Origin of the sequence: Paenibacillus hemerocallicola (assembly GCF_006265175.1) — a bacterium.
Classification (GTDB): domain Bacteria; phylum Bacillota; class Bacilli; order Paenibacillales; family NBRC-103111; genus Paenibacillus_AB; species Paenibacillus_AB hemerocallicola.
Map to the genome: position 1 here is coordinate 1 of NZ_VDCQ01000057.1, position 57,671 is coordinate 57,671.

Consider the following 57,671-nt stretch of genomic DNA (forward strand, 5'->3'; position numbering starts at 1 on the left):
ACCTCACTTGCACGCTCGTTGTTCAGTTTTCAAGGAGCAAAACGCTTGTCCTGCTTGCCGCTGCGGCGTACCTCTCTTTCGCGAGGTCCGATTGGCGACTTTTATAAGATAGCACATCCGGGCGCCTGATTGCAAGTCTTTTTTACAAAAAAATTAAGGAGCCGTTTCTCAGCGGTTTTGAGGCGGGTTTATTGCATGGACAGCACAATTTTATATGCAATATTCGCTTAACCGGCTCGATCGGTACGGCACTGAAAAAAAGACGCTTGGGCTTTTAAGCTCTTCGATCCAACAACCCGATTCAGGTCAATCGGCTCGAATAAGCGGCCCAAACGTCTCATAAATACGAAATGCTTACTCTCCCGCGCGCTCTCTCATCAACGGGAACAGCAGTACGTCGCGGATCGAAGGGGAATCGGTAAGCAGCATGACCAGTCGGTCGATTCCGATCCCGAGTCCTCCGGTTGGCGGCATGCCGTATTCCAGCGCCCGGATGAAATCGTCATCCATCTCGTGCGCCTCATCGTTACCCTGCTCCTTCTCGACCAGCTGCGCCTCGAATCTTTCGCGTTGATCGATCGGGTCGTTCAATTCGGTGAACGCGTTGGCGTGCTCGCGGCCGACGATAAACAACTCGAAACGGTCCGTGAAGCGCGGATCCTCTTCGTTCTTTTTCGCCAAAGGCGAAATCGCCACAGGGTGTCCGTAAATAAACGTAGGCTGAATCAAGGTAGACTCCACGAAATGCTCGAAAAAGGCGTTCACAATATGTCCGAACGTCATATTCGGCTCAACGGGAACACGGTGCTCCTTGGCCAATCTGTGGGCTTCCTCATCGCTAATCTGCTCCAGGAAGTCGACGCCCGTCACTTCCCGGATCGCATCGACCATCGATACGCGGCGCCATGGCGTGGCAAGGCTCACTTCTTTGCCTTGATATTGAATTTCCGTGCTGCCCAATATTTCAGTAGAAATATGAGCGATCAAGTTCTCGGTCAACCGCATAATGTCCTGGTAATCGGCATACGCCTCATACAGCTCGATCATCGTAAATTCCGGATTGTGGCGCGTCGAAATCCCCTCGTTGCGGTATACGCGCCCGATCTCGTACACCTTTTCCATGCCGCCGACAATGAGCCGTTTCAGGTGAAGCTCGATAGCTATGCGCATGTACAGCTGCATATCGAGCGCGTTATGGTGGGTTATGAACGGACGGGCGGTCGCTCCGCCAGCGATGGCGTGCATCGTCGGCGTCTCCACTTCCAAATAGCCGAGCGCATCCAAGTACCGCCGCATAGATTGGATAATGCGGGACCGCGCTATAAACGTCTGCTGCACTTCCGGATTGACGATCAAATCGATATAGCGCTGACGGTAGCGCATCTCGACATCCTTCAGCCCATGGAATTTATCTGGCAGCGGATAGAGCGATTTGGTCAAAACTTCGAGAGAATGCACTTTGATCGACGTCTCGCCTGTTTTCGTCTTGAAGACGGTTCCTTTGACGCCGACCATGTCGCCGATATCCAAAATGCCAAAAGCCTGATAAAGAGTGGCGCCCAGTTTATCTTCGCGGACATAAATTTGAATTTTTCCGGTAATATCCTGAATATGCGCAAAGGCCGCTTTCCCCATGCCCCGTTTCTGCATAATGCGGCCGGCCAAAGAAACTTCGTGGCTCTCCTCATCGAGTTGTTCCGTCGATAAGGCGTCGTATGCTTCCAGCACTTGCTTGGCATGATGGGTCCGCTCGAACTTGCGGCCGAACGGATCGATGCCGAGATTGCGAAGCTCGTCCAGCTTGCCCCTCCGTATGGCGAGCAGCTCGTTTTCGTTCAATTCCACTTCTTGACTCACTTGACTCATCTCCTAAATGTGTAGCGCAAGCTCGTTAAACAAAAAAGCCTCCCGAGGAAGCTTTTTCGAAGGCCGTGCGCGGATTTCCATTCGTCATATCCGTCTCGATTACTTCTTAATATCGATAATTTTATATTGAATGACGCCGGCAGGGACTTGAACATCGACGACCGAATCTTTCTTCTTGCCGATCAACGCCTTGCCGACAGGGCTTTCGTTGGAAATTTTGTTCTGGAACGGATCCGATTCCGCCGTCCCGACGATGGCATATTCTACCGTTTCGCCGAACTCCAGATCTTCTACCGTGACGATGGAGCCAACGTTAACCGTGTCCGTGTCGACTTCGTCGTTGTTAATAATGCGCGCGTTGCGAAGCATTTTCTCCAGCGTAATGACGCGGCCTTCGATGAAAGCTTGTTCGTTTTTGGCGTCCTCATACTCGGAGTTTTCGCTAATATCCCCATAGCCGATGGCTACTTTGATTCTTTCGGCAACCTCGCGGCGTTTTACCGACTTCAGATGCTCAAGCTCTTCTTCAAGCTTCTTGAGGCCTTCCTGCGTCAGGATGACTTCTTTCTCGTTCATATTGCGAATCTCCCGTCGTGTGAAGATTTTCTACCTGGAAAATCGATCGATTTTTCGGTATGAATTCACAAAGTTAAATATATTAGCGGGTCATAGTCAAGATGACTTTCTCCATTCAATTCAACGGTTAAGGCAAACACTATTGCTTGATTATATTTCAACCCGCCAAAAATGTCAACGATATCCAAAGTCCGCCTTAAGCCTGCAATAAAGCGCTATTAATGGGCAAGAACGGCCTTTTCCTCCGCATTACCACCTGAATCGTCCAAACCCGATATAAACTCGTGCAAAGTGTCGACCATATCGTCTCTCCGCGATTGCTCCATGATTACATCCTTCACCCGCGCGGAGCCCTGAAGGCCTTTTAAATACCAGGCCATATGCTTGCGCATCTCCTTCACCGCTACATGCTCGCCTTTGAGGGCTACCAGCCGGTCGAGGTGCAAGATGGCGATGCGGATTTTCTCGGCCGCTTCCGGCTCCGGCAGCAGCTCTCCGGAAGTCAGGTAGTTGATCGTCCTATACAGCATCCATGGGTTACCGAGCGCGGCCCTTCCGATCATGACACCGTCCACGCCGGTATGGTCGAGCATCTTCTTGGCATCCTCCGGCGTAAATACGTCCCCGTTGCCGATAACCGGAATCGAAACCGATTCCTTGACTTCTTTAATGATGTCCCAATTCGCCTTGCCGGTATACATCTGCACGCGGGTACGGCCATGCACGCTGACGGCCGAGCCTCCCCCGTTTTCCACCGCTTTGGCATTTTGGACCGCATATACGTGCTCATCGTCCCAGCCGATACGCATTTTCACCGTGACCGGCTTGCTGACCGAACGAACCACCTCGGTTACCATTTTCTCGATCTTGCCCGGATCGAGCAGCCAGCGGGCGCCTGCGTCGCATTTCGTAATTTTCGGAACGGGACAGCCCATGTTGATGTCTATGATGTCGGCGTTCGTATGCTCGTCGACATATTTGGCCGCCCCTACCAGCGTCTCCGTATCGCCCCCGAAAATTTGCAAGCTGAGCGGCTTCTCCCGTTCGTCCACATACAACATATCCATCGTACGGCTGTTTCCGTGCAGGATCGCTTTGTCGCTCACCATCTCGGCGCAGACGAGTCCGCAGCCGAACTCTTTGGCGATCAGCCGGAAAGCCGGATTGCAAACCCCTGCCATCGGCGCCAGCACGACTTGGTTCGGTGCGGATACATCTCCGATTTTGAGCATGTCACGTTTCACTTCCTTTCGATTCGGAATGATTCAACTGCAGCTCGTCGGGATTAATCCCGAGCGTCTCGGCAATTTTATTCAACAATTTAGTGTCGGCTTTGCGGGTCCCTCTCTCCACGGACCCGAGCACGGCGATCGAAACGCCCAATCTCCGGGCCAGTTCGTCTTGCGTATATCCTTTCAGCTTCCGGAACGCTCGGATACGCTGCGCCAATTGAAATTGCTCCAACGGGTAACGCCTTCCTTTCCTTCGAGTCTGTCCAGATGTCCGGCTATCGTTGCGAGGAGGTGCGGCTTTCCCTTAGCTGCATCCCGCATTGGAACAAGCACGAATGCCCTTTCCCACATGCGCGGATGCGGAATAATCAGCTCGGATGTATCAAGGACGTTGTCGTCCATGAGCAGCAAATCCAGATCAACCGTACGTGGCCCGTTGCGGATCGTGCGAATGCGTCCGAGCCCGTCCTCGATCTCCTTCATATGATGGTGCAGCGAAGCCGGAGGCAGCGTCGTGCTCACGACGGCTACCATGTTCAAGAACCGGCCTTGGTCCGCATACCCGACAGGTTCGGTTTCGTAAATATCCGAAACCCTTACGACATCGACCAGCGGATGCAGACCGAGTTCGCGAATCGCATCCTGCAGGTAAGTTTCCCGGTCCCCCAAATTGGAGCCGAGTCCGATATACGCTTCCTTCCGCAGCTCGGAGCCGATCGGATCCGGGACAGCTTCGCGCCGGTCGTCCGGTAACGTCATAGCGATGCCCGCTTTCTGTTAATCTCAATGGCAACTCCGTCAAAGTGGATATCAAAGGGCGGGTGAGGCTTGATCACCCGCACCGTTACGTCGTTTACATTAGTATACTGATGCAGAACATCCGATGCAATGTTTTCGGCCAGCGCCTCGATCAGGCGGAATGTACGGCCTTCCACGATTTTCTTGACACGTTCATATACTTCGGCATAATTTACCGTTTTATCCAAGTCATCCGTCCGGCCGGCCTCCGATAAATCGAGGGACAACACAAGATCGACGTAAAAGCGCTGTCCCAGCTTGTTTTCCTCCGGAAAAACGCCGTGATATCCGTAAAACTGCATGCGCGACAATTGCATTTTATCCATGTCAACCGCACCGCCTTTCGATAAGTTTAATGACTAGCGGCGAATCATCGCGTCGGTCATCGCTGCCACCCGCTTCATCGCCTTCACATCGTGTACGCGCATGATGGAGCAGCCTTGTGCTATCCCGAGCGCAACGGTAGCCGCCGTCCCTTCCACGGCGTCCTCCGGAGTGACGTTCAGCGTGCTGCGGATCATGCTTTTACGGGACGTACCCAGAAGGACGGGGTATCCGAGCGCCGAGACTTGATGGAGCCGATTCATGAGCAGCAAATTGTGCTCGTACGTTTTGCCGAAGCCGATTCCGGGATCGAGAATGATCTGGTCCTCTCTTACGCCGGACTTTCGAGCGATTTCGACGCTTTCCCGCAAATCGTCGAGCACCTCCGCCGTAAACTGACGATATTCGGCGCTCTTCCTGTTATGCATCAGTATGACCGGACAGCCATATGCCGCGGCTACGGACGATATTTCGTCATTTTCCTTGAAGCCCCATATATCGTTCACGATATGGGCTCCCGCTTCCAAAGCGGCCTTCGCCACTTCCGCCTTGTACGTGTCGATCGAGATCGGCACCTGCAGTCCCGCCTGCCTGAGAGCGGCGATTACCGGGACGACACGGTCAAGCTCCTCTTCGACGCTGACCTTCGTAAAGCCGGGCCGCGTCGATTCTCCGCCGATATCGACCATATCCGCTCCTTCATCGACCATGGCAAAAGCCCGCCGGACCGCGCGCTCCACCGAGTCGTACTGCCCCCCATCGGAAAATGAATCGGGAGTGACGTTCAGGATTCCCATTATCAACGTCCGTTCACCGATCGCAAGCTCCAGCTCGCGGCATCGCAGCAGCCTCCGCCCGAAATAAGATGACGACGGCAGTGCGAACGGACGCTCAGCATCCCGACTGCCCGACTGTTCAACCCCCATAAATCATTTACCCCCTATACTTCGGCTTACTCACAACCGTGTCGCTTCACCGTATGCTTTCATCAGAATGGTAGTAATAGTGCCGACAGTTCCGCTGCCGATCCGCCGCTCTTTGCCGGAAAGCTCATAGCCGCGGTTAACGGGGACGATTTCCTGAACGGAATTCGTAAGGAACGCTTCGTCCGCCCCGATTATCTCCGGCCATCCGTACAGCCCTTCGCGGACCTCGTATCCGAGCCGTCTCGCCAAGCCGATCACGTACTCCCGGGTAATACCGGGGAGAATCCCCGTGGCCAGAGCAGGCGTATATAAGACGCCGCCCTTGACCCAAAACAGGTTGCTGACGATTCCTTCCGCTACATGGCCGCAAGCATCCAAAAAAACGCCTTCGGCGCCGGCAGCCCATTCGTACCGACGCATCTCCCGCTTGGCCAGCATATTGTTCATGTATTGGAACGATTTGAGACGGACGTTTCCCTCCGGACTGTTGCGCCGCAGCTCGAGAAGCTGGATCGGCTTCCCTTCCGCGTATGCGATTTCGTCCCTGGGCGGCAGCGGCTTCACATAAACGATTACGTTTGGCTCCGCATAATCGGTCGACGGCAATCCCAGCAATTCGACACCGGCGGACACGGAGAACCGGACGTAAGCATCCGGCAAGCCGTTGGCGGACAATAGTGCGGCGATTAACCCTTCCGTCTCCCCGCGATCCGAAACGTATCGGATTCCGAGCTCGGTGCAGCTGCGAGACAGTCTTTCCAAATGCGGCTCCAATAAAAACGGACGTCCGCCGTAAGTGCGAAACGTCTCGAAAAGTCCTATTCCATACAAAAAGCCGTGATCGTAAACGGAAACCACGGCCTCCTTGTCTTCGCATACGCGTCCGTTTACCGCGATCCTCATGCTCCGGCTCCGCTCGCGGAGGTTATCGCCACGAAATTACGAAGCAGCTTCAAACCGTGATCGGTAATAATCGACTCCGGGTGAAATTGTACCCCTTCGATCGGATATTCCTTATGGCGCAACCCCATAATTTCGCCGTCCTTCGTCTCGGCGCTAATTTCCAGGCAATCCGGGAGCGATTCGCGGCGAACGATCAGCGAGTGGTATCGGGTAGCCGTATAAGGCGATGGGATCCCTTCGAAAATCGTCTTGCCGTCGTGATAAATGTCCGATGTTTTGCCGTGCATCAGCTTCTCGGCCCGGATGACCTCGCCTCCGAACACTTGTCCGATCGACTGGTGGCCCAAGCATACGCCCAATATCGGAATTTTGCCTTTAAAGTGATCGATCAGCGCCAGACTGATTCCCGCTTCGTTAGGCGTACAAGGACCGGGCGAGATGAGAATATGGTCGGGCTTCAACGACTCGATTCCGTTCAAATCGATTTGGTCGTTGCGGCGGACGAGGACCTCCTGCCCGATTTCTCCCAAATATTGCACCAAATTATAAGTAAACGAATCGTAATTATCGATGACGAGTATCATCTCGGCTCAGCTCCTCGCGTTCTCGCTATATAGGATCGCTTTCCACAGCGCTTTCGCCTTGTTCAGCGATTCCGCAAATTCTTTCTCCGGGTCCGAGTCGATGACGATCCCGGCTCCCGATTGCACATAGCCGACTCCGTCGCGGACGACCAATGTACGTATAACTATATTTAATTCCATATTGCCGTTATAGTCAATCCATCCGATCGAACCGGTGTAAGGCCCCCGCCGCACCGGCTCCAGCTCTTCGATAATTTCCATCGTGCGTATTTTCGGAGCGCCCGTAATCGTTCCCCCTGGGAATGCAGCCGCGATAACGTCGAAACAATCTTTATCCTCCGCAAGTTTGCCCTCCACATGGGAGACGATATGCATGACATGCGAATATCGTTCGACGACCATCAAGTCGGTCACCTTCACCGTACCGTATCGGGACACCCGTCCGAGATCGTTGCGCAGCAGATCGACGAGCATAATATGCTCGGCCCGCTCCTTTTCATTCGTTATGAGCTCCTCTGCTAGCCTCAAGTCCTCTTGCTCGTCGCCTCCACGGGGACGCGTTCCTGCGATCGGACGAGTCTCGACAACGCCGCCGACCGATTTGACCAGCAGCTCGGGCGAACCGGAAACGATCGTATAGTCCGGGAACCGAAGCAGCCCCATATAAGGGGAAGGATTGAGCAGTCGCAGCCATTCATAGATTTGCTCCGGCTCGCGCTCCAGCTTTCGGCTTTGCCTGACGGATAAGTTGACTTGAAATACATCACCCTGCGCAATATACCGCTGAATTTGTCGAACGGCTTCCATATATCGTTCCTTGGGAAACGCGATTTCGATTCCCGGAATCGCTTCGACGTCGATCGCCAGTGCATCGAGCCGCGAAATGGCTTCGAACGCGCTCATCCTTTGGAGCGTCCGCTCGTCCGATGCCGCCGCGGAAACGGCTTCGTTCCACAAGTCAGCCATTCGTTGCGCGTCCCGCTCGGACTGGTCGTATAGCTCTTCCAGCCGTTCCGGCCAATCCGTCTCCCGTTCACCGAAGGGAAAGTACTGGTGCACCGCGCAATACAGCGCCCTTTCTTGCTTGTCGTACGCGAACACGCGGCGCATCATCATGAAATCATAGTCGGGCAGCAGCAAGTCGTCTTCGGCGTACTGCGGAAGCCGTTCGATCGATCGGGCAACATCGTATGACCAGAAGCCCACGCATCCGCCGACAAAGGGCGGAGCCCCTTCCACGATCGGGGCCCGATATTGATTCAGCCATGCTTTTACTAGCTGCAGCGGCATTCCCTCTATTTGCCGCTCGCTCCGAACGGCCGCCGTCCATGCGGATGCCGCTTCCTCGTATTCCACGATCTTCGCCTGCTCGTCTTTTCCCGTAATCGATGCGACCGGAGCAAACCCGAAATAGGTGTACCGCCCGCTCTTGCCGCTCTCCAGCACGAAGGAAGGCTTGCCCGCACCGCTCCAGAGCGGCTCCCAAGAAGCCGGAATGCCGGGTACATCGGAAAATTTGCTGATAAAAGGGAGGTTCTCATGATCGACCGCCCATTGTTTCCATTGCCCCAAGGTAGTGAAGCCCACTCCGTGCTCTCCTCTCTAAATGCCCCCAAAAGCGAAGCAAAGCTCTGCAGCTTAAACCTATAACTTTCGGGGGAGCCCCCGCGAATAGATCCCCTGACAATCCAACACAATATGCGAAGCAAGAGCTCTAGCAAATTCCGACTACTTTTATAGGAGCCCTAGCAATTGCCGTTAATAGCGCCAGCCCCTCCGAGGAGGGGCTGGCTGTTACTGCTGATTACTCGTCGAATTGATAGAGCGGTGTGCTCAAGTAACGTTCGCCGTTGCTCGGAATGACGGCGACTACGCGCTTGCCTTTGCCGAGTTGCTTGGCTACTTTCAATGCAGCGAAGATGGCTGCGCCGGAGGAGATGCCTCCAAGAATGCCTTCTTCCTTCGCTACGCGGCGGGACGTTTCGAACGCTTCCTCGTTATCCACCGTTATGACTTCATCATAGATGTCGGTATTCAGGATGTCGGGTACGAAGCCGGCTCCGATACCTTGAATTTTATGAGGGCCTGGCTTGCCTCCGGACAATACGGGAGAGGCGGAGGGCTCTATGGCGAATACTTTGATGTTCGGGAAATTTTCGCGAAGCACTTTGCCCGCTCCCGTAATCGTACCGCCTGTGCCGATTCCCGAAATGAAGGCGTCCAGCTGTCCGTCGTGGGACTTGATCGCGTCTACGATTTCCGGTCCGGTCGTCTCGATATGCACTTTCACGTTCGCCTGGTTCTTGAACTGCTGCGGAATGAAATAGTTCGGGTTTTCCGCGGCCAAATCCTCGGCCCGCTTGATCGCGCCCTTCATGCCTTCCGGTCCGGGAGTCAGTATAAGCTGTGCCCCGTAAGCGCGAAGCAGGTTGCGGCGCTCGATGCTCATCGTTTCCGGCATGACGAGAATCGCTTTGTAGCCTTTGGCAGCCGCTACCATCGCCAACCCGATACCGGTGTTGCCGCTGGTCGGCTCGATAATCGTGTCGCCCGGCTTCAGCTTGCCTTCGCGCTCCGCCGTCTCGATCATGCTCAAGGCGATTCGGTCTTTAACGCTTGCACCGGGATTTTGGTATTCCAGCTTGACGTAAATTTCCGCGCTATCTTCCGGAACGACCCGGTTCAACCGAACAAGCGGAGTATCTCCGATCAATTGCGTAATGCTTTGCACCAATTTTGCCATACTGTTACCCTCCCGCATAATCATTCATTATTATTCCGAGTAGTTTTGTCGGTTTTATTACTATCATATTATCAATCCGGCTACCGGTTTGTCAACTAAAAATTGCGACTTTTGTCCCTTTAACGCAGTTCCGGATCCAATATTTCGGCATGGCGCTTTTCCCGCATCGATTTGACCAGCTCCTTGAGCGGCACCGCTTTTTGCAGCGCCAATTCTTTCCGGATGAAGGCCTTCTTTTGTTCGTCCACCGTCTTGTTGACTTCCTTTTTTTCTTTCAGCTGGATGACCGCGTAGCTGGCTTTGAGCTGAATCGGCTTGCTGATCTCGTCCTGCTTCAAGCTTTTGGCCGCTTCCAGAAGCGGCGGCGGAATAAAAGGATCCCGTTCCTCCACCCAGCCCAGATCGCCGCCCTTTTTCGCGCTGGACACGTCGATCGATTGCTTCCCGGCGAGTGAAGCGAACACCGCTCCATTCTGCAAATCCTTGATTACTTGGGCCGCTTCTTCCTTCGTCTTCACTTCGATTTTAAGCAAATGGTACTGCACATAACTTTTGAATTCCTCGGGATGCTCCTTAATATAGGCGGCAACCTCGGCTTCCGATACTTGTATTCCGCGCACGGCAAGACGTTCGAGCAGCAGCTTGTAGTAAACGTCCTCGCTCAGCTCCGATTTGGACAGGCCGAGCTGCTCCTTCATCGATTTGTAGAACTGCTCCTCGCTCTCGTATCCTTCCTGCATCCGTTTCAGTTCCACGTCCATGTCTTCGCGGCTTACCGTAATCTTCAGTTCCTCGGCCTCCTGCCGTATCGCTTCCCGATCCAGCAGTACATTCAGCAGTTCCGCTCCGTACTTGTCTGCAAGGCGCTGCTGCAGTTGCTCGTACGTAATCGCCCTTCCGCCGATTACCGCCACCGCTTGAGCTTGCCCGTCCCCTGGCTCCGCCGTCCCGTCAGTTGCCGGCGGCTCGTTCGCTTTGGCCAATTGTCCCTCGGTTCGGACAAGCAATAAGGCCAATACGAGGACGGCCGCCAGCAGCAAGGAGATGGCACCCCACAGCAATTTAACGCTCCGCATCCGAAAATCTCCCCATGTTCGATCTCTTCTCTATTTTACTCTTTTGACAGTCTCTCCACCAGATTATGGAGCTGCTCGCCGTTATATTCGTAGGTCTCGTTGCAGAAATGGCAAACGACCTCGGCCTTCCCGTCCTCGCGCAAAATTTGCTCGACTTCATCGCGCCCCAGGCTGAGAAGAGTCTGCTCGACACGTTCTTGGGAGCATTTGCACTGAAACCGGATTTCCGAACGCTCCAGAACTTCAAACGACTCGACCAAACGCTTCAGAATACCCTCCAAGTCGGCTCCTTCCGTCAAAAGTGTCGTTATCGGAGGGAGACTACCCAGCTTCTCCTCGATCGCGGCGATTTCTTCCTCGTCCATTCCGGGCAGCAGCTGCATGATAAAACCGCCGGACGCTTGTACCGAGTAATCCGTGGCAATCAGAACGCCAAGCGCGACAGCCGACGGAGTCTGTTCGGATTTGGCGAAATAATAGGTAAAGTCCTCCCCCAGCTCTCCGGAAACGATCGGGATGCTTCCGCGGTAAGGCTCCTTCAGTCCCAAATCCTTGATCACATACAGCTGCCCTTCGCCTACCGCCCCGGCTACGTCCAGCTTTCCGCGTTGGTTCAGCGGCAAATCGACATGGGGATTGTCGACATAGCCTCTCACTTCGCCTTTCGCGTTGGCGTCTACGACGATCTGTCCGATCGGACCGTCGCCCTTGACCTGAATCGTGAGCCGTTCCTCCCCTTTCAGCATGGCGCCCATCATGACGCCGGCAGTCGCCGTGCGTCCCAGAGCAGCCGTCGCTACGGGGGTAGTGCCGTGTCTGCGCCGCATTTCTTCCACAATGCCTGTCGTGTTCGCGGCGAATGCACGAAGCTTGCCCTCGAATGCGGTTCCGCGTATCAAATAATCTTGCATCGCAATAGTTTCCTTTCGGCTTAGGAGCTGCAACGTATTAATACATTATTACGCAACAGCTCTCTAACGGTTTCTTTCGTATATAAGCTGAAGCCCTTGCAGCGTCAGCAGCGGATTGACCGTGTCGACCGTTCGGGTCTCTCCGGCGATCAGCTCGGCCAATCCCCCCGTGGCGATCACTTTCGCCTCCGGGTTGAATTCCTCCCGCATCCGTTGGACGATGCCGTCCACTTGTCCCGCATAGCCGAAAATAATGCCGGCCTGCATGGCGGATACCGTATTTCGGCCAACGGTGCTTCTCGGCCGGATCAGCTCGATGCGCGGGAGCTTGGCCGCCTTTTCGTACAGCGCCTCGGTTGAAATGCCTATGCCCGGCGCTATGGCGCAGCCGAGCAATTGGCCTTTGTCGTCTATGTAGTCGTAAGTGGTCGCCGTACCGAAATCGACGATAATGAGCGGCGCCCCATACTGCTCGATACCGGCCACCGCATTTACGATACGGTCCGCACCCACCTCGCGAGGGTTCTCGATGCGGATGTTGAGACCGGTTTTGATGCCGGGACCGACGACAAGCGGCTTTTTCTTTACATATTTTAAACAGAGACTCTCCAAAACAAACATAAGCGGCGGAACGACGGACGAAATGATGACGGCCTCGATCCGGTCTTCGGAAATGCCTGCGAACCGGAACAGATTGTGCACCATAATGCCGTATTCGTCTACCGTCGCGGAACGGTTCGTACTGAGCCTCCAATGGTGGAGCAGCTTCTTCTCGTCGTAGATGCCGAGCACGATATTCGTGTTGCCTACATCCACCACCAGAATCACAGCTGGCCCTCTTTCTTCTCATTCAAATCGAGACTGATATCGAGCGCCTGCACGGAATAGGTCAGCCTGCCGACGGATATGACTTCTACGCCCGACAAGGCAATCGCTCTAATCGTTTGCAGCGTAACCTGGCCCGACGCCTCGACTACGATATGCGGTGCCCGCGCTTTGACGATATCCACGGCGCGCTTCATCGCTTCGGGGGACATGTTGTCCAGCAAAATAATGTCTGCTCCGGCTTCCAACGCCTCATCGAGCTGGTCGAACGATTCGACCTCCACTTCGATTTTCATCGTGTGGGGAATTTGGGTCCTCGCCGCAACGACGGCCGCCTTAATGCCGCCGGCCCCTTTAATATGGTTGTCCTTGATCATTACCGCATCATACAACCCGAATCGGTGGTTATGCCCGCCTCCGACCCGTACCGCATACTTTTCCAGGGAGCGATGTCCCGGCGTCGTCTTGCGTGTATCGACCAGACGTACAGGCGCGCCTTCCAAGGCGTCCACAAACTGGCGCGTACGGGTCGCGATACCGGACAATCTTTGCAGCAGATTCAACGCCAACCGTTCACCGAGCAATATGCTGCGGGTGCTGCCGCTTACCTCGGCCAATACCGTACCTTTTTCGGCAGCGGCTCCGTCTTGTATTTTGGAAATAAACAGAAGGCCCGGGTCTACGATCCGAAACACCTGCTCCGCGATCGGCATTCCCGCTATGACGCCCGGTTCCTTAACATGAATAATACCTTTAGACTGTTGGTCTAAAGGTATGGTGGTCATCGTAGTCACATCGCCGGTGCCAATGTCTTCCTCTAACCATAGACGAATGTTGCGCGACAATTGTTCAAGATTTCCGTAAAACGTCATGAATGCGTTCCTCCGTTATCCCTTTTTCCCGCTGAAGGTGGATATGCTTGCGCCATACCGTATCGTCCTTCTCCGGGAAATCCTCCCGAAAATGCCCTCCGCGGCTTTCTTCGCGGTTCAGCGCGGATTCGGTAGTCAGCATGGCAAGCGTCAGCAGATTGGCGAATTCGTATTCCTCTCGCTTCGTCAGGCAAGTCTCGTAAATTTTCAACTGCCGCTTCAGCTCGTCCAAGCCTTTCCCTAGTCCGTTCGCGTCCCGCTTCAAGCCCACATAACGCAGCATGACTTTTTGCAGCTTGAGACGCTTCTCGACGATAGCCTGCATCGGATGCTCCGGACGATGGCTCTGCTCTCGAATGCTTGGCGTGTCCCCGAGAGGCAGCAGCGCACGGATATGACGGATAATACGCCGACCGAATACGATTGCCTCCGACAGCGAGTTGCTGGCCAACCGGTTCGCCCCGTGAACGCCGGTGGAAGACACTTCCCCGCAAGCGTACAGACGCTTAATGGAAGTTTCCCCGTTCAAGTCGGTTTTCACTCCGCCCATCATATAATGTGCGGCAGGAGCGACCGGAATCCAATCGGAAGTCAGATCGAGACCGTAATTCAAACAAAACTCGTATATATTCGGAAAGCGGTGCTTCACCATTTCTGCAGGCTCGTGGGTGATATCGATATAGACAAACGTCGATTTCGTCTGCTCCATTTCGTTTACGATCGCGCGGGCCACGATGTCGCGGGGAGCCAGCTCCAGCTGAGGGTCGTACTTTTCCATAAACCGTTCTCCCTTTATATTGCGAAGCACGGCCCCTTCCCCGCGCAGCGCCTCGGAGATGAGAAAACGCGGAGCGCCCGGATAACAGAGCGAGGTCGGATGGAATTGGACAAACTCTACATCGCGAACGACCGCACCGGCCCGATAAGCGATAGCGATACCGTCCCCGGTGGCGATTTCCGGATTCGTCGTATACCGGTAAAGCTGTCCCGCTCCTCCGGAGCACAGGACGGTCGCCTTTGCCCGGACGAACACCCGCTGACCATCCGGCTTTTGTACGATCGCTCCGTGGCATACGTCGTCCACCGTAACCAAATCGATTACGAAATGGTCGTCCCAGATCGTAACGTTCCGGTTTTGCCTGGTTTTCTCCGACAAGGCTCTGACAATTTCCGCGCCCGTCGCGTCGCCATGCGCGTGCAAAATGCGCCTCTGACTGTGAGCGCCTTCTTTGGTCAACGCCAGTTCTCCGTTCTCGAGGTCGAACTGCGTGCCCATGGCAATCAAATCTTTGACTCCCGCAGGACCTTCGTGCACAAGCACTTCAACGGCATCGTGATCGCACAACCCCGCGCCTGCATTCAAAGTATCCTGCAGATGGTAGTCGGGGGAATCTTCGTCCGATATGACGGCGGCAATACCCCCTTGGGCATACCGGGTATTACTTTCCAGCAATGACTTCGGCTTCGTAATAATCAGGACGCGATTCTCTTCGCTGGCCCTGATCGTAGTGAACAAGCCGGCAATTCCCGCTCCGATGACCATAACATCCGTTTCGACATGCGGCAGCTCATCCAGCGAGAAATCTATCAAATAACGCGGCACCATGGCGATCACCTTCAAGACAAGAGAGTAGCGCATGCCGCTTATCCACGCAGCATGCGCTCCAAGCGCAAGTTACTTGACTTGTAACATGCGCTCCAAAGATAGTCTGGCTTTTTCCGCAACTTGGGGCGGTACGTATATTTGCGGCTGCATCGTCTCCAAGCATTTGACGACTTTTTTGAGATTGTTCACCTTCATGTTCGGGCAGACGAGAAACTTCGTCGCAAAATGGAATGTCTTGTCCGGGCTGTCCTTGCGAAGCTGGAAGCCGGTTCCGTCTTCGGTGCCGACGATAAACTCCCGGCAATCCGATTCCTTGCAATATTTGATAATCGCCGTGGTGCTGCCTACGAAATCGCCTAGCTTGACGACTTCCGGACGGCATTCCGGGTGAACGACGAACTGGGCGTTCGGATGCTGCGCCTTCATCTCCATGACGTCCTTGACGGTCAGCATGTCGTGAGTGTTGCAGTACCCTTCCCAAATAATCATCTTTTTGTCGGTAAACTTGGATACGTAGTCGCCCAAATTTTTGTCCGGCACCCAAATAATCTCGTCCGCGTCGACCGATTGAATCACTTTGACCGCGTTGGCGGATGTACAGCATATGTCCGTTTCCGCTTTGATCTCGGCGGAAGAGTTGATATAGGTGACGACCTTCGCATTCGGATGCCGTTTTTTAAGCGCCTTCAACCCTTCAACGTTGACCATGTCGGCCATCGGGCAGCCGGCCCGTTCGTCCGGAATAATGACCGTTTTGTTCGGTGCCAAAATTTTGGCGCTTTCCCCCATGAAATGTACGCCGCAAAATACGATGACGTCCGCATCGGTCTGGGCCGCCTTTTGCGCGAGCAAAAAGGAGTCCCCCCGGAAGTCCGCCACCTCCTGTATCTCATCCCGCTGGTAATAATGAGCAAGAATTATAGCGTTTCGTTCCTTCTTGAGCTGGACAATGCGCTCTTTCAGTTCGCGATTCTGTTCAGCCTTTCGCTCCAACGCGAGAGCTTCCATCCGAATCCTTCCCTTCGTGGAAACACGTGAAAAAGTTCACGCATTTGCTTAAGACTAGTATGAGCCGAGGCCGGCGGCCGTAGCCGATGTATTTTCAGGAACGAAGCGCGACTGGCCAGCCAAAGATTATACGTAAGTTTACACCTAATTTACACAACGGGGATGATGCTGTCAATAACTAAAAAGCCGCCAAAACGCGGAAAAACCCGGCTGTAGGGGACCGGGTTCCTCATCGCTTGTTTGTTTAACTGTTTTCGGCTTATTGCTTCATCGTCTTGAGAAGCCGGTTCGCCTCTCCCGTAGGCGTTTGGATCGATTCATACAGCTTGACGGTTAACGGCCATTCGAACTGGTCGCTGCGCAGGTTTTGGAATAAGAGATACTGCGTACCGCTGATCAGCTTGTTCACTCCGATGAACGGCACCGTCTGGGTAGCGATCATCCGCCCGGAATTGTCGACGAGGTCGATCTTCATGTTCGCCGAGTTCACATCGGCAATGACGTCGTCCACGGTCGTAATATCCAGATCCAGCTTCATTTTGTACCCGAACTGGCCTGTAGCGCTTCCTTGGATCGAGACGGCCGAGCTGAGCAATTTGACGTTATAAGGATAGAAGGAGAGCATATCCGGATCTTCGGATTTATTTTCCGCGACGGCGGTCTTGAATCCGGCAATCGGAATATTGTAAGGCGCGATCGTTTGATTGTCCTGCAGCTTCATCAACAAATCCTCGCCCTTCTCGGAAGAAGGAACGGCGTATGAATAATTGACAAGGTAAGCCAGCTTCGGCGCCAGCTGCTCGACGGACGTCGTCTGACGCGTGCCGCTATATCGGAACCCTTCCGCATTGGTCAGCTCCGTTTGAAAGGCGGGAAGCGGCACCGGACGCTCGCCGGTATTTTTGACCATGAACTTCGCGATAATCGTATTGTAGCCGGCGGATTCGGATTCGTTCATGCTCAAATCGACCAGAGACACCTCCGTCTCCTTGTCGACCAGCTTATTAAGCGGATCGAATGCGATCCGGTCGCGCAGCTTGTAGATCGGCAGCGTATTGATATCGATCGTGGATTTCGGCGGCAAAACCACGCTTAACCGGCCAACCGTATAAGACTCGACCGTCGGCGTATTGCTCGCTCCCAACTGTACGAATGTCTCCGGAGTCAGCACGTTCAAGCTGTTCAAGACTACGTCGTTCTCGGTCAATATGCCGTAATGGATATATTTCTTCTCCCCCGGCTTCAGCTCGACATTGGCTTCGGCACGAACGCCCGGGTAAGAACGGGAATCGGATTTTCCGTCAATGCGGAAGTCCGGAACCGTCTCGGTGCGCGTGCCCTTATTCTCGGCGATCAGGGTAATGACCGTAGCCGGCCCTTGCGGCGTTTTCTCGTTGATCAGCGTTACGGGCGTATACTGAAGCGAGTCGGACTGCACGGGAAGCATGAACGGCTCTCCCCATTGCTTCACGGCCCCCACATCCGATATGGCGGAATCCGAGCCATTCCACACGATCCCATTCACGGGGACGCTCATTATGGGCGTCTCCAGCTTCGGATACACGTATTCGTCGACCTCTACCCAGGACAGCTCGGCCAACGCCGTCGCATCTATGTAATCCAGAGTCAGCATATAGCTGAGATCGACTTTTTCCTTCGGTTGAATCGCCTTGGCGTTGGCTGCGCTCGCTCGAAGCGTATACTCGATGCCGTCAGCGGTTTTCACCCGCAGCTCGTACTCCGGAACCCGGGTTACGCGATTTCCTTCATTATAGAGCCGGACGACCGCGCCGATTTTCGTGCCGTCTTGAATGCGCACGCTGCTCACGCTTTTCACATCGGCTCTTACAAGCGGAGTAAGCGCGTATTGCCCTCTCACGCTTTGTACGGCTGCGCCCGATTCTTCGGCAAGAAGCGCTGCGGGAGAAGCGGTCAAGACGAGAGAAACGCTAAGTACTGCTGCGGTTAAAGATTTCTTCCATGTCGGTTTCAAAAGATGTTCCTCCGTTTCGTTCATTTCGATTCGGCAAGCTGCACTTTTTCTTTATCCTTCAATTGGTTTTGTCCGGATACGACGAGCTGCTCGCCTTCCTTGACGCCGGATATGACTTCCTGATTCAGTTCGCTCAAACGTCCGAGCTCGACTTTCCGTTTTTCTACCGTGTCGCCTACGAGGACGAATACGAACGAGTCCCCGCCTTCGCGCACTACGCTCAGCGTCGGTACGTTGAGGACGATTTGCTCCTGCTCGACAGTCAACTGAACCTGCACCTTCGACCCGGGCTTGAGAGCTCCGTTCGGGTTGGCAACCTCGAGCTCCAATTCGTACGATTTGCTCTGCGCGTCCATCGTATCGGACAAATAGCTGATTTTCGCCGTAGGTCTTTCCGTGCTTCCGGGCACGTAATAGATGAGCTCCTGTTTGCCACGCACGAGCTTGGCCGAGCTTTCCGTCAGCTGCGCTTTGATCCGGATCGGATCCAACTGCTGCACATGACCGACTTTGGTCCCCGGTTGAATGGTCGCTCCTACGACGAGCGGCAGCTCGGTCAAGATGCCGGCGACAGGAGCTTTAACTTCCAGATTGGCGATGCTGCGCTCCAGCTCTTTGATCGAAAGGGAAGCCGATTGGACTTGCGTCTCCAATGCCGACAACGTATCCGAAGTTTCGAGCGTCTTCTGTTTTTGCTTCAACAGGTCGAGATCCATCGTCTGATTTTTCCAAGCCGTCTCCGTTTGATCCAATTGCTGTTTCGTTATGAGGCCTTGATCATAGTCGTTTTTCGCCTTATTATACGTTTTGGTCACGTCCAGAAGCGCCTGTTCCATCTTCTTGACGCTATTGGCCATTTCCGTTTTGCCGTCTGTAAAATCTTTTCTGCCCTTCGTTAAAGCTTGCTGGCTGCTCTGAAGCTGCAGAGAGGCCTTTTCCCTTTGAATCTGCATGTCGGTCGGGTCGAGTCTGACGATTACATCCCCTGCCGCTACTTGCTCGCCCCGTTTTTTAACGATTTCCCTGACTTCTCCGCCGGCTTTGGCTATTACGTCCAGTTGGGTCGCCGCAACGACGTCGGCTACTTGCTCAAGCGGGTCGCCGATTTTTTGCTTCGATATTTTCTGGACCTTGACCGTCTTGATCGTCTGCTCCTGGGCAGCCGCCGGTTCAGCCCCTTGCTTGCCTCCCGCCGTGCAGCCCGCCGCGACTGCGACGGTCAACACGAGGGCTACGGCAAATTTGGCGCCGCTTCGAAGCGATTTCGCTTTATTTCTTTTTTGTCTCATCTTCGCCTATGCTCCTTTGATCAAGTCGTATTACACGGACAATGGGTCCGGAGAAGCGGGATCCGCCTTTTTCGATTTTCGGTGGAACATGCGCGACATGCGATTTTTGAACGAATAAATCAGCTCGTATACGATCGGAACAACCAGAAGCGTCAGCAGCGTCGAGGTGGTCAATCCGCCGATAACGACGACCGCCAAACCTTTCGAGATGATCGTGCCCTTGGACATTCCGAGCGCCAGCGGCATCAAGGCGAACACGGTCGCGCCAGCGGTCATAATGATCGGTCTCAACCGCGTCATGCCGCCTTCGACCAGAGCGTCCCGTACGGTATAATTTTGCTCGCGAAGCTGCTGTACGCGGTCGATCAACACGATGGCGTTCGTCACGACGATCCCGATCAGCATAAGGAAACCGATCAAGGAGGTCATGTTCAGCGATTCGTTCGTAACAAGCAGCCCGAGCAGACCGCCAATCGCGGCCAGCGGCAGGGAGAACAAAATCGCAAAAGGAGCGCTTGCGTTCCCGAACGCGAGAACCATGACGAGATAAACGATAAAGATGGATGCGCCCATGGCCACGAACATTTGGCTGAAGCTCTCGGCAATATCGTCCGATACGCCGGACACTTCGCGGCTTACGCCGGGAGGCAGTTCCAATGCATTCAGCTCGGCGGAAACTTTGGCGCTCACTCCGCCTTTGTCGGCACTGTTGATCTTGGCCGTGACTTTCACGACTTGCGTTTGCTTCTCCCGGCTGATCGATACCGGAGCATCGATTTCCCGGACTTTGGCGATATCCTTCAAATTGATCGTCGATCCTACCATAGTGGCAATCGGAATATTGCCGATGTCGTTAAGCGAATCTTTGTAGCTGCGGTCCAGCTCCAGCTTCGTCTCATACGTAACGTTGTCGAACTTCAGATCGCCGAGCTCTTCCTTGCGGGTCCACGTATTGACGGCCTCCATAACCTGAGCGGAGCTTAAGCCATACACGCGGGCTTTGTCGGCATCGACCGTCACTTCCACTTCCATCTTCTTCTCGCCGAGCGTGTCTTTGACTTCGAGCAGTTCCGGGAATGCCTGCATTTTTTCCTTGATCAATCCGGCCGCTTGCTCGAGGCTTAACAAGTCGTCGCCCTTCAGCGAGTACGAGAAGTCCGCTCCTCCGGCGCCTCCTCCAGAGAACGATAACAGCTGGCCTTCAACCTTGGAGCCCTTCGGCATGTCGGCCAGTAACGATTCTTTGTAGCTCTGCAAAGCATCCTTCGCATTCGTGTTGACGCTAACCTCCGTAAAGATGGTAGCCTTGTAAGGAACGCGATCCGTGCCGAATTCGTAGCCGACCAACGATTCGATATGCGTGAACCGCGGTTGTCCGGCCGAATCCTTCTCGGCCCGCCACATCTCCTCGATTTCCTTCATCTTCGCATTCATCGTGTCCATGGACGTTTCACGAGGCATCTGGATCTGGAACATCATCTGGCGGTCCGATTCGCTTTCGGGCATAAAGCCGGTAGCGAGCTGCGGCACGATCAGTACGATGGACAGGATGAACAGCAAGCCGGCCAGCAGCATCGTTTTGATCCGATTGTTAAGCGACCAGACCAGCACGCCTTTGTAGGCTTTCGTCATTTTGCCGACTTTCGTCTCGTCGTGTGCCGGAATACTCTTCTGCTTCATTACCATCAGCTTGGCGAGCATCGGGATAACGGTCAGAGCCACGACAAGCGAGGACAAGAGCGCGCAGGCCAGTGTCAGGGCGAAAGGCCGGAATACTTCGCCTACTACTCCTCCGACGAACGCGATCGGTGCGAATACGCCTACGGTCGTAATCGTCGATGAGGTGATAGCGGCCGATACTTGCTTGGTCGCAAGCTTGATAACCGATTCGTTGCGCTCGTGCGCTTTTTGCAGCTGGCTGTAAATATTTTCGATAACGACGATACTGTCGTCGACGACCCGCCCGACAGCGATCGCCATGCCGCCCAATGTCATAATGTTGAGCGATATATCGAGCCCCGCCATAAACAACAGCGTAATCAGAATCGATAGCGGAATCGAGACCAAAACGATAATCGTCATGCGAATGTTTCTAAGGAACAGTAAGATCATGATCGATGCAAGGATTGCCCCCAAGCCGCCCTCGCGAACCATACCGTCTATCGAATGCTTGATGTCGGTTGCGGCGTTGTATACGGAGTGGAATTTAACGTTTGGCAGCGTTTTTTCCCATCCGGCGATCAGTTTATCCGCAGCGTCACCGAACTCTACCGCATTGGCGTCCTTCGTCTTGTAGAGGTGAATTCCGATGGCGGGCTTGCCGTCGAGTCTCGCGATAAACGGCGATTCCGTGATGGACTCCACTTTGGCGATTTGCTTGAGCAGAAGCGTTTCGCCCCGTGCAGTGGTAATCGGCAAGTTATCGAGATTATACACCGTATCGATTTGGCCCTTCACGCGGACCATTTGAGTCCGTCCTTCGAAATCTACCGATCCGGCCGGGCTGGACAATAAGGCCGCCTTGATCAGACCGGAAACTTGCGATGGAGAAAGTCCGTATTGGTTCAGCGCATTGGCATCCAGGCGGATGGCCATCTGCGCTTCCTCATTCCCGATGGAATCGACATGATCGACACCGCTTATGCCGTTAAAGCCCGGAAGGATGATATCCTTGTACAGCTTGTCGAGCTCGGTTTGGTTCATCCCGTTCTCCCCGTAGACGGCCATGTAATACACCGGTTCCGAGGCGAAGCCGAACGTCATGACGCGCGGTTTCTCCGAGCTTTGCGGCAGCTTCACGTTGGCTACCAGACTCTCCACGTCTTTTTTCGCATCGTCGACTGCAATGCCTTGATTCAGCTCGACGACGATTTGCGAGAAGTTGTCGCTCGAAGAAGAGGTTATATTTTTAAGTCCTTTGGTGGCCGCTATCGCTTTCTCGAGCGGCTTCGTTACTTGGTCGAGCACGTCTTTCGGCGGGGCCATGTACTGGGTGTTTACGATAACGACCGGAAACGAAATATCCGGCATGCTTTCTACTTTCAATTGTCCGGCAGCATAGGCCCCCCCGATGGACAGCAGCAGTATCAAAATGACTACCGCCGCTATGTTTTTCATAGAAAAATCGGTCAAGCGATTCATTCGGTTTCATCCCTCCCACACGCTTCTTGCATGAACTCTGTTTTACTTTGCTCCCTGCTATGTATTCCACTGTTAATTGTAAAAGCAGGCGGCCTGCCGCAACATGGGCTGCGGCTGTATCTTGACCTAGACCTAAGACCGGTTTCTTGAACGCAAGCATCATTGGCCGTTTTGCGAATCTCTCCTCCTCATGTCGGCAATTAACCGTTCCATTTCTTCCTCTACCCCGTCCAACCTGCGAAATACGACGCGATAAAATACCGCCAGCTCCGTATAACGCTGCTGCAGCACTTGGAACGATGCCTTCTCGTTCTCTTGCAGTCCTTGCGGATCGGGCAATTTGCGAAGCGTATCTTCGATCCACTTCAACTCGGAGTTCATCCGTTCCATCACCATGCGCATCGAGATTTGCAAGTGCTCGTCGGGGATGCAGTAATAATGTTTACGGTCGTTCCCCCCTGCCAGTTTCAAACAATGTCCATGAGTTTCAAGCGTTCGCACTTGAATGCTTACGGCCGCTTTGGTCACCCCCAGCCGCTGCGCTATCTCTTGCAAGCTTATCGGCTCGGGAGAACAAATCAACAAAGCATAGATTCGTCCGACCAACGGGCTCGTTCCACTCTCCTCGAATATTCGCGCCATTCTCTCCATCAATTCGGAACGAAAGCGGTCAAACTCCCCGTTGCCCATTCCTTACTCCTCCATCGACGTTCACATCGTTAAAAAACATGTTAACGATCTAATCGTAACGGCAATACGCTTTTACGTCAAACATTGAAACCGGTTTAATTGTGAATTTTTTTATGAAATTCCTGATTTATGACTTATCGGCGAGAACAAAAAAACCGTCACTCCGAGGAGAGACGGTTCGTTTCGGGAAAGAGGGATTACTCCTCTTTCTTGTCGTCCTTCTTTTCTTTGTCGAAATCGAGCTTGTTGGCTTCGACGCCGTTGTTTTGCGTTTGGATGTTGACCTTAGGCTCTTCTTCCTTGCCTTCGCCATCCGCACTGCCGACAATTGCGCCTTTCTCGAGCAATTCGATAATTTGGTCTTTGTCGAGCGTTTCGCGCTCGAGCAAAGCATTCGCCACCAAATGAACTTTATCGCTATGAGTTTGCAAAATTTCTTTCGCCCGATCGTAGCAGGTACGAATGATATGTTGCATTTCCTTATCGATTTCATAAGCGATCGCATCGCTGTAATTTTGATCGTGGCCGATATCGCGTCCGAGGAACACTTGGCCTTGGGAATTGCCGAACTGCATCGGCCCGAGCTTGTCGCTCATCCCGTATTCGACGATCATGCTGCGCGCCATCGCCGTCGATTTCTTGAAGTCGTCATAAGCGCCGGTACCGATTTCGCCGATAAACATTTCCTCGGCGACGCGACCGCCGAGCAAGCCGGTAATACGGTCCAGAAGCTCGGATTTAGTCGCGAGCAAGCGGTCCTCGCCTTCCTTCGGAATGCTGAGCACGTAGCCCCCTGCACGGCCGCGCGGAATAATCGTAACTTTATGTACGACATCCGCATGCCGTTCGTAGTAGCCGATAATCGCGTGCCCCGCTTCGTGGAATGCGATCGTCTTCTTCTCGCGGTCGCTGACGACGCGGCTTTTCTTCTGCACGCCGACGATAACGCGGTCGAAAGCTTCTTCCACTTCATCCATCGATATATCTTTGCGATTGCGCCGTGCCGCGATCAAGGCGGCTTCATTCAGCAGGTTTTCCAAATCGGCTCCGCTGAAGCCGGTCGTGTAGCGAGCCAGCGAATCGAGCCTGACATCTTTGTTCAACGGTTTATTGCGCGAATGAACTTTCAATACCGCTTCGCGGCCTTTGACGTCCGGACGGTCTACCGTAATCTGGCGGTCGAAACGGCCTGGACGCAGCAAGGCAGGGTCCAAAATGTCGGCGCGGTTCGTTGCCGCGATAATGATAATGCCTTCGTTCGCTCCGAAGCCGTCCATCTCTACGAGCAATTGGTTGAGCGTTTGCTCGCGCTCGTCGTGGCCTCCGCCCAAGCCGGCTCCGCGTTGGCGGCCGACGGCGTCGATCTCGTCGATGAAGATGATGCAAGGCGAGTTTTTCTTGGCGTTCTCGAACAGGTCGCGTACCCGGGATGCCCCGACACCAACGAACATTTCCACGAAGTCGGAACCGCTGATACTGAAGAACGGAACGCCCGCTTCTCCCGCTACCGCACGGGCCAACAGCGTTTTACCTGTTCCCGGCGGGCCTACGAGCAGCACGCCTTTCGGAATTCTCGCGCCGAGCGCGGCGAACTTCCGCGGGTCTTTCAAAAACTCGACCACTTCGACCAGTTCCTGCTTCTCTTCATCGGCTCCGGCCACATCGTCGAACGTGACCCGTTTCTTTTCTTCATTATAAAGACGTGCGCGGCTCTTGCCGAAATTCATGACTTTGCCGCCGCCGCCCTGAGCCTGGTTCAGCAGGAAGAAGAACAGGATGAAGATAATGACGAACGGGATAATCGACGTCAGGAACGTAATCCAGACGTTGTCTCCCTCCATCTTCTCATGAACTTCCTTGGTAATGTTGCTTTGCTCGAGCAGCTCGACAACGCGGGGATCGAAAGGAGCATGGGTTTCAAATAGCAGCTTGTCTGTACTTGATTGCTTGAACTTGCCCCGAATCAAATAAGTATAGCCGTCAAATTTCACCGCTACTTCTTCGATGTTGTTATTTTTCAATTCCTCGCGGAATTTGGTGTACGTAATGGTCTGCTTCGTATCATTCTGGCTGCTGATGAAATGTACGATCCCGACCGTAACTAAGAATATGAGCAAATAAAATCCGGTATTGCGGATGATCCGATTCATCCCCTACCTCCTCTCTGGCGACACACGTAACTTATTTTACCACAGCGCGTCTACCGTTCACAAATGTACCCGATCCTACGCGCAAGCGGCTTACGGCCTTGTGTAAACTTCCGGCTTCAAAATGCCGATATACGGCAAATTGCGGTATTTCTCGGCGAAATCGAGCCCGTACCCGACAATAAATTCATCAGGCAATGTAAAGCCTTTGTACTCCGGCTCCAGATCGACGGACCTTCTGGCCGGCTTGTCGAAAAGCGTGACGATGGATACGGAGCAAGCGTTGCGGCGTTCCAGCACGTCGATCAAATAGCTGAGCGTCAACCCGCTGTCGATGATGTCCTCCACAATCAGCACATTGCGGCCTTCGACCGGAACGTCCAAATCTTTGATGATTTTCACTACGCCTGACGATTTGGTGGCCTGCCCGTAGCTCGATACCGCCATAAAGTCGATGTCAAGCGGAATCGTCATTCGTTTCACCAAATCGGCCATAAAGATGAATGCGCCTTTCAGCACGCAAATGACGAGCGGGTTCCTGCCTTCGAAGTCGCGACTGATCGTCTCTCCCAGCTCTTCAACCTTGTGCCGAATCTGGTCTTCGGTGAACAGAACGTTCTGAATGTCGTTTTCCAACCATGGACCCTCCTACTTTATACTATGAAAGCATGAATGGCCGCATTCTCGGCAAGGTGAAGCTTGCCGTCAAACGGAGCGGACCTTCATGACCAATACCCTAGTTGTCGTTTCGGACACGGTGGCATGCGTCGATCTGCGCACTCCGGGGATCCATATGATGCGACCCGCTGCATCCAGGACAAGCGGGACACGACCTCTTGCCGCAGGCGGCACTTTTTTGTCAATGAACATATCTTTTACTTTTTTCGTCCCCTTTAAACCGAGCGGTTCCATACGGTCTCCCGGCTGGCGGCTGCGGACGGTCAGAGGAAAATGCAGAAGATCGTAATCGAAACAGGCTTCCAGATGTCCATTCGGTTCCCCCCATGGAGGCACAGCCGAGGACTCCTCTGCTTCGATCAGTCTGCTCTCCAATTCCGTTCCAGCCTCCGGCAAGAGCAACAGCCCGTCGGGATTTTCCATGAAATACTCATAAGGCTCGGGGGGCTGCCATGCTTGAACGAACCTTACGGTGTCATACTCCCGAATGAGCTTGAGCCGATCATGCAGATCGAGCGAGATCGCCTCTCCCTGTTCGCGGACAATAACCGAACGAACGGCCTCGATCCTTGCGTAATCGGATAAATCGGCGTCCAAAAAAACATAATTTAATATTAGTTTAATCAAACGCCTTTGTAAAGCAACGTGAAGCGTCGCAAACCGGGTTGCGCCAAGGCTGCATTCGATCCGTTCGGACGAGCGCCCGACCTCTACGAGCTCCGCGAACCGCTTGCGCGCTTCGGCTTCCATCCAATCGTCCTCGGCCTGCATCATGTCGGCCAGCCTATTCAACGACTCCGGCAGCTTATCGTTGTATTCCCGCAAATACGGAATCACATCGAGCCGGACCGCGTTGCGGAAATATTTGCGCTGGTCGTTGCTGCTGTCCCGGCATACCGGAATGCCATAACCGGCGCAATGGCGTTCGATCTCCGATTTGTATATACGTAATAAGGGCCGGATTAGTTCCACTTTTTTTTCCGTTCTTCGCATCGGGATCCCGGTCAGCCCCGAAGGCCCGGTTCCTCTCAGAATTCGCATCAGCAAAGTTTCCGCTTGATCGTCCGCATTATGGGCAAGCGCTATTTTGCTCGCTCCATGTCGAACCGCCGTCTCGAATAGGAAGGAATAACGTTTTTCCCTGGCCGCCGCCTGGGGGTTCATGCCGGTATCGGCTATAAAGGCCGGCAAATCGTAACGTCCGATTTCGCAGGGCACTCCAAGCTTCGCCGCATAAGCCGCTACCGTATCAGCCTCCCGCTCCGACTCCTCCGGCCGGAACCCGTGGTTCACGTGAGCCGCGACAAGTTCCAGTCGCATAGGCCCGGAAAGCAAAAAAAGAACGTGCAGCAGCGCCATCGAATCGGGTCCGCCCGAAACCGCTACGACAATCCGGTCTCCCGCCTCCGCGAGCTGTTCGTTCCGAATCGCGCTTTCCACTTTCTTCAGCAGTTCCATCGTTTACACCCTTCTTGGCTTGCGCACGTCATATTTTGTCCGTTTCGGTCAATAACTCATCCGTTCAAAAGGAATGCGTAGAGCGCCGACAGGAACAGTCCGATCGAGGCGATGAACGCCGTTCTGATCCATAGACCCGCCTTCTCCGGACGAGGCCGCCAAGCCGCTCCGTGCTTTTCCATCAAAAGCTTCCACGAGGCTGCCGCATCCGAGGAGCTGGTCCACCGTCCGGCGATCGCACCTTTCAGTACGTCCGAAACCGGCCGGCATTTCGGACATTCGTCGACCAGCTTGGCCAAATCGCCCGGGCTCCTGTTCTGCGGAAGCCCTCCCGCCAGCTCCTTCAGCTTCTTCTCCATGCCGCCCATCTGCAGGCAAAACACCGCAAAGCCGAACAAATCGTAGCCGTCGTCGGCCACCCGTTCCCCGGCGTTCCAGAAGCCGCGATCGTACAGCTCGGTAAATTGTTTGACAGAGCGCCCTTTTCCGGTCACTCCGCCGTAATCGACAAGCTCCACCTCCCCGTAGCCGGAAACGAGCACGTTCTCGGATTTCAAATCGCCGAATACGTACCCTTGTCGATGCAGGTCGCCAAGCTTGTGGAGCAGATTCAACCCGATCAAATAAAACCAGTCGGATCCATTTCTTCCAATATAGTGTCGCGGAATATCCCCGCGTATGTAAGTCATTACGTAGAAAGGATAAACGTTACCGTTCAGCTCCACATCGTCGGCATCGTGCAGAAAAGGACGCTGCATTTTCTTGTCCAATTCGCGGAGCACGTTTACTTCCATTTGAATATCAAGGGCGTCGAATCCGAACTTGAGCGCATAAGCCCGTTTCCCCGAATGCACGAGAAATACTTTCCCATTGGCCCCTTCACCGAGCAGTCTGCCGATCCGGTATGACCGTTTGTTCCATTTGCCGCAAACGGTAAACCCTTCGGTCAGGACTACCTTAGACGATGTAGTCACTTAATATCCCATCCCCGCTGCTCGCCCTGAAAGGGGGGCCGCCTTCCCACTCGTCATCGCGGATACCGGCATGCCTCGATGACCCGGCTTCGGCCACGTACCGCAAAGCTTTCATCAGTGCGGGACCGGTGGGCGTCGTACCCTTCATGTTTAATTTATAAAACAATTCGTCCTTTTTTGCAAGGTCGGAGGTCCAGTCGGCCAGCAGGTCCGCTTCCGTATTTCCGGGGAAATGCAAAACGGACATTTCGCTGGTTCCTTTGCGTGCCCGAAGACTCGCCAACAAATCCCTGCACGCCTCCTCCACCGCCCGCAGCTTCGGTCTCATGCTCGCGCTTGTATCGATCAGCAGCGCCACCCGGAGCGAACCGGTCTCGCTCAGTTCGTCGATCATCCGTACGACAGGGCCCCTGCGCTCCGGAGACAAGCTTTCCAGGGCGGCCGTAGGGCCCATCAATTGCCGCAGCTCTTGCTGCACCGTTTGCCGGATCGTCTCCACGACCGTTTTGCGTGTCATCATTTGCACCGTCTCCGCCAAAGCTCTTGAAGAAACGATTCGGCTCATGCCTCCGCCGGCCTTGGCGATTTCCGCTATTTCCGAAGCTCCCCGTTCGCCCATATCGGTGCCGTCGTCGACGATCCCGATCACATTTACGACTATGCCCTGCCGTACCGCATGAGCTGCAGCCACGACCGGACTGATCCCCTCGTTGGAACACCCGTCCGTAATTAACACGATTTGCTTCATCCGGCAACTCCCCTCTCTTCACCCAGGATTCTATTATCTAGTATTTCCTGGGGAAGAGAGTCCAATACCCGCCACCGGAACATGAATGTCCGAGCTTTGTCCGGCAAAAAAAGAAGACGTCTCTCTAATTTTTGAGGAGAAACGTCCTGCGAGCGGTATCGGCTCTCATAATCGGACGACTTTATCGACCACTTCCAGCAGTTTATCCGCTTCAAACGGCTTGACGATATACGATTTCGCTCCCAGCTTGATCGCGTCGAGCACTTGCTGCTTCTGGCCGATGGCGCTGACCATGACGACCTTCGCTTGAGGGAACGAACGGAGAAGCGTTTTGATCGCGTCGGTTCCGTCCATCGTCGGCATGCTTATATCCAGCGTAATGAGATCGGGACGCAAATTGATGTAGCTCGTCAACACTTCCCGCCCGTCCGACGCTTCGCCTACGACCTCATGGCCTGCGCGCTCCAATACGGTCCGTATGTTTTTGCGCATGACGGAGGAATCGTCCACTATGAGTATTTTCGCCATTCTGTTCACTCCTTCCGGTCTTGGGGCCGCACCGTAATAATGCTTGCAAGCTCGGCCTTGTGGGAGGCCGGGACGAATATGCAGAGGCAGGTACCGAAATCGGTTGCGTACGCAGCCGTGCGAACGCTCGCATTCGCTTTCACTTCCGCTCCGTTCGTCACGATCATCAGCGGATTTCCCAGAAAAACATCAGGTTCCTCACGCGAGGCCAAAGCGTTCCCTGAAATAATATTGGATATTTCCGCCACCGCCTCGACCGCATACCCTTCGGCCTCTTCATCGGTTATATCGGCGATCACAAACCGTTTTGCCAGTTGCCGGGCAAGCCGTTCGTCCACGGATAAAATAAAACCGCCTTGAACCGCCCCATTCACTTGAATGAATGAGCTGACCGATTCCAGCGACACGGGCGTTTCGGTCGGCGACGTCAGCCCAGGCGCGCACACGATCCCGAGCTTCTTCATATATAGGGACGTGTTGTCGCATAACGATGCATAAAATGGAGCGTCAGCCCGCAAGAAAAAAACCTCCGTTAATCCTTCATTCGGTTCGGAAATTCGAATACGACTTGGGTTCCCTCGCCGGGTTGAGAATTCAGACGAACGGTGCCGCCCAGCTTGTCGACCTCGTCCTTGACCGCCGCCAATCCTACCCCGCGTCCGGCCAGCTCGTTCGTTTCGACCGCCGTGGAGAAGCCGGGGGAAAACAAAAGCTCCAGAAGCCGTTCCGCTTCGGCCTCGTCGGCTTCCCTTTTCTGCAGCAAACCGCGTTCCGCCGCGAGCAGCCGTATGCGTTCCATGTCTATGCCCCGTCCGTCATCCGAAATCATGAGCGTAAATGCCCCTTCCCCGGCTTCGGCCGAAATCGCGATCGTCCCCTCCCAGTCCTTGCCTTGCTCCAACCGATCCTCCGGCGGCTCGATTCCGTGAACGGCGATGTTCCGGAATACGTGAACGAGCGATTTGGCGAATCCGGCAAACCGTTCGGGGTCCACACGGACACGGTCTACGCCTTCCATCGTTACACGAACCGATTTGCCGGCACGTTCGGCTAACTTCGCCATGTAGGCGGGGTACGTCTTCAACAGATGACGGACCGGCTTCAGACGCCATTGCCGGAACTCGTCCAATAGCCCGTTGTCGTCATTGACGCCCGGCAACACCGTTTCCAGCTTCGCTTCGAGCCTCTTCCATGCGGAGGCGTCGATTTCGATCCGGTTTTCCGCGGATTGGCGCAGGAACGACTCGCCGATCACGCTTTGCAGCACTGCAACGTCTTCCTCGATCCAGCGCTCGAACGGGAGCGACAGCAGCCAATGCTCCAATGCCCCGTCCCTTTCCGTCTGTGCGCGCATTTTCTCATTCAGCCGGTCTTCCAGCTGGTGCAGATGGGCGGGCGCCTTCAGCAAGCTGAGCAGGGACAAGTTGCCTTTCAACGTATGGACCCTTTTCGCAACGGCCGAGAGCTTGGTTTTCGCCGATTGCTCGCTTCCGGCAATTTCGGGCAGCTCGTTCCGATAGAAGGATTCGTAATCTCTTATGATCTCCGCATAGTCATCCGAATGCGTCACGACTTGAACGACCATGCGCAGCGTCTGTCTCTCGCGGTTCATCTGCCGCTCCAGCACGCGTTTCTCGGTAATATCCGAAAGGATGACCATGATCGTTCCGCCGGTCTCGATCGGCTTATACTCCAGCCTAACCGTTCGTTCCCCGATCGCCGCTTCCTCCGGCAGCAGCGAGAACAGAACCTCCCGCTTGAACGCCTCGCGCTCGGCGAAATAATCGGCAAAGATCGACTCGAGCAGGCTCCGTTCCGATTCCTCCTGCGGATACAGCAAGCTCGGGAAAAACTGTCCGCCCACTTCGCAGCCGAACAGACGCGTGCATTCGATACTGTACTGCTCGCCGATACGCAAGTCGTTCCCGACAGTCATAAAGCCTTGACTCGCATTATCGAGCAAATTGCGTATGGCTGCCGTCCGTTCCTTGACCGTCTGCTCCAGCGACTGATTCCACCGCATAATTTGCCGGATCGCCGTCAATATTTCCGCCTCGGCTTCCAATATATGCTTCGGGATGTCCACCGCGTCTTGGCCGGAGGCGACTTGCTCCAGCGTGCGGGTAAAATGCCTAAGCGGCACAATGATTCTTCTCCGCAATAAATAGACAACCAGAACGACCAGCAGGAGCATAATGCCGAGCGCGTAGTAGCTGAGCTTCTCCCACCCTTGCGCAGCCCGGGTCGTAGATTCCGAAGGACTGGCCGTATAGACGATGCCGATCGGATTGCCCGCCAAATCCGCAAAGGGAGCTGCATCCTCCGCGTAAAACAACCCTTCCCGCTTCGCCAGGCGGAAGACATCTTTCGTGCCGGTCTCCAGCATGGAAGCGTACGCCTTCAACTCCGCCTCGGCGATATCTTCGGACGACGCCAGAAATTGCCCCGACCGCAAGTATAAGCCTACCTCCGCTTGCAGCGTGTCGCCGATATCCTTCATCAGCTCGCGGTTCAGCAACCGCCCCGTAATCAATAGTCCGACCGGCTCCTCCTGCCCTTGGTCGCCGGTGACCGGGGCGACGGCGATCAGCGCCGCTCCTTTCGACGTATCCACTACGCCGGTAAATTCTTTTTCTATGCGGAATCGCTCCAATATAACCGGATATTGCAGCCTATCCGTAAATTGCCGAATATCCCCCGCTTGTACGATAATATGGCCGGATACATCGGTTTGCGCCACAAAGTCGACGTTCGGCACTACCTCCGGCATGACGTTAATGTTCGTAATCAGCCAGTTCATATCGCGCTTCAGCATAGCTTGGCGGTTGTCTTCCCAGTAACCGTTCGAAATCGTCACGCCCAATATCGATTCGCCGATGCCCTCGATCATTTTTTGCGCGGAGCGATTGGCGATCGCCGTCTTCTCCCGCTCGATATTGGTCAGCTCGTCCATCATGTGGGTGTAGAAGTAGTAGATGAGCAGAAGCATGGGCACTACGACCAGCAGCGCGATCCATACGAGCATTTCCGATGTCAGCGAACGCGGTTTGGTTGCTCTGGCCATATAGTAAAAAGTCCCACCCGTCCTAACGCGATGTATATGTATTCTACGGGCCGGTACAAATCCCTTCCGCACAACAAAAAACCCGGAATATCCGGGTTGAACGTTGATTGGCCTATTCGCTTCACTTAACGGGAGCACCGGCCGGATCCGACCGGCTGTCAACTGACCGTTCTCGGCCGTTCCACTTTGGTCACCCCCTGCCAGCGGAATGTAGCCCATTCCGGCTTGTATTTTTCGACCCGGGCGACGACGACGGTCATGTCGTCCATAATTTCGCCCTGATGGTAGCGTACGATCGTCTCCAGCAGGCAATCGGCGAAAACTTGCGGCTCCTCCTCGTCGATTCCTTGTATAATCCGTTTCATCCACATCTCCTTATTGACGGCCGGCCCCGGCGCGTCAAAGATGCCGTCCGTCATCATGATCAGCGTATCGCCGGGCATCAGTTGCATCGAAATGAGATCCACATCGATGTCCTGCAAAATGCCGATCGGCAGGTTGTTTGCCGAAATCTGGATCACTTCCGTTCCCCTCTTGATGTAGCTCGGCGTCGAGCCTATTTTCATAAAGGTCGTTTTCGCGCTGTACTGGTCGATTAGCGCAACGTCGACGGTGGCGAACATCTCGTCGGAAGAACGGAGCATCAATACCGAATTGACCGACTTGATCGCCAGCTTCTCATCCATGCCCGATTGCAGCAGCTGCTGCAAAATCGACAGCGCCGCGCTGCTCTCCGCACGCGCCCGTTCCCCGTTGCCCATCCCGTCGCTGAGCGCGACCGCGAATTTTCCATTCCCCAGCTCCACCGTACTGAAGCTGTCCCCCGACAATAAATCGCCCCCCTTGGCCGCGCAAGCGACGCCGGTTTCCACCTCGAACTCCTTGGCCGAGCAAAACAACACCGTAGCGTAGCCGTCTCCCCGGCTCGACACCTCCTCGTTTCGCACCGCGATGTTCTCCCCCAAGATGTCGGATAAGAGCGGCGCAATAATTTTCCGGCATTCATCGAATCCTTTCGTGTATTGGTGAATAATCTCGATCTCGACATTGCCTTCGTCCAGGCTAATAATGTCGATGCTGTGAATGGACAGCCCCAGGTCCTCCAGAGCGGAACGAATTTGCTCCTCCTGCAAAAACAACGCGTGTCCTTCCCGTTTGATTTCTTTCGCCAGGTCCTCCATCACCTGCGATACGCCCGTCAGCTGTTCCGCCACGAGCTGGCGGCTCTCCTGGATTTGCCGCTTCCAATGCAAATCGTGCTTGAACAGCCCATACTGCTGCTTCATTACGACAAGCACCTGGTCGGTCCGAACGCACACCTGCTTCCATTCGCCCGGAATATCCCTTTTCGCGAACGTTTCGCGGGCATCGATTTCGCTCATCATCTCGGTCATATATTTATAAGTTTGATAAAACTTGTCGTCCCAGCACTGCTTTCGCTTCCAGCACATGGCGCACGTTTCCGAGGCGACGGAGTTCATGAAATGCTCGACCTCCTTTTCCTTGGCCGCGCTTTCATCCATATGCGTAAGCTGCTTGAAGCTGCGGGACAGTTGACGGAATACTTCGGAGAACTGCTGAACCCGGCCGGCCGTAATATCCCGGACCCGCTTGGCATAATCGTGCTGGGACTTCATATTTTCCTGCGTGCCCGGGACGTATTTGGCGATCGTTTGTATGAAGCTCCGGGGCGTGAGCAGGAAAAGGAGAACTGCCGCCACCGATTCCCACGTCGAGCTCATTACCTCCGTCTGACTGCCGATATAAATGGACAAGATGGAGGAGCCGAGCAGCATGCCGAACGCTACCGCCATCCGGTTCGCTTCCTTCAGCAAGCCGGCCAGCATGCCGGAGAAGGCGAGCAGACTCATCTGATAGATTGCGTTCACGTCGGCCAAGCTCAGGATGAGACCGGTAATGACGCCTACGGACGCTCCCAAAGGAGCTCCGCCTACAAGGGCGAACATCAGGATCAAATATCTCGACAGCACGTGCTCCAGCGACACCGATTGAATAATCCAACCTACCGTCCCGGTCATGACCGAACCAAGCAATATGATGAGACAAATGATTTCTTCATTTTTCAAATAATAGCTTTTTCGCGTCAGCGTAAATACGGGGAGCGCCTGTATGAATATGAGCGTGAGCACGAAGCTCAGAGCGGCTTCGACCGCCGTCAGCATCAGCGTGTACCAGGTTAGCTCGGAGGCGACGAGGCATCCGAACAGTTGGACCGTAAAGGCGGAGGTAAATACGATAATCGGTGCATACGACAGATCCGCCCGCTCATATTTTTCCAGCCCCTTCTGAATGAGCAGAAACACCAGCATCTCCGTTAAAATGTAACCGGTCTTGATTTCGAGCGCGAACAGGCTGCCGAGCAGAAGAGAAAGGCCCACCCACCGCGTCAAATCTTTCCGCACGAAGTAGACCACGGCGAAATACGCGATTGCAAAGGGAGCCAACTGCTCCAGAATCATCGCCCTGCCTAGCAGGAAAGCCATTGCGACAAGCACGAATGCCCATTTCTTGGCGATCACCGACTGGACGAACCGGTTTTCCATCAGCGTGCGCTTGCTGCCGGCTTTAGCCTTCTGCATCATTCCGCTCAAAGGTGCGGACTTCAAATCGAGAACGTTCCACTTTTGCATCTTACGGGACACCACCTTATTCGTTTTCGTGTGTTCCCTATTATAAAAACAATCTAGTATAAAGTTTGTCACAATGAGTTGATAGACTGAAAGAATTTTCCGACAAAAAAAGCCGGGGCGCGCGGTGCCCCGGATGCGTTGGTACGCTTGCGCTCCCGACGTTTCCGAAAAACGGCTGCGCCGCCCCGCTTGTCTTTTCTTCGGACGCAAAATAGCAAACCGGGCTCTCTTCCTAGTAAAACAGTGTCGATTCCGTAGCCGTCGGGGAAGCGGTCCGACAAAAGCAGTGGGAAAAAGGAAAAAAGCCCCGGACACGCCGTAACGTGTCGGAACTTTTGTCGGTTGAATAGCGGCAGAGGGGATCGAACCCCCGACCTCACGGGTATGAACCGTACGCTCTAGCCAGCTGAGCTACGCCGCCATAACAATTCGAAAGTATATACCAGAACCGGATCGTTGTCAACTTCGGACCCGGGATGCATCCGCACGGGACACCATGGCTTCCTGCCGTACCGGGACGCCGAAAGCCAAAAACGCCGACTGCCCTATACGGACGGCCGGCGTACCATTCATGTTGTTACGGGCTGGCTGCACGCTTACACCCTGCGCGCGCCTCTTCCGCCCCGCTTGCCCTCGGTGTTTTTCTTCAAAGACGAGATGCGTTCCTCGCTGTCCTTCAGGAAGCGCGACATCTTGTCCTCGAACGTAAGTCGGTTGGCGGTAGGTTTAAAGGGGCGACCACCACGGTCATTTCGGCCTCCGCGATCTTCGCGGTCCCGGTTGAATCCACGTTCAGGACGTTCAGGACGCTGCTGCTGCTGCTCTCCGGGCGGCTTGTCGACGGCTTGGCGAATGGACAGACCGATCTTGCCGTCTTTGTCCACATTGATTACCTTCACCAAAACTTTGTCTTCCAGCTTCAGATGATCATTAACGTCCTTCACATAATTGTCGGCAATTTCGGAGATGTGTACGAGACCGGTCACGCCTGCTGACAGCTCCACGAAAGCCCCGAAATGAGTAATGCCTGTCACCTTGCCTTCCAACTTGGTGCCCACTTCAATTGCCATAGAATGAAACGTTCCTCCCTAAAATATGTTGGAAATAATCTCTCATACCTATCCATACGCAATTCTCGCAACTTTTGCGACGGTTCGGGCCAAAAAAGTTGCACCAACAGGCAGGCGATGTGAGGATCGGATATGGAGATTATACAAGATCGACGACATAAAGGTCAATAAGGACGTGGGCTCACGGAGATTTGGGGGTATAGAACAACGTCTCTCCGGGTTTCGAATAGTGATACTCTTTGCGGATCTTCTGCAGTATATATTCGGGATCGTTCAGCCGCTCGATTTCTTTCTTGTATGCCTCATGCAATTGGACGGTTTCGATGCGCTTCTGATCCAGCTCCTCGACTTGCGCCGCCTTGACTCCGAGACGTCCTTGCTGATTCCATAAAATGAGAGCCGCCCAAGTCATAAAACCGACCATCGCAAATGCGAGCAGCCGAATGCGGCGGCGAGCGCCTTTATTCGATTGTTCCGGCTTACCGGCTTTTTTCGCTTCGCGCATTGCTTTAACGGTTCCTCCCATTCCGGTATGTTTATCCGTTTCTGCGAAACAACCGTTTGATGGCTTGTACCCATTTGCCGGACAGTCCGGTGAAGCGATTCCACCAGTCCGGGTTGCGAAGCCGCTTCCTTAACGGTTTCATGATCAATCGCCCCAAAAGTAGGAACGGATACATCAATTGTAACATAATTTTACCGATGAAAATAGTGAGCGCCCATAAAAATCCGAACAGTATGATAAGGAGTCGGTACAAAAGCAGGACCGGCTTAATAATAACGTACTCGACCGTTCTCCCGAGAAAGCGGATCAGCGCAAGGACAAGACGGATGCATAGCTGGACGAGACGGATCGTCAACCGGCTGGCCAGCCGGAAATACAGCCATACGCCGAGCAGCAGGCCCAGGAACACGTACACGCGGACTTGTCCGTCATTGCTGTACAATAGCGCGCGAAACACAAAAAGGGTGGCGACCATCCAATAGCCGATGTCGAGCAGCGGAACGAGCCAGCGGGGGGGCCGCAGCTGTCCGGATAAGACGCGGTAGACGTCGAACAGCGCTCCCATGAATGCGCCGCTGCCCGCCATGACGGATAAGGTGAGAAATTGGATTTGCAGGCTCACTTGAACAACTTCCCTAGAAACCCTTTGGATTTCTCGTGCGCGCTCGAATCCAGGTATGTGAGGCCGTGCACCATCCCTTCAATCGCCACGAGGCCTTGCTCCAGGTTCAAGTTTTTAATATGTAAATTTTGCCCTTTGATAGCCAGGAACCCGCATTCCGTCTCGAGCAGAAATTCCTCGCTGTCGAAGCTTTCCACGTTGAGCACGCCGGAAATTTCGAGCAGCTTGCGATTGAGCATCTTCACTTCCTGACGTTTTTGTTTGACCGGATCGATCATGGCATGTACCCCTCCCTCTTACGACTAGATTATGGGAGGGGGGCTCGTTTTAGAACAAAAACCTGGAAGTCCCGTACAAAGACGAAAACCGGCCCTATTGGCCGGTCTCTGCATGCGGTTATTCCGCATTCGATTCTTCCTTCAACACCGTATACATCTCGCCCGCTTCTTCCTTCCGGGTCGTTTCGGCGATCCTCTCCACGCGAACGGTCACGCTTTTCTGACCGAACCGGATAACTAGCTCGTCCCCGGTCTTCACGGTGCTGCTCGCTTTCGCTTCCCTTCCGTTGATCCAGATCCGACCTTGATCGGATACGTCCTTGGCGACCGTACGTCGCTTGATGAGCCTGGATACTTTCAGAAACTTGTCGAGACGCATTACTTAACGGCTTCTTTAAGCTTGTTGCCGGCTTTGAAAGCAGGAACTTTGGAAGCCGGGATTTTGATTTCTTGGCCCGTTTGCGGGTTGCGGCCCGTGCGGCCGGAACGAGTGCGGGTTTCGAACGTGCCGAAGCCGATCAGCTGTACTTTGCCGCCGGTGGACAAAGCGTCTGTTACTTCACCAAGAAAGCTGTTCAATACGGATTCTACATCCTTTTTGGACAATCCGCTTTTAGTAGCGATGTTGTTTACGAGATCTGTCTTATTCATCGTTAAATTCCTCCTAAAAAGTTGGCTTGAAGCTTCCGCGGGGAAAGCTGGGTTTGCATGGGCATTTTGCCTGTACGGTAGTATGTATTCTTTGTTGGCCGGGAAATTCCTTCTACGATCTTGCATTTTTCGAAAGTTTTTTTGCTTCTTGCCACAAAATTTCCATCTCCGGTAACCCAGTTTGGTCAAAAGTTTTGCCTTTTAGACGCAGCTGGCGCTCGATATAGCCGAATCTTTCCAAAAATTTGCGGTTTGTCGAAGCGAGCGCCTCTTCGGGATCAATCCGCAAAAACCGAGCCAGATTGACAACAGCAAACAACAAATCGCCCAGCTCTCCCGTTCGCTCGTCGTCGGAGGCTTCCTTCAGCTCGGCCAATTCTTCCTCGATCTTCGCGTATACCTCTTCCGTCCGTTCCCAGTCGAAGCCTACCTGAGCCGCCTTCTTCTGCAGCTTGTAAGCTTTCATGAGCCCGGGCAAATCCCGCGGTACTCCCGCAAGCACGGACAATTGCTCCACATCGATGCCTTTGCTGCGCTTCTCCTCCGCTTTCATCTCGTTCCAATTGCGCAGCGCCTCGTCCGCGTCGTTGGCTCCAAGCTCTCCGAACACGTGAGGATGGCGCCGGATCAGCTTATCGTTGAGACCCGCGATCACATCGTAGACGTCGAACGCTCCCGTCTCCGCCTCCATTTGGCTGTGGAGCATAATTTGCAGCAGCAGGTCGCCCAATTCCTCGCACATGGCCCCGGGGTCGTCGTCGTCGATCGTTTCCAGCACCTCGTACGTTTCTTCGATCAAATTTTTGCGGATGCTGGCGTGCGTCTGCTCCCGGTCCCAGGGACATCCGTCCGGACTGCGAAGAATATCGACGATTTCGCGCAGCCGCTCGAAGGTGCGATTGCGGACCGCTTCCTCTTCCGTACGTGGAACCCACACGAGCGACAAATTTCCATATCCCTCGATCCGGTCCAGCTCGTATAACGGCACCCTGACGATTCGTTCGCGTCCGGCTATCCCAAGCTCATGTCCGACTACGACCTCATGGTCGTCCGCAAGCACATTCATCAGAAACAGCTTGGCGTCCGATGCCGTGTTCGTATCGTATACTTGCGCGATCAGCGTATGCATGCGCGGCTCCAGACCCGCTCCGGATGCCGGAAGCGCGGTCGCGTCGAACAAGGCGAACCCTTCGATCGGATCGAACCCGAACCGCGAGAAGGCTTGATCCAGAAAGCTTTCTCCTCCGACTACGGCCAGATCGACGCCTTCGCCCGCGCATCGTTCGCGCAGCAGCCGGGTCGTCGATTCGGCCACCATCGGATGGCCGGGAACGGCGTATACGACATCCCGCTGCGACGTTCGGGCGAGTTCGAGCAATTGTTCCACGATAGCTGCGTATACTTCGGCAAAAGAGGGGCGAGATTCGTACAGCCCATCGAACGAGCAAACCGCTATGCCGTTCGCCCTCAAGTAATCGACGACGGGATGCTTGTCCGTTCGAACGTAAACGGGGTCGGCCGCCTGCAGCGTTTTCCAGACGCCCAGCGTCAGCTGGTTTTCATCTCCGGAGCCAAGTCCGACAACAGTAATGGATCGGGACATCATGAGCCTCCTTCAGTTAGGTAATATGCGCCATTTCCGCAAAATCCGCAGCAGCTTCGTCCCCAGCTTCGGTACCGCCGCGAGCTCGGTCGCGCTGATGGCCCCCGTACGGAACAGCATGACGCCGAACACGGACGCTCCGCAGCCGACGGAGACGATCGCTACCGCAGTTTGTCTCCACCTATAGGACAAATCCGGGAAAACGTTCGCGACCAAAAGGTCGGCGGCAAAGACGACGGCAGCCGTAACGATCGCCATCACCAAGGTAGACAGCAGCGGCTTCATGGCGAAATCGCGCCACGACAGCCGTCCGAAAGGAAAGCCTTTCAACCGGATCATGTTCAAGCCTGCGGCTGTGGCATAGGCAGCTATGGCGGATACGGCCGCGCCTTCGATTCCCCATAAGGGAACAAGCCATAAGTTCAGTCCTACCTTGACCGCAGCGGCGGCCAGCAGGTGATAGGCAGCGGCCCGCTCGGCGCCCAAGCCCTGCAGAATGGCGGCCGACACGATCTGCACGACGCTGAAAGCCGTAGTACAAGCCAAAATCATCATCGTGACTGATCCTGCAGCATCCTTGTAAAACATCACGTTTAACGGAACGGCAGTGACCGCCATTCCGGCCGAAGCAGCCAGCCCGATCAGCCATGTGAGACGCAGGGACGCCGCCGCGCTTCTCCGGACCTCCGCCAACGCGCCTCTGGCCTTTGCCTCGGATATGGCGGGAACGAGGGCAACGGACATGGAGGAGACGATCATCGCCACAAGCTGCACTAACGGAAGCCCGTGGTTGTACAGGCCGAATTGCCTCATCGCCTCCGCTTCGCCATAGCCGCTCTGCATAAGCAGTCTGGGTACCGTAAACGTATCCGCCAACGTCAGCATCGGCAGCACGATGGAGCCGAGACAAACCGGGAACGCATAAGCGATAAATCGCCGATAGCCGACGCGTCCCGCCTCACCGGCTCGCATCGTGCCGCTATCATCCGAGTACAGCCGTTTTTCTTTCTTCCGGTGCGAGCGCCAATAGACGCTCATGACGATCAGACCCGCCAACGCCCCCGCAGCCGAACCGAATGTAGCTCCGGCGGCAATCTCCGCATCGGAGGCGCCGGCTTGCACGAACGCGATCAGCAGCGCGACCATGACCGCCACGCGAATCAATTGCTCGGCCACTTGGGAAACTCCGGTCGGAGCCATATCGCCCAAGCCTTGAAAGTATCCCCTGAGCGTCGCCATGACGGGAACGAAGAACAGGGCGAACGATACGCTGCGCAGAGCGGCTTCCGTCTGTCCATTGCCGATCCACGAGGCCAGTATGCCCGCTCCGAAATATAACAAGACGAAGCAGGAAAGCCCCGTCGCGATCGATAGCGCCAGCGCCATTTTCAGCACGCCCAGAGCCCCCGCAGCGGAACCCCGCGCTCTTTCCTCGGCTACGAAACGGGACACCGCTATCGGGAAACCGGCCGTGGCCAAAAACAATATTAACGTATAAAGCGGATACACCGCATTGTAAATGCCGAACACGCTGTCTCCCGCCACGTTCTGCAGCGGAATTTTCTGCATCGTGCCGAGCAGCTTGGATACGACCGCCGCCGCACCGAGCACAACAGCTCCCTTGACGATCGCCCCGCCGGAGATCGTCGGCGGATTCGGGCTTTGCCGCATACGATTCCCCTTTCGCACAATGGACAAGCTAGCTTGCCCCCAAAATGAAGCGAACCTTGCCTATATTATATCCCCCCACGAAGCGGCGTCAAGCAACGCGCTTGAGGCAACAACAATAAAGCCCCCCGGCGTAACGTATTCCGTTCGCCGGGAAGCTTTTGATTGAACCTTCCTCATTCCTTACTGCTCCATCTGCTTAGCCAAAAAGCCCGCTGCCGTCTCCGCCATTTTCATTTCCATCTGCCCCATATTGACGGCATCGTCCTTGCTTACCAATATAACGGAACCGATCGGATCTCCGCCGGCCACGATCGGCGCGATCACGTAAGAGCTGTACGCTTCGTTAAAGTCCTTGATGATTTCGTATTGAGCGGAATTCGTCTCAAGCGACGTTTTGCGGTTTTCCATGCACGATTCGACGATCGCCCCGACCGGCTTCTCCAAATATTCTTTCTTGGAGCCTCCCGAGACGGCGATAACCGTATCCCGGTCCGTAATAATCGTAATATGATTCGTGCTCTCGTATAACGATTCGGCATACTCTTTGGCAAAATCGCCGAGCTCGCCGATAGGGGAATATTTCTTCAAGATGACCTCGCCATCGCGGTCGACGAATATTTCCAGCGGGTCTCCCTCGCGGATTCTGAGCGTGCGGCGAATTTCTTTCGGGATCACGACCCTGCCCAAATCATCGATCCGACGAACAATTCCAGTTGCTTTCATAATTCTGGATGCCTCACTTTCCAATGAAGTGTTTTAAATACGACTGGACGGTTATACTTGTATCCGCTAATCCTTGCAGGAGGCCTTTTCTTTAACTTTTGTTGTCTGCCCATAGTATGTTACTGCTCCCATTTTCTTATACAGGCAGTGGAAAAAAGAAAGACGTCCGCAATATCGGACGTCTTGGCATCGCATATTATTTGGCAGCAGGCGTCGTCAAGTTCGGAGTCGTTCCCGTTCCCGCCTCCGGCGCTGCAGGAGCCGCTTTCGGAAGCTTGTCCGTGTCGATTTTCTCGATCATGGCAGGCAAGTCCTTCTCGATAAAGTCGGAAACCTGCAGCTCGGCCAGCTCCGATTTGATGTCATCCTTCACTTGATCGAGCGTCTTGGTCGAACGGGCTTCCACTTTCATGACATGGTAGCCGAATTCGGTCTCGACGGGATCGCTGATTTTGCCGATCGGCAATTCGATCGCGGCTTTTTTGAAGCCTTCGACCCATTGGCCTACTTCGGCGTTTTCGTATTTGCCGCCCTTGTCCTTGGAGCCCCCGTCGTCGGAAAACTCTTTGGCGAGCGCCGCGAAATCGCCGCCGGCATCCAGCTTCTGCTTCACTTCCTGAGCGAGTTTTAGCGCTTCTTCCTTCGTGCGGATATCTTTTTCCTGGTTTTGGTCCTTAAGCGAGACGAGGATATGGCTGACTGTCGCGATCGTATACGCGTTCGTCGCCGCGTTCTCGTCGAACTTGGCCTTCACCTTGTCGTCGGTCACTTTCTTCTCGGCGTCGCCCAGTACGATCAAGCTTTTTAGAATATAATCATTAATGTCGTTCTGCGTCAGATTGGCCGTCTTCAGCTGGTTGTCGAACGCATTTTTGTCTCCGCCCTGCTGCTCGAAATATTGCTTGATTTGATTGATCTGCTCTTGCGTTTTCTTCTCCGCGTCCTTCTTCGACTGCTCGTCCGCTTTGGCGCCGAGCACCTTGAAGGCGATCAGCTGCTTCATCATATAATCCTGGAACGTAGGATCGGTGTCGAATTGGGCATACATCGGGTTGAAAAATTTGATCGAGTTGACGAAGGAATCGTATTCGCCCCTCGTTACTTTCCCGCCTTCCTTGTAGGTGGCTACAACCTCGGTATTCCCTGCTCCGCCGCTTGCAGTATTTTTATCTTTACCGCACCCGGTCAAGGCCATCGCCGCTACGACTAACGCCGCTAATGCGACGGACAGCCGGCGAGCGGTCTTGCTGCGGTTAATTGGCAACATGGCGCAACTCTCCTTTCGATTTCAAAGCCTCTTTGTATTGTACCAAAAATCGCTCCAGTATTTCGATGGAGTCTTCTGGCTTTAATCCCTTGCATTTCATCTGGATGACGATTTGAGAGCCCGGAATCAGCTTGACCCTTCCGTCATACTGCGCGGATAGGGCATGAAGCCGCTGACCGTCCAAATTGCCGTTTTCGCTTGAGTGGATTTTGAGCTGAATATCATCTCCCTTTTGCGAAATCGACTCTATCGCATAATTGGCGCCGTACACTTTCAATCGGGCCACAGCAAGCAGGTTCAGTACCGCCTGAGGCAAGTTGCCGAATCGATCCTCTATTTCCTCATACATGTCTTTCGCTTCCTCTAGGGTCTTGATGTTTGCCACTTTCTTGTAAATCTCAATCTTCTGCATACTATCATAAATATAGTCGGACGGTAAATAGGCATCGAGCGTCAGCTCGATCAGCGTAGCCGCCGCTACCTTCTCTGCCGGCTGCTCGCCGTGCATTTCCGCCTTCCGCTTGGCGATTTCCTCGCCCAGCATTTGGGTGTACAGGTCGAAGCCGACCGAGGCGATGAATCCGTGCTGCTCGGCCCCGAGCAAGTTGCCGGCGCCGCGGATGGCCAAGTCGCGCATCGCGATCTTGAACCCGGAGCCGAGCTCCGTAAATTCCTTGATCGCCTGCAGTCGCTTCTCCGCCACTTCGGTAAGCACTTTATCCCGCTGGTAAGTAAAGTACGCATAAGCGATCCGATTCGACCGGCCGACACGGCCGCGAAGCTGATACAGCTGGGAAAGCCCCATTTTGTCCGCATCATGCACGACCAGCGTATTTACATTCGGGATATCTACGCCGGTCTCGATAATGCTCGTGCTGACAAGGACGTCGTACTCTCCGTCCAGGAAATCGAGGATCGTCCGCTCCAACTCCTGCTCGGACATTTGGCCGTGGGCCACGCCGACCTTCGCATCCGGGACCAGAAACGAAATTTGCTCGGCCATCTGATTGATTCCCTGCACCCGGTTGAACAAATAATACACTTGCCCGTTTCTCGCGAGCTCTCGCTCGATGGCTTCCCGGACAAGGGCGTTGCTATGCTCGACGACGTATGTCTGCACGGGAAACCGGTTCTCGGGCGGAGTCTCGATGACCGATAAGTCGCGCACGCCGAGCATCGACATGTGCAGCGTACGAGGGATAGGCGTCGCCGTCAGCGTCAATACGTCGACATTCGTTTTGAGCCGTTTCAGCTTCTCCTTGTGCGATACGCCGAAGCGCTGCTCCTCGTCGACGATGAGCAGACCCAAATCTTTGAATACGAGATCCGTGGACAGCAGCCGATGCGTTCCGATTACGATATCGACCGTCCCCTGCTTCACGCCCTTGATCGTTTCCTTCTGCTCCTTCTGGGAACGGAACCGGCTCAATACTTTAATATTGATCGGGTAGTCGGAGAAACGTTCGCGGAACGTCTCGTAATGCTGCTGGGCGAGAATTGTCGTCGGTACGAGCACCGCCACCTGCTTGTTGTCGATCGCCGCCTTGAACGCCGCGCGCACCGCGACCTCCGTCTTGCCGTATCCGACGTCCCCGCATAATAAACGGTCCATCGGCCTGGAAAGTTCCATATCTTTTTTGATTTCCTCGATCGCTCTCAGCTGATCCGGCGTCTCGTCGTAAGGGAACATCCCTTCGAACTCCTGCTGGTATGTCGTATCCTTATTGAACCCGTAGCCGGAAGCTACTTGCCGTTCCGCGTAAAGCTTGATCAGATCGTCGGCGATGTCTTGAACGGTGCTGCGCACCTTGCTCTTGACCTTGGCCCAGTCCGCGCCGCCGAGCTTGTAAACCTTCGGCTCCTTCTCTTCGGAGCCTACATATTTCTGAATAAGATCGATCTGGTCGATCGGTACGGACAGCTTGTCGCCGCCGGCGTACAAAATATGCATGTAATCTTTATGAATGCCGCCTACCTCGAGCGTACCGATCCCGACATATTTGCCGATACCGTGATTGACGTGGACGACGTAGTCGCCCACCTTCAGCTCGCTGTAGCTTTTGATCCGCTCCGCATTATCGATTTTTTTATCGATTTTGCGCACCTTGCGGTTTTTCTGGGTGAACATCTCGCCTTCGGTAATAACGACAAGGTGGACGGAAGGCAGCTCGAAGCCGGCCTGCAAATTCCCGTTCAGGATCGCAGGCTCCTCGATTTCGTAGTCGCCGAGTACGCGCCGTACCCGATCTACGCGCTCCTCGCCGTTGGCCAGCACCATGACGCGGACCCCGGTCTTTTTCCACCGTTCCATCTCCGATTTGAGCACGTTCATCTGCCCGTGGAAGTTTTGCATCGCCCGGCACATGAAATTGACGATGTTCTGGGGCTGGGTTTGCGGAACCTGCCGCAAAAACAAAGAGACGTACAGCGTCGGATACGCGGTCCGATGCAAAATCGACTCATACGTTTTGGACATGGCGAAGCCCGGCAGCGATTTTCCTTCCTGGAGCAGGTTCGTCATCCACTCGGCTTCATCGCGCTCCAGCTGCTTCGACGTTTCGAGCAGCCGGCTAGGCTCGTCGATGACCAGAATCGCATCCTTCGGAATGTAATCCATCAGCGTATGCCGCTCCGGATACAATAAACCGATATACTTATACAGCCCGGCAAAAAACTGGGTCTCCCGCATCCGCTCGATTTCATGGCCGATTTCTTCCTTGAGACGGTCCTTCACTTGACGGTCGGTCATTCTCGCAAGCTGCTCCTGAAGCAAATCGAAGGCATGCTGGGCAGCATTTTGGAAGCGTTTTCTTTCGGCGATGAGTTCCTTGCAAGGCGTGATGACAACAGAGGAAAGCTTGTCGATCGAGCGCTGGTCGACCGCATCGAAGCTGCGGATCGAATCGACCTCCACGTCAAACAACTCCACCCTGTACGGGGTATCAGAGGTTAGCGGGTAAAAGTCGAGAATACCTCCGCGAACGCTCATTTCCCCCTTCGACTCTACCCGTTCGACCCGCTCGTAGCCGAGCTCCACCATGCGCTGCAGCAGCGAATCCAGATCGACCGTGTCCCCTACCTTAATCGCAAATTGGGCGTCGCGAAATACGGCGCTGGGAGGAAGCAGTTTGCGCACACCGGCGAATGGAACTACAACTACCCCTCTGAATCCGACAGCAAGCCGGGTCAGGGCGTCAATGCGCTGTGCCAGCGTCTCCGGGCTTGCCACGGCCGCTTCCGTCACCATCAGCTCATTGGCCGGGTACAGCAGCACCTGTTCCTCCGGCAAACATTCCAGCAAATCTTCGGTCATCTTCTGCGCCGAAAACATATTGTGCGTCACCACGAACACGGGGCGGTTCAGCTTCTCTGCGAGCGCGGCGATAAACACTTGCCGCGAAGAACCGGCCAAGCCCGATACGAGCTGCTCCCGCATGCCCGATTCGATGCCGGTGACAATGGATACAAATTCGCGATCCTCGGAAAATGCACGGATCAATGATTGCAAGGGAATACACTCCTTTATACGAGCAAACCAAAAAGAAAGCCTTGGTTAAAATACCGAGGCCTTTTATTTCGTATCCGACCGAATCTGGTTCTACAACGTTCCCTGCCGGCTCCGCTTATTGGAGCGGACTGGCTACCAGGTTCAATTCCGGGTGTTCGTCGAGCGCTTTGCGGCAATAGTCGCACGTAAGCTTGACGAGCACGTCGCCACTGTGGCTATACGTAATTATATCTCTGCGTTCTTCAGGGGTCAAGAAATGGAAACCGAGTTGGATTTCGTTTACCTGCGGATTGTCGATTTCCCCGAGATGCGCCGAGCAATGCCTGCACACATATTTGACTGCCATACTAAGCCCTCCCCACCGGTCGCAACCTTATTGGATCGTTCACGCTTACGTTCCAGTACGCAATGGCTGCCTGACGCGTAAAGCCATTTGTACTAGTATGAACAGATTGCCGCAAAATTAGCCATGACCGGGGGGGGGGATCGTTCCGTGTCTCGCGCTCCTACTGATTGAATTTGGCCATCGTTTTATCGAAATTATGCTCGAGCGCGAATTCCAGAGCGTCCACCGATTTTTGCACGGCGTCGGGAAGCGTCTTTGCCTCTTCTTTCGTAAAATCGGCCAGCACGTAGTCGACGATGCTGTAGCCGGGATCCGGACGCGATATGCCGACGCGTATCCGGTTGAAGGATTGAGTACCCGCATGCTGAATAATCGATTTGATGCCGTTATGCCCGCCGGCGCTGCCCTGGTAGCGAAGTCTGATTTGGCCGAACGGCGTGTCCATGTCGTCGTATACGACAATACAGTCCTCGAGAGGCGCTTTGTAGAAGTCCATAAACGCCCTCATCGATTCTCCCGACAAGTTCATATACGTCATCGGCTTGAGCAAGTGCACCTTTTCCCCTTTGAAATGCCCTTCGCCCACCAATGCCTTGAACTTGCTCTGGGCGATCGATATGCCCCATTGTTCGGCGGCACGATCAAGCACCATAAATCCGACGTTATGTCGGTTGTTGCGATACGCGGTTCCGGGATTGCCAAGTCCTACTATCCATTTCATAGCCCGATCAAATTCCTTTCAAAAAAAATTCAACTTCCATGCAACGAAATGCCCAGGCCGATTGTCTATGCTATCAAAATCAAATTTCAAGACGAGCGAGGGTGGAACTATGTATTCCAATGGCGATTCTATTAAAGAAGACCACCATTTCCAAGATCATATCGAACATCGAGTGCCCGTGCAAATTTATTTGGAGCAGCTTCACCGGGATATTGGCTATGTGGAACGCGTTACCCATTCGTTCATCAAAGTAAACAGCACTTATTACAATCGGGGTTTATATACGTTTATCTCACGTCCGGGATATTGATGGAAAGGCCTTCGTCCGGAAGTTTGCGGGAACAGAAAAGGGTTACGTATCCGGAACGGAACGTAACCCTTTGCCTTGGCCGTGGAAAGCCGCTCAGTCCTGCTTGACGGCTTCTCCTGCCGATTCGGTTTCCTTCGCCTCTTCGACGGCCGTCTCCGTTTCCTCGGCAGCCTTCTGCGGCACGAGAATGGTCGCCAGCACGGCATTATCGTCGGTCTTCAATTCGATTTCAGGCGGAAGCTGCAGATCCTTCGCCAGGAAGCTGCCTCCCAGCTCGAGCCCGCTAATGTCTACCGCGATCGAAGTCGGCAAATCCTGCGGCAAGCAGCGCACCTCAACCTCGTGAAGCACTGCGGTCAGCACGCCGCCTTCCCGTTGCGCCGGAGATTCTCCGGTAAATTCCAGACCTATCGTCGTGCGAATCGGTTCGTTCATATTGATCTGATGAAAATCGATGTGAAGCAAGCTGCGCTGAATGCTGTCGCGCTGAATGCCGTTGATCATGACCGGATGCTTTCCCTTATTTGGAATGTCCATCTCCACGATGGCGTGCGGATTATGCTTCAACAATGCCATCAGCTGCTTTTCATCGACGGATATCGGTGTGCTCGCTACTTTTTTGCCGTATACGACAGCCGGCACTTTGCCCTGCTCCCGCATTTTTTTCAAGTCGGATTTCGTTACGCTGTCGTTGCGGCTTTCCGCTTTCAAGGTCAAGTCCATAGTTCGAAATACCTCCTGACAAAATGGCTGGTCTATTCTAACTTACCCATCTTGTCCCGGATCGAAACATCTTGGAACGTTTCCGTAATCATATTTTCCGAAAACCGCCAATACGGTAAACGCTCCTAAGTGGATGACTTGTTCTGCTTGGCCGCTTTAAACTTGGCGCGCAGCTTCTCCGCATAGCCCTCTTTGTTCGTCTGCCGCTCCCTGGCGATGGCGACGTCGTTATCCGCCACGTCGTTGGTGATCGTCGAGCCAGCCACGAGGAAAGCGCCCTTGCCGATCGTAACAGGCGCTATCAGATTGACGTTGCTGCCGACGAACGCATCATCCCCGATAACGGTCTTATTCTTGTTGAAACCGTCATAGTTGACGGTTATCGCGCCGCAGCCGATGTTGACATTTTTGCCTACCTGCGCGTCGCCGATATAGCTCAAATGCGATACTTTCGCGCCCTCGTCCAGGAATGCGTTTTTGATTTCGACGAAGTCGCCGATCTTCACATTGCCCGCGAGCTTCGCCCCGGGGCGCAAATAAGCGAACGGCCCCACGGAAGATCCATCCCCGACCTCGGCTTCCGAGAGGATGGAATGCTTGATATGAACCCGCGCACCGACAACCGTATCCGTCAGCTCGCAGTTCGGACCGATCGAGCAGTCTTCCCCTATCGCCGTATTCCCGCGCAGCACCGTCCCCGGATGCAGGACCGTGTCCGCGCCGATCGCGACGTCCTTCTCGATATAAGTGTTGACGGGATCGACTATCGTTACCCCGTTCATCATATGTCCGCGATTGATTCGGTCCCGCATATATTTTTCGGCTTCCGACAACGCTACGCGATCGTTTACGCCGATCCACTCGGATTCGTCGTTCGTGCAGTAAGCAAGCACCGTCTCGCCCTGCTCGCGTAAAATGCCGACCACATCGGTAAAATAATATTCCTTCTGCGCATTGTCGTTCGTCACTTTAGCCAAAGCGGCGAACAGCTTGCGGTTATCGAAGCAATAAGTGCCTGCATTGATTTCCCGGATAGCATCCTGATCGGTGGAACAGTCCTTCTGCTCCACGATGCTCACCACATGCCCCTGCTCGTTGCGAACGATACGTCCGTATCCCCTGGGATCGTTCAAATTCGCACTCATAAGCGTAGCGGCTGCCCCTTGCTCCTGGTGAAGCCGAATCATCGCTTCGAGCGAATCCGGCCGGATAAGCGGCGTATCCCCGCAAATAACGACCGTGATGCCGTCCTCCTGCTCAAACAGCGGTTTAGCCATCAGTACGGCATGACCCGTACCGAGCTGTTCGGCCTGAAGGGCGAACTCGGCGCGTTCGCCTAGATAAGCTTTTACCTCTTCCGCCCCGTGACCGACGATCACGACCTTCCGGTCCACCCGCACAGCGTCCAGCACATCGAGCACGTGACCTACCATCGGCTTGCCGCATACCGGATGAAGCACCTTGTACAGCTTCGATTTCATCCGTTTGCCTTGCCCCGCGGCAAGCACAATTCCCAGTTTCCGCATTCGTCTTCACCCTCCCAAAGGCTCGATTCCTTATCGAATATATCGCAAATGCGCCAAAAAGAAAAGAGAGCCGAAAGTCAGGCTCTCTTCCCCGTCGCATGATCTCAGGCTCCTTCTTCGATAACTTCTTCCTCGCTGGAAACCCGTTCGTACTCAGCCAAAACGGCGGCTTGGATTTTCTCCCGAGTGGTAGAAGAAATCGGATGGGCGATATCGCGGAACTCGCCATCCGGCGTTCTCTTGCTCGGCATCGCTACGAACATCCCGTTGTTTCCGTCGATGACGCGAATGTCGTGAACGACAAATTCGTTGTCAATCGTAATGGAAGCAATCGCTTTCATTCTTCCCTCGGAATTCACCCGGCGAAGACGTACATCAGTAATCTGCAATTGTGTTCACCACCTTTAGACTATGCGAGACTTGGTGTATACTTCCACATCATGAAGCTGATTCCTCCTAGAATTTTCCGAAAAAATCGTTTTTTTTAAAATTTAATTTTCTATTTAAACTTTTTCGACAACTTTCGTCGCTATCAGTTCTATTTCGACAAGAACATCCTTGGGCAGGCGCGCCACTTCAACGGTTGAGCGGGCAGGCTTATGGTCTCCGAAGTAAGACGCATAGATTTGGTTGACGGCCGCAAACTGATTCATATCTTTAATAAACACGGTCGCCTTCACTACATGGGCAAAGGTCGAGCCGGCCTTTTCCAATACGGCGGACAAGTTCCGGAAAACCTGATGGGTTTGAGCTTCGATATCGCCCTCTACAAGCTGGCCGTTCTCGTCTAGCGGAATTTGTCCGGAGGTGAAGATCAGATCGCCGAACGTTACGGCTTGCGAGTAAGGCCCGATTGCCGCAGGCGCCTTTGTCGTGGATACGATTTCAATGGTCATGGCTAATTCCCCGTTTCGTTAATGTTTTTGATCCATCTATCCGTTATAGTAGCTCCCAGGCAGCACCGAAATTTGCTTCGTCTTCGGATCGACGCTCGTCAGCTTGGCGACGGATACGTAGTCATCGATCAGATGCTCGTCCACCTCGGCCGATTCGACGAATACGCCGACCCCTTGCACTGTCGCGCGGAACTCCTGCAGCAAATCGACCATGCCCTGGATCGTTCCGCCTGCACGCATGTAATCGTCGACGATCAGCACGTTCGATTGTTCCTTCAGCGCCCGGCGTCCGAGCGACATCGTGGAAATCCTTTTGGTCGAGCCCGATACGTAATTGATGCTGACCGCCGAGCCTTCCGTTACCCGATTGTCGCGCCGTACGATCACGACCGGCAAATTAAGAAACGAGGCCGTCGCATAAGCGAGCGGAATTCCTTTTGTCTCGACCGTCATGACGACGTCGAGAGGCTTGTCCGCGAAGGCTGTGGCGAACATTTTGCCGATTTTGTTGACGAGATTCGGCTGGCCGAGCATATCGCTCATATACAAGTAACCGCCCGGCAGTACCCGGTCGGGCTGCTCAAGCTGGTGTCGGATTTCTTTCAAAATATCGAGCGACGCCGCCTCGGATATTTTCGGGGCGAACTTCACCCCTCCGGCCGCCCCTGCCAGCGTATGAAGGTCGCCGAGCCCTTCGTCCTCGAATACTTCCTTAATGATCGCCAAATCCTCGCTGATCGACGACTTGGCGGAAGCGTACCGTTCCGCGAATACGGTAAGCGGTATTAGCGTGTGGGGGCGGAATAACAAATATTGCGTCATTTCCACCAATCTGGCACTTCTTTTCAATTTTTTCACGCGCCTCTCCCCCCACAACCGCAAAATTTCCGAATATTATACACAAAATATATCACTTTCATCCGGTTTTTCGCAACCGATTACGGTAAAAGACGAACCGCGTACACATCTTTGCAAAAGCCTCGCAGGCCGTTGTAAATGCGAGCCACCTTCGACTGCTTCTGCACGAGTCCGAATACGGTAGGCCCGCTGCCGGACATCATCGCCCCGTCCGCTCCGAGCCGCAGCATGCATTCCTTGATTTGTCTCACTTCCGGATAGTGCCGGATCGTTACATCCTCCAGCACGTTGCCCATCGCTTGGCACATGTCGCCAAAGCGCTTCTCGCGGATCGCATGCAGCATATCCGCCGTCGACGGATGCCGCTCGATGGATGCGGCATTCAGCCGGCCGTATATTTCCTGCGTCGAGACATGGATCGGGGGCTTGGCCAAAATGACCCAGCATTGCGGCGGCCCTTCGATCGGCTCGAGCTTCTCTCCCCGCCCCCGTGCGACAGCCGTTCCTCCCGTCACGCAGAACGGCACGTCGGAGCCGAGCTCCGCACCGAGCCTTTGCAGCTCCCCCGTAGGGATATTCAGCCTCCAGAGCCGATTCAGGCCGCGAAGCGCGGCAGCGGCGTCGCTGCTTCCTCCCGCGAGTCCGGCCGCTACCGGGATGCGCTTATCCAAATGAATATAGACGCCGCTCCGGACGTCATAACGTTCTTTAATCAGCTTGGCCGCTTGAAACGCCAAATTTTTCTCGTCGAGCGGAATATAGCCCGCCTGACTGGAGATGATGATCGTATCGCGCGGAAGCTCCTGCATTTCAAGACGGTCCGCCAAGTCGATCATGGTCATGACCATTTCGACCTCGTGATAGCCGTCGTCCCTTTTGCGCAGGACGTCGAGCAGCAAATTGATTTTCGCCGGCGCCTTCTCGTATATTTTCATAGCCCCACAACCTTTACCGAAGCGATAACTTTCCATATTATATCAAACGGTCAAAAGAAAAGCTAAAGCAGGTGGTCTGCTTTAGCTTTTCTTGCGTTTGCGGCGCGACTCGACTATCTGCGGGGAGTTTGCTTGGCGAGCTGCTGCTCCGCAAGCTGTATGGCGCGCTTCACCATATTGCCGGCGTCCTTCGCCTTGATGCCGCCCCAGCCTTCCTGTTGGACCGTATTGTAGAACCCGAGGTCCTTGGCAAGCTCATCCTTGAATTGCTCCGACATGACACCGCGTCTACGGCGACTCATCGCATCCAACCTCCTTTTCTTTGCGGGATTATCCGTAGTATGCAAAAAAAGCGGCGAAACGATTCGTTTCGCCGCCGTTACGCGTCATAGTTAATGTTGAATATAGGTGATCCGGACTTGACCTTCGTCCTGGCATACGGTCACTTCAACCGATTCGGTCAAAATGTCAGCGTAGCTGTAAGACACCCGTTTGAACGCATGCTGGTCTTGGTCCAGCTTGACGATAAATACAGAAGGGTAGGTTTCTTCCAACACTCCGGAGCGTTCGATGGTTTTTCGACGGCCCCCGTTTGCCCGCAACATGATCTTCTGCCCGACATGGGCTTCCAAACTGCGTTTGATTTCCAACAGCGCATTTTTAGCCATTGTCAACTACCACCTCTTTCCTTGTCTATTATATACGATCCAGCACCCTTTGTCAAGTCAAACCAAATATTATATCAGTCAAACAAAGTTATTGTCAATGCCCTTTCTATCGGGTTTTTCCGATTTTTGAGCCCAATTTCTCCTTTAACATTCACAAAGTGTTCAATTTTTATCCATTTCGATCGATATAAAACAAAAAAAGCACCTTTCGGCACTTTTATGTCGTCGCTTGCGTGTTCAGTTTCGGCAATCCGAGCCTGTAGCTCCCTCGCGTCTCCACACCCCCGAGACCGTCAAACCCGCTGATCGTATTGCGGATGACATCGACGATGTTCACCGTCTCCCTGACCGAGGTGAAAGCATTTTTGATGGCGATGCAGGACGGATCGAGCGCATGGATCAAAACTCGGGCGGGGGAGCTTGCGAAATTGGCGCCGGCTTTCATCAGCGCTTCGAAATGCGACTGGCAGGCACCGGCGATAATCGTTAGCGAATCCAAGCTGCGCTCGTACTGGCGGGCCATATGGATGGCGCTAACGAAATTGTGGGAGTTTTTATAGCTGTTCAGGTTGTTGATGTCACGGTCCTTCAGATGCTTCAGAATCCCGTCATGACCCGTTATGACCAAAATATCCGGCCTTACTTGCGGCAATAGCCGATACAGAGCTTGCGTCATGTTCGACTCCGTCACAAAGTATCCTTCCGCAGGAACGCGAAATTCGCCATACAGCGCCATGCTTTTGCGCAAATAGGTCGGATCTCCGTCCAAGTGCAGCACTTTGCCGGGCAGCTCGAAATAAGTATGAGGCGCTTTATCGGCACCGCCGAGCTCCGTCTGCTGTTTCTCGCGCTGCCACAGCCGGTAGCGGGCCAGCTCGCGCAGCGATTCGTTCACCTTCATCTGCGAGTAATGCTGCTGCAGCGGCCGGGCGTCTTGTACCGGCTGCAAATCCGAAACGGGCGAATCGGCCAGCAGCCGGAAGTCGACGCCCTTCAACACCGCGCGCCTCACTTCGATCGCGTCGATCTTAAAAATGACGTCGCCGCCGTAGGACTTCCGAACGACTAGTTCCCCTTGCTTCATACCACATCGCCTCCTCGACTATCTTATGGGCGATATGGGCGTTTGGTGCCTGTTACCGGAATTGCTTGCGGTATAGCCAGATGGCGTTGGCCAGACTTGCATATTCGGAAATGCTGAGCGTTTCTCCGCGTCGGGACGGATCTATGCCGCACTCGGCCAAAATGGCCTCCATCGCGGGCTTTTCCGGTTTGCCGAACAGACCGGCGAGCAAATTGTTGGACAGCGTCTTCCGCCGCTGGGCGAAGCACGCATGCACGACCTCGAAGAAGAAGCCTTCATCCTCCACGCGAACCGGCGGGGCTTCCCTCAGCTTCAGCCGGATAACGGCCGAGTCGACGTTCGGCTGAGGAATGAACACGGTAGGGGGCACGATGGTCACAATGTCGGGCACCGCATAGTACTGTACCGCGATGCTGAGACTCCCGTATTCCTTACCCCCGGGCTTGGCCGACATCCGATCGGCGACTTCCCGCTGGATCATGACGACGATATGCTCGAGCGGCAGCTTCTCCTCCAGCAGCTTCATAATGATCGGAGTCGTTACGTAATACGGCAGATTGGCTACTACGCTTACCCCCGAGCATCCGGCGAAGTGATCGTGCCAGAGCTTGCCCAGATCCAGCTTAAGCACATCGCCATGAACGACAGAGGCGTGCGGGTACGGCTCCAGCGTCTCTTTCAATATCGGCAGCAGCCGGCCGTCGATTTCCACGGCGACGACTTTGCCAGCCGCCTTGGCCAGCTGCTGGGTCAGCGCCCCGATTCCCGGTCCGATCTCCAGCGCCCCCTTGGAGGGGTCCAGCTTCGCCGCGGATGCGATATTGTGCAAAATATTGGCGTCGGTGAGAAAATTTTGCCCCAAACTTTTTTTCAACGTGAAGCCGTGCTTCTGAATAATCTCTTTCGTCCTTTTCGGGCTGGCCACATCGAATGCTCGAACGTCGCTCATGGCCTGTCACCGCCTTCCTGCAAGACGCTCATCCGCTCGTACGCCTGGGCGAATTCTTCCCGCCCGATGCGAAACATCCGGCAGCGCTTGTAAAATTGCTTTCCGTTGCAGTATCCGATGCCGAGCAATTTGCCCATCTCCAGCCTGCGGGCGGCCGCCTGCGGATGCACCAGCAGCCCGGCAGCCATTAGATCTTCCATCGTAACCTCGTACTCATGCCCGGTATCCGGTTCCATCTCGGTTCGCACATTCCCGAGCGCCTTTACAATAGCTTCCTTCGAGGCATTCTCCACGCCAATATCCGCCTTGCGCGTCGCTTCCTCCTGCGTCAGAAACGCATGCTTGCATCCCGGCACTCTGGCCGATATGATTTTGCGGATCCGCTCTCCGGCATGATCGGGATCGGTGAAAATAATAACACCGCGCCGCTCTTGCGCAAGCTCGATACGCTTTAATGTCGTTTCATTGATCGCGGAGCCGCCCGTCTCGATCGTCTCGGCCTCCACGGCTCTGCGAATGGCGACCGTATCGTCCCGGCCTTCGACGACAATGATTTCTCGGATCATGGCTTTCGTTTCCTTTCGCTGTACGAACAAAAAGAAGAGGGCTCGCCTCTTCTTTCGCATGGGTAACTTATTTATTAATAATACCGGATGGAGCCGTTACAATCAAATGGTATGCGGGTAATAATACATAGCGTTGAATACGGAATCAGTTCATGACCGGTTTATCCTTGCCGATAATGTATACCTTGTAGCCGCGCTTCAAGCCGAAGCGTTTCGCATAAGAGGGGTTCTCGAAATAAACGTCAATCATGTTTCCTTTGACGCCGCTGCCGGTATCTTCCGCACGTCGCAGACCGATCCCTTCGATGTACACCCACCAGCCGATCGGAATGACCTTCGGATCGACCGCGATCGTACGCCCTTCGCTTACTCTGGCTCCGGAGGACGTAATCCCGTATTGCGGGTGATCGCTAGATTTGCCCGTGGAAGCCGCATCGATGGAGTATGCCGTTAACGAGACGTTATTCAAAATTTGCTTGTAGGCGAACTTGACGTCGTCCTTCGTTACCTCGTCGATATCCGGGGAAGCCGCCGACAAGACGACAACCGGATTTTTCGTGCCGAGAGCGACGACGCGGTT

Annotated in this window: 55 protein-coding genes and 1 tRNA gene (1 of these 56 running past the window's edge); all 56 read right to left on the reverse strand. The window is 54.3% G+C overall.

What is annotated here, in order from left to right:
* Positions 1–354: 354 nt before the first annotated feature.
* Positions 355–1,866: a lysine--tRNA ligase gene (gene lysS, locus FE784_RS29940; protein WP_139605941.1), complete on the reverse strand. Its 1,512-nt coding sequence runs from the start codon at positions 1,864–1,866 to the stop codon at positions 355–357.
* A gap of 99 nt (positions 1,867–1,965) precedes the next feature.
* Positions 1,966–2,442 (reverse strand): transcription elongation factor GreA, encoded by a 477-nt coding sequence (gene greA, locus FE784_RS29945; RefSeq protein WP_139605942.1) that lies wholly within the window; start codon positions 2,440–2,442, stop codon positions 1,966–1,968.
* Between the two features lie 218 nt (positions 2,443–2,660).
* On the reverse strand, positions 2,661–3,674 hold the full coding sequence (dusB, locus tag FE784_RS29950; protein WP_139605943.1) for a tRNA dihydrouridine synthase DusB: 1,014 nt from the start codon (positions 3,672–3,674) through the stop codon (positions 2,661–2,663).
* Between the two features lies 1 nt (position 3,675).
* Positions 3,676–3,906, reverse strand: coding sequence for a helix-turn-helix domain-containing protein (locus FE784_RS29955; protein WP_139605944.1), 231 nt, complete (start codon positions 3,904–3,906; stop codon positions 3,676–3,678).
* Positions 3,858–4,433 (reverse strand): 2-amino-4-hydroxy-6-hydroxymethyldihydropteridine diphosphokinase, encoded by a 576-nt coding sequence (gene folK, locus FE784_RS29960; protein WP_139605945.1) that lies wholly within the window; start codon positions 4,431–4,433, stop codon positions 3,858–3,860. Before folK ends, FE784_RS29955 begins: the two co-directional genes overlap by 49 nt.
* Positions 4,430–4,798, reverse strand: a complete 369-nt coding sequence (folB, locus tag FE784_RS29965; RefSeq protein ID WP_139605946.1) for a dihydroneopterin aldolase — start codon at positions 4,796–4,798, stop codon at positions 4,430–4,432. Before folB ends, folK begins: the two co-directional genes overlap by 4 nt.
* 33 nt (positions 4,799–4,831) lie before the next feature.
* Positions 4,832–5,593: a dihydropteroate synthase gene (gene folP / locus FE784_RS29970; protein WP_246132252.1), complete on the reverse strand. Its 762-nt coding sequence runs from the start codon at positions 5,591–5,593 to the stop codon at positions 4,832–4,834.
* A 159-nt stretch (positions 5,594–5,752) separates the two neighbouring features.
* A complete protein-coding gene (gene pabC / locus FE784_RS29975) occupies positions 5,753–6,625 on the reverse strand; it encodes an aminodeoxychorismate lyase (RefSeq protein ID WP_139605948.1) in 873 nt (290 codons plus the stop codon).
* A complete protein-coding gene (gene pabA, locus FE784_RS29980; RefSeq protein WP_139605949.1) occupies positions 6,622–7,209 on the reverse strand; it encodes an aminodeoxychorismate/anthranilate synthase component II in 588 nt (195 codons plus the stop codon). The genes pabC and pabA overlap by 4 nt, the downstream gene beginning before the upstream one ends.
* A gap of 6 nt (positions 7,210–7,215) precedes the next feature.
* On the reverse strand, positions 7,216–8,796 hold the full coding sequence (locus FE784_RS29985; RefSeq protein WP_139605950.1) for an anthranilate synthase component I family protein: 1,581 nt from the start codon (positions 8,794–8,796) through the stop codon (positions 7,216–7,218).
* Between the two features lie 217 nt (positions 8,797–9,013).
* Positions 9,014–9,952: a cysteine synthase A gene (gene cysK, locus FE784_RS29990; RefSeq protein WP_139605951.1), complete on the reverse strand. Its 939-nt coding sequence runs from the start codon at positions 9,950–9,952 to the stop codon at positions 9,014–9,016.
* 119 nt (positions 9,953–10,071) lie between these two features.
* The gene (locus FE784_RS29995) at positions 10,072–11,028 is read right to left on the reverse strand and encodes a peptidylprolyl isomerase (RefSeq protein WP_139605952.1); all 957 of its coding nucleotides are present in this window, start codon (positions 11,026–11,028) and stop codon (positions 10,072–10,074) included.
* Positions 11,029–11,063: 35 nt separating this feature from the next.
* Positions 11,064–11,939 (reverse strand): Hsp33 family molecular chaperone HslO, encoded by an 876-nt coding sequence (gene hslO, locus FE784_RS30000; protein WP_139605953.1) that lies wholly within the window; start codon positions 11,937–11,939, stop codon positions 11,064–11,066.
* Between the two features lie 63 nt (positions 11,940–12,002).
* A complete protein-coding gene (locus FE784_RS30005) occupies positions 12,003–12,767 on the reverse strand; it encodes a type III pantothenate kinase (RefSeq protein ID WP_139605954.1) in 765 nt (254 codons plus the stop codon).
* On the reverse strand, positions 12,764–13,636 hold the full coding sequence (gene nadC / locus FE784_RS30010; protein WP_139605955.1) for a carboxylating nicotinate-nucleotide diphosphorylase: 873 nt from the start codon (positions 13,634–13,636) through the stop codon (positions 12,764–12,766). The genes FE784_RS30005 and nadC overlap by 4 nt, the downstream gene beginning before the upstream one ends.
* The gene (gene nadB / locus FE784_RS30015; RefSeq protein WP_139606003.1) at positions 13,614–15,242 is read right to left on the reverse strand and encodes an L-aspartate oxidase; all 1,629 of its coding nucleotides are present in this window, start codon (positions 15,240–15,242) and stop codon (positions 13,614–13,616) included. Before nadB ends, nadC begins: the two co-directional genes overlap by 23 nt.
* Positions 15,243–15,311: 69 nt before the next feature.
* The gene (gene nadA / locus FE784_RS30020) at positions 15,312–16,250 is read right to left on the reverse strand and encodes a quinolinate synthase NadA (RefSeq protein WP_139605956.1); all 939 of its coding nucleotides are present in this window, start codon (positions 16,248–16,250) and stop codon (positions 15,312–15,314) included.
* A 259-nt stretch (positions 16,251–16,509) separates the two neighbouring features.
* Complete coding sequence (locus FE784_RS30025; RefSeq protein WP_139605957.1) at positions 16,510–18,243, reverse strand: hypothetical protein; 1,734 nt, start codon at positions 18,241–18,243, stop codon at positions 16,510–16,512.
* Positions 18,244–18,263: 20 nt separating this feature from the next.
* Complete coding sequence (locus tag FE784_RS30030) at positions 18,264–19,532, reverse strand: efflux RND transporter periplasmic adaptor subunit (protein ID WP_139605958.1); 1,269 nt, start codon at positions 19,530–19,532, stop codon at positions 18,264–18,266.
* Positions 19,533–19,562: 30 nt separating this feature from the next.
* Entirely contained in the window at positions 19,563–22,673 is a 3,111-nt protein-coding gene (locus tag FE784_RS30035; RefSeq protein ID WP_139605959.1) for an efflux RND transporter permease subunit, read from the reverse strand.
* Between the two features lie 159 nt (positions 22,674–22,832).
* Positions 22,833–23,363, reverse strand: coding sequence for a GbsR/MarR family transcriptional regulator (locus tag FE784_RS30040; protein WP_139605960.1), 531 nt, complete (start codon positions 23,361–23,363; stop codon positions 22,833–22,835).
* Positions 23,364–23,560: 197 nt separating this feature from the next.
* Positions 23,561–25,513, reverse strand: a complete 1,953-nt coding sequence (gene ftsH / locus FE784_RS30045; RefSeq protein WP_139605961.1) for an ATP-dependent zinc metalloprotease FtsH — start codon at positions 25,511–25,513, stop codon at positions 23,561–23,563.
* Between the two features lie 90 nt (positions 25,514–25,603).
* Entirely contained in the window at positions 25,604–26,146 is a 543-nt protein-coding gene (hpt, locus tag FE784_RS30050) for a hypoxanthine phosphoribosyltransferase (protein ID WP_139605962.1), read from the reverse strand.
* 69 nt (positions 26,147–26,215) lie between these two features.
* Positions 26,216–27,646: a tRNA lysidine(34) synthetase TilS gene (tilS, locus tag FE784_RS30055; protein ID WP_139605963.1), complete on the reverse strand. Its 1,431-nt coding sequence runs from the start codon at positions 27,644–27,646 to the stop codon at positions 26,216–26,218.
* 56 nt (positions 27,647–27,702) lie between these two features.
* Positions 27,703–28,620, reverse strand: a complete 918-nt coding sequence (locus FE784_RS30060) for a protein kinase domain-containing protein (protein ID WP_139605964.1) — start codon at positions 28,618–28,620, stop codon at positions 27,703–27,705.
* Entirely contained in the window at positions 28,604–29,368 is a 765-nt protein-coding gene (locus FE784_RS30065) for a VWA domain-containing protein (protein ID WP_139605965.1), read from the reverse strand. The genes FE784_RS30060 and FE784_RS30065 overlap by 17 nt, the downstream gene beginning before the upstream one ends.
* A gap of 165 nt (positions 29,369–29,533) precedes the next feature.
* On the reverse strand, positions 29,534–29,896 hold the full coding sequence (locus FE784_RS30070; protein ID WP_139605966.1) for a response regulator: 363 nt from the start codon (positions 29,894–29,896) through the stop codon (positions 29,534–29,536).
* Positions 29,897–29,901: 5 nt separating this feature from the next.
* Positions 29,902–30,414: a chemotaxis protein CheX gene (locus FE784_RS30075; RefSeq protein WP_139605967.1), complete on the reverse strand. Its 513-nt coding sequence runs from the start codon at positions 30,412–30,414 to the stop codon at positions 29,902–29,904.
* A gap of 14 nt (positions 30,415–30,428) precedes the next feature.
* Entirely contained in the window at positions 30,429–32,960 is a 2,532-nt protein-coding gene (locus FE784_RS30080; RefSeq protein WP_176706637.1) for an ATP-binding protein, read from the reverse strand.
* 158 nt (positions 32,961–33,118) lie between these two features.
* Complete coding sequence (gene spoIIE, locus FE784_RS30085; RefSeq protein ID WP_139605969.1) at positions 33,119–35,611, reverse strand: stage II sporulation protein E; 2,493 nt, start codon at positions 35,609–35,611, stop codon at positions 33,119–33,121.
* A 347-nt stretch (positions 35,612–35,958) separates the two neighbouring features.
* A tRNA-Met gene (locus FE784_RS30090) sits at positions 35,959–36,032 on the reverse strand.
* Positions 36,033–36,207: 175 nt separating this feature from the next.
* Positions 36,208–36,681, reverse strand: a complete 474-nt coding sequence (locus FE784_RS30095) for a S1 domain-containing RNA-binding protein (RefSeq protein ID WP_139605970.1) — start codon at positions 36,679–36,681, stop codon at positions 36,208–36,210.
* 181 nt (positions 36,682–36,862) lie between these two features.
* Positions 36,863–37,186, reverse strand: coding sequence for an FtsB family cell division protein (locus tag FE784_RS30100; RefSeq protein ID WP_139605971.1), 324 nt, complete (start codon positions 37,184–37,186; stop codon positions 36,863–36,865).
* 31 nt (positions 37,187–37,217) lie between these two features.
* The gene (yabQ, locus tag FE784_RS30105) at positions 37,218–37,808 is read right to left on the reverse strand and encodes a spore cortex biosynthesis protein YabQ (RefSeq protein WP_246132251.1); all 591 of its coding nucleotides are present in this window, start codon (positions 37,806–37,808) and stop codon (positions 37,218–37,220) included.
* Positions 37,805–38,086, reverse strand: a complete 282-nt coding sequence (gene yabP, locus FE784_RS30110; protein ID WP_139605972.1) for a sporulation protein YabP — start codon at positions 38,084–38,086, stop codon at positions 37,805–37,807. Before yabP ends, yabQ begins: the two co-directional genes overlap by 4 nt.
* Positions 38,087–38,204: 118 nt before the next feature.
* Entirely contained in the window at positions 38,205–38,465 is a 261-nt protein-coding gene (locus FE784_RS30115; RefSeq protein WP_139605973.1) for an RNA-binding S4 domain-containing protein, read from the reverse strand.
* Positions 38,465–38,737 carry an HU family DNA-binding protein gene (locus FE784_RS30120; protein WP_139605974.1) on the reverse strand — a complete coding sequence of 91 codons (273 nt, stop codon included), beginning with the start codon at positions 38,735–38,737 and terminating at the stop codon, positions 38,465–38,467. Before FE784_RS30120 ends, FE784_RS30115 begins: the two co-directional genes overlap by 1 nt.
* Positions 38,738–38,849: 112 nt before the next feature.
* Positions 38,850–40,340 (reverse strand): bifunctional methyltransferase/pyrophosphohydrolase YabN, encoded by a 1,491-nt coding sequence (gene yabN, locus FE784_RS30125; protein ID WP_139605975.1) that lies wholly within the window; start codon positions 40,338–40,340, stop codon positions 38,850–38,852.
* A 12-nt stretch (positions 40,341–40,352) separates the two neighbouring features.
* A complete protein-coding gene (locus tag FE784_RS30130; RefSeq protein ID WP_246132254.1) occupies positions 40,353–42,029 on the reverse strand; it encodes a putative polysaccharide biosynthesis protein in 1,677 nt (558 codons plus the stop codon).
* Positions 42,030–42,191: 162 nt separating this feature from the next.
* The gene (spoVT, locus tag FE784_RS30135) at positions 42,192–42,734 is read right to left on the reverse strand and encodes a stage V sporulation protein T (RefSeq protein ID WP_139605976.1); all 543 of its coding nucleotides are present in this window, start codon (positions 42,732–42,734) and stop codon (positions 42,192–42,194) included.
* A 196-nt stretch (positions 42,735–42,930) separates the two neighbouring features.
* Complete coding sequence (locus tag FE784_RS30140; protein WP_139605977.1) at positions 42,931–44,001, reverse strand: peptidylprolyl isomerase; 1,071 nt, start codon at positions 43,999–44,001, stop codon at positions 42,931–42,933.
* Positions 43,988–47,509 carry a transcription-repair coupling factor gene (gene mfd, locus FE784_RS30145; protein WP_139605978.1) on the reverse strand — a complete coding sequence of 1,174 codons (3,522 nt, stop codon included), beginning with the start codon at positions 47,507–47,509 and terminating at the stop codon, positions 43,988–43,990. The genes FE784_RS30140 and mfd overlap by 14 nt, the downstream gene beginning before the upstream one ends.
* A 115-nt stretch (positions 47,510–47,624) precedes the next feature.
* Complete coding sequence (fin, locus tag FE784_RS30150; RefSeq protein WP_139605979.1) at positions 47,625–47,855, reverse strand: anti-sigma-F factor Fin; 231 nt, start codon at positions 47,853–47,855, stop codon at positions 47,625–47,627.
* Between the two features lie 160 nt (positions 47,856–48,015).
* Positions 48,016–48,576: an aminoacyl-tRNA hydrolase gene (pth, locus tag FE784_RS30155; RefSeq protein ID WP_139605980.1), complete on the reverse strand. Its 561-nt coding sequence runs from the start codon at positions 48,574–48,576 to the stop codon at positions 48,016–48,018.
* Between the two features lie 403 nt (positions 48,577–48,979).
* Positions 48,980–49,609, reverse strand: coding sequence for a 50S ribosomal protein L25 (locus FE784_RS30165; RefSeq protein ID WP_139605982.1), 630 nt, complete (start codon positions 49,607–49,609; stop codon positions 48,980–48,982).
* 125 nt (positions 49,610–49,734) lie between these two features.
* Positions 49,735–51,135, reverse strand: a complete 1,401-nt coding sequence (gene glmU / locus FE784_RS30170) for a bifunctional UDP-N-acetylglucosamine diphosphorylase/glucosamine-1-phosphate N-acetyltransferase GlmU (RefSeq protein WP_139605983.1) — start codon at positions 51,133–51,135, stop codon at positions 49,735–49,737.
* Between the two features lie 104 nt (positions 51,136–51,239).
* Entirely contained in the window at positions 51,240–51,524 is a 285-nt protein-coding gene (gene spoVG, locus FE784_RS30175) for a septation regulator SpoVG (RefSeq protein WP_138883611.1), read from the reverse strand.
* Between the two features lie 114 nt (positions 51,525–51,638).
* Positions 51,639–52,031, reverse strand: a complete 393-nt coding sequence (locus FE784_RS30180) for a RidA family protein (protein WP_139605984.1) — start codon at positions 52,029–52,031, stop codon at positions 51,639–51,641.
* A 36-nt stretch (positions 52,032–52,067) separates the two neighbouring features.
* The gene (gene purR / locus FE784_RS30185; protein ID WP_139605985.1) at positions 52,068–52,889 is read right to left on the reverse strand and encodes a pur operon repressor; all 822 of its coding nucleotides are present in this window, start codon (positions 52,887–52,889) and stop codon (positions 52,068–52,070) included.
* A gap of 80 nt (positions 52,890–52,969) precedes the next feature.
* Positions 52,970–53,824: a 4-(cytidine 5'-diphospho)-2-C-methyl-D-erythritol kinase gene (gene ispE / locus FE784_RS30190; RefSeq protein WP_139605986.1), complete on the reverse strand. Its 855-nt coding sequence runs from the start codon at positions 53,822–53,824 to the stop codon at positions 52,970–52,972.
* 113 nt (positions 53,825–53,937) lie between these two features.
* Positions 53,938–54,126: a small, acid-soluble spore protein, alpha/beta type gene (locus FE784_RS30195; RefSeq protein WP_139605987.1), complete on the reverse strand. Its 189-nt coding sequence runs from the start codon at positions 54,124–54,126 to the stop codon at positions 53,938–53,940.
* A 90-nt stretch (positions 54,127–54,216) separates the two neighbouring features.
* Positions 54,217–54,492: a biofilm formation stimulator Veg gene (gene veg, locus FE784_RS30200; RefSeq protein ID WP_110843831.1), complete on the reverse strand. Its 276-nt coding sequence runs from the start codon at positions 54,490–54,492 to the stop codon at positions 54,217–54,219.
* Between the two features lie 217 nt (positions 54,493–54,709).
* Complete coding sequence (gene yabG / locus FE784_RS30205) at positions 54,710–55,576, reverse strand: sporulation peptidase YabG (protein ID WP_139605988.1); 867 nt, start codon at positions 55,574–55,576, stop codon at positions 54,710–54,712.
* Between the two features lie 52 nt (positions 55,577–55,628).
* A complete protein-coding gene (rsmA, locus tag FE784_RS30210; protein WP_139605989.1) occupies positions 55,629–56,525 on the reverse strand; it encodes a 16S rRNA (adenine(1518)-N(6)/adenine(1519)-N(6))-dimethyltransferase RsmA in 897 nt (298 codons plus the stop codon).
* Positions 56,522–57,091, reverse strand: coding sequence for a ribonuclease M5 (gene rnmV / locus FE784_RS30215; RefSeq protein ID WP_139605990.1), 570 nt, complete (start codon positions 57,089–57,091; stop codon positions 56,522–56,524). Before rnmV ends, rsmA begins: the two co-directional genes overlap by 4 nt.
* Positions 57,092–57,236: 145 nt before the next feature.
* On the reverse strand, positions 57,237–57,671 hold the end of the coding sequence (locus FE784_RS30220; protein ID WP_342779146.1) for a resuscitation-promoting factor. Its footprint extends 537 nt past the window's final position; the window shows 435 of its 972 coding nt (coding positions 538–972); its start codon lies beyond the right edge, outside the window; its stop codon occupies positions 57,237–57,239.

Coding starts and splice junctions, on each gene's coding strand:
- folB (WP_139605946.1), bottom strand. CDS start 4,798: ATGGATAAAATGCAATTGTCGCGCATGCAGTTTTACGGATATCACGGC.
- fin (WP_139605979.1), bottom strand. CDS start 47,855: ATGGCAGTCAAATATGTGTGCAGGCATTGCTCGGCGCATCTCGGGGAA.
- FE784_RS30165 (WP_139605982.1), bottom strand. CDS start 49,609: ATGGACTTGACCTTGAAAGCGGAAAGCCGCAACGACAGCGTAACGAAA.
- FE784_RS30100 (WP_139605971.1), bottom strand. CDS start 37,186: ATGCGCGAAGCGAAAAAAGCCGGTAAGCCGGAACAATCGAATAAAGGC.
- ispE (WP_139605986.1), bottom strand. CDS start 53,824: ATGAAAATATACGAGAAGGCGCCGGCGAAAATCAATTTGCTGCTCGAC.
- FE784_RS30030 (WP_139605958.1), bottom strand. CDS start 19,532: ATGAGACAAAAAAGAAATAAAGCGAAATCGCTTCGAAGCGGCGCCAAA.
- FE784_RS29995 (WP_139605952.1), bottom strand. CDS start 11,028: ATGCGGAGCGTTAAATTGCTGTGGGGTGCCATCTCCTTGCTGCTGGCG.
- tilS (WP_139605963.1), bottom strand. CDS start 27,646: ATGGAACTGCTGAAGAAAGTGGAAAGCGCGATTCGGAACGAACAGCTC.
- FE784_RS30035 (WP_139605959.1), bottom strand. CDS start 22,673: ATGAATCGCTTGACCGATTTTTCTATGAAAAACATAGCGGCGGTAGTC.
- yabN (WP_139605975.1), bottom strand. CDS start 40,340: ATGTCCCGATCCATTACTGTTGTCGGACTTGGCTCCGGAGATGAAAAC.
- dusB (WP_139605943.1), bottom strand. CDS start 3,674: ATGCTCAAAATCGGAGATGTATCCGCACCGAACCAAGTCGTGCTGGCG.
- nadA (WP_139605956.1), bottom strand. CDS start 16,250: ATGGAAGCTCTCGCGTTGGAGCGAAAGGCTGAACAGAATCGCGAACTG.
- hslO (WP_139605953.1), bottom strand. CDS start 11,939: ATGCAAGATTATTTGATACGCGGAACCGCATTCGAGGGCAAGCTTCGT.
- FE784_RS30120 (WP_139605974.1), bottom strand. CDS start 38,737: ATGAATAAGACAGATCTCGTAAACAACATCGCTACTAAAAGCGGATTG.
- FE784_RS30040 (WP_139605960.1), bottom strand. CDS start 23,363: ATGGGCAACGGGGAGTTTGACCGCTTTCGTTCCGAATTGATGGAGAGA.
- yabG (WP_139605988.1), bottom strand. CDS start 55,576: ATGAAGCAAGGGGAACTAGTCGTTCGGAAGTCCTACGGCGGCGACGTC.
- nadC (WP_139605955.1), bottom strand. CDS start 13,636: ATGACGTTTTACGGAAATCTTGAACAATTGTCGCGCAACATTCGTCTA.
- FE784_RS30095 (WP_139605970.1), bottom strand. CDS start 36,681: ATGGCAATTGAAGTGGGCACCAAGTTGGAAGGCAAGGTGACAGGCATT.
- rnmV (WP_139605990.1), bottom strand. CDS start 57,091: ATGATCCGAGAAATCATTGTCGTCGAAGGCCGGGACGATACGGTCGCC.
- folP (WP_246132252.1), bottom strand. CDS start 5,593: ATGGGAATCCTGAACGTCACTCCCGATTCATTTTCCGATGGGGGGCAG.
- spoVT (WP_139605976.1), bottom strand. CDS start 42,734: ATGAAAGCAACTGGAATTGTTCGTCGGATCGATGATTTGGGCAGGGTC.
- spoIIE (WP_139605969.1), bottom strand. CDS start 35,611: ATGCAAAAGTGGAACGTTCTCGATTTGAAGTCCGCACCTTTGAGCGGA.
- veg (WP_110843831.1), bottom strand. CDS start 54,492: ATGGCTAAAAATGCGCTGTTGGAAATCAAACGCAGTTTGGAAGCCCAT.
- pabC (WP_139605948.1), bottom strand. CDS start 6,625: ATGAGGATCGCGGTAAACGGACGCGTATGCGAAGACAAGGAGGCCGTG.
- FE784_RS30065 (WP_139605965.1), bottom strand. CDS start 29,368: ATGAAGCAAATCGTGTTAATTACGGACGGGTGTTCCAACGAGGGGATC.
- rsmA (WP_139605989.1), bottom strand. CDS start 56,525: ATGAGCGACGTTCGAGCATTCGATGTGGCCAGCCCGAAAAGGACGAAA.
- pth (WP_139605980.1), bottom strand. CDS start 48,576: ATGAAATGGATAGTAGGACTTGGCAATCCCGGAACCGCGTATCGCAAC.
- FE784_RS30080 (WP_176706637.1), bottom strand. CDS start 32,960: ATGGCCAGAGCAACCAAACCGCGTTCGCTGACATCGGAAATGCTCGTA.
- pabA (WP_139605949.1), bottom strand. CDS start 7,209: ATGATACTCGTCATCGATAATTACGATTCGTTTACTTATAATTTGGTG.
- FE784_RS30180 (WP_139605984.1), bottom strand. CDS start 52,031: ATGACCATTGAAATCGTATCCACGACAAAGGCGCCTGCGGCAATCGGG.
- folK (WP_139605945.1), bottom strand. CDS start 4,433: ATGACGTTACCGGACGACCGGCGCGAAGCTGTCCCGGATCCGATCGGC.
- glmU (WP_139605983.1), bottom strand. CDS start 51,135: ATGCGGAAACTGGGAATTGTGCTTGCCGCGGGGCAAGGCAAACGGATG.
- lysS (WP_139605941.1), bottom strand. CDS start 1,866: ATGAGTCAAGTGAGTCAAGAAGTGGAATTGAACGAAAACGAGCTGCTC.
- nadB (WP_139606003.1), bottom strand. CDS start 15,242: ATGGTGCCGCGTTATTTGATAGATTTCTCGCTGGATGAGCTGCCGCAT.
- FE784_RS30140 (WP_139605977.1), bottom strand. CDS start 44,001: ATGTTGCCAATTAACCGCAGCAAGACCGCTCGCCGGCTGTCCGTCGCA.
- cysK (WP_139605951.1), bottom strand. CDS start 9,952: ATGGCAAAATTGGTGCAAAGCATTACGCAATTGATCGGAGATACTCCG.
- FE784_RS30070 (WP_139605966.1), bottom strand. CDS start 29,896: ATGGCGAAAATACTCATAGTGGACGATTCCTCCGTCATGCGCAAAAAC.
- greA (WP_139605942.1), bottom strand. CDS start 2,442: ATGAACGAGAAAGAAGTCATCCTGACGCAGGAAGGCCTCAAGAAGCTT.
- FE784_RS30195 (WP_139605987.1), bottom strand. CDS start 54,126: ATGAGTCGCCGTAGACGCGGTGTCATGTCGGAGCAATTCAAGGATGAG.
- ftsH (WP_139605961.1), bottom strand. CDS start 25,513: ATGAATCGGATCATCCGCAATACCGGATTTTATTTGCTCATATTCTTA.
- FE784_RS30115 (WP_139605973.1), bottom strand. CDS start 38,465: ATGCGTCTCGACAAGTTTCTGAAAGTATCCAGGCTCATCAAGCGACGT.
- yabP (WP_139605972.1), bottom strand. CDS start 38,086: ATGATCGATCCGGTCAAACAAAAACGTCAGGAAGTGAAGATGCTCAAT.